Consider the following 57671-nt stretch of genomic DNA (forward strand, 5'->3'; position numbering starts at 1 on the left):
ATAAATCCCGAGATTGACGCATCTTGGTGACTCATGCTGCGGCTCTGTCCGTATATTCAGTGCATGAACGCACCCCTGCCCCTGCAAACCCTGCTGCATGCCATGCCCACCGCAGCGCAGCCCGACACCGACCCCCAGGAAACCACCGAGTGGCGTGAAGCCTTCACCGCGCTGGCCGCGACGCAAGGGCCGGAACGCGCGCGTTTTGTGCTCGACGAACTGGCGCGGCTGGCGCGCGAGCAGCGCGTCGGCTGGACCCCGGAACTGTCCACGCCTTACGTCAACAGCATCAGCGTCAACGAGCAGCCGGTGTTCCCCGGCGACCTCGCGATCGAGGAACGCCTGGCCTCGCTGATGCGCTGGAACGCCCTGGCCATGGTAGTGCGCGCCAACCAGGCCGAATCGGGTGGATCGGCCGAACTGGGCGGCCACATCGCCAGTTATGCCAGCGCGGCCGATCTGTTTGAAACCGGCTTCAACCACTTCTTTCACGCACGCGAAGGGCTGGGTGAGGGCCAGCACCGCGGCGACCTGGTTTTTTTCCAGCCGCACAGCGCACCTGGGGTTTATGCACGCGCCTACCTCGAAGGCCGTCTCGACGAGAAAGACCTGGGCTTTTACCGGCAGGAGCTGTCGGCGCCCGGACAGGGCGCGCAAGGCCTGTCCAGCTACCCGCATCCGTATTTGATGCCGGACTTCTGGCAGTTCCCCACCGGCTCCATGGGCATAGGCCCGATCAGTTCGATCTACCACGCGCGTTTCATGCACTACCTGACGCACCGGCGTCTGCTCGACTGTACCGGCCGAAAGGTGTGGGGCGTGTTCGGCGACGGCGAGATGGACGAGCCCGAGAGCATGAGCGCGCTCACGCTGGCCGCGCGCGAGAAGCTGGACAACCTGGTGTGGGTGGTCAACTGCAACCTGCAGCGGCTGGACGGCCCGGTGCGCGGCAACGGCCGCATCATCGACGAGCTGGAAAAGCTGTTCGCTGGCGCGGGCTGGAACGTGATCAAGCTGGTGTGGGGCAGCGACTGGGACGGCCTGTTTGCGCGCGACACCACCGGCGCCCTGGTGCGCGCCTTTGCCAACACGGTGGACGGCCAGATGCAGACCTTCGCCGCCAAGGACGGCCGCTTCAACCGCGACAACTTCTTCGGCCAGAACCCCGATCTGGCGGCCCTGGCCCAGGGCATGACGGACGAGCAGATTGACCGCCTGAAGCGCGGCGGCCACGACCTGGTGAAGATCCACGCCGCGTACGCGGCCGCCGCCGCGCACAGCGGCCAGCCCACGGTGATCCTGGCGCAGACCAAGAAGGGCTACGGCATGGGCGCGGCCGGCCAGGGCAAGATGACCACGCACAGCCAGAAGAAGTTCGACGAGGGCGACCTGATCGAATTCCGCAACCGCTTCAACCTGCCGCTGTCTGATGAGCAGGCCAAGGGCCTGGCCTTCTTCAAACCTGCGGAAGACAGCGCCGAGATGCGCTACCTGCGCGAGCACCGCGCGGCGCTCGGCGGCGCCATGCCCCGGCGCGAGACTGCGTGCGAGGCGGTGCCGGTGCCGTCCATCGACGCCTACGCGCAGTTCGCGCTGAAGGCCGACGGCAAGGAGATGAGCACCACCATGGCTTTTGTGCGCATGCTGGGCACGCTGCTGAAAGACCCGGCGCTGGGGCCGCGCATCGTGCCCATCGTGGCCGACGAGGCGCGCACCTTCGGCATGGCCAATTTGTTCAAGCAGGTGGGCATCTACAGCAGCGTGGGCCAGCGCTACGCGCCGGAAGACATCGGCTCGGTGCTGAGTTACCGCGAAGCGCTGGAAGGGCAGATTCTGGAAGAAGGCATCAGCGAAGCCGGTGCGCTGGCGAGCTGGACGGCCGCAGCCACCAGCTACAGCGTGCACGGCCTGGCCATGTTGCCGTTCTACATTTACTACTCCATGTTCGGCTTCCAGCGCGTGGGCGACGCCATCTGGGCTGCGGCCGATCAGCGCTCGCGCGGTTTCCTGCTGGGCGCCACTTCAGGCCGCACCACGCTGGGCGGTGAAGGCCTGCAGCACCAGGACGGCAGCAGCCACCTGGTGGCGGCCACCATACCCAACTGCAAGGCCTACGACCCGGCGTTTGCGGGTGAGCTGGCGGTGATCGTGGACGCCGGCATGCGCGAGATGCTGGTGGAGCAGAAGGACGTGTTTTATTACGTCACGCTGATGAACGAGAACTACGCCAACCCGGATCTGCCTGAAGGGGCGGCTGAGGGTGTGCTGCGCGGGGGCTATCACTTCGGCAGCTACGGGCCGCAGGGTGGGCAGCGCGTAGCGTTGCTGGGCTCGGGTGCGATCTTCACCGAGGTGGTGAAGGCGGCGCTGCAACTGGCTGAGCAGGGTGTGGGGGTGGATGTGTTCAGTATTACCAGTTGGAGTGAGTTGGCGCGAAACGGGATGGCTTGTGAGGGGGTGCCGTACATCACGCAGCTGCTGGCGCGTGGCGAAGGGCCTGTGGTTGCGGCGACCGACTATGTGCGGGCGGTGCCGGAGAGTGTGCGGGCTTTTGTGCCTGAGGGCCGGCGCTTTTTGACGCTGGGCACCGACGGCTTTGGGCGCAGTGATACGCGGGCGGCGTTGCGGGCGTATTTTGAGGTGGATGCGGCGAGTATTGTGAAGGTGGCGTTGGGGGCGGTGGGATCGTCTGCGGTCTGAACGGCTTCTGCTTTCATCGGCCCTGACTGGCTCCTTCCCCCGCTGGGGGAAGGAGCCAAGTCACATCGGAAAAATCAAACCGCCAACCCGAACTTCTTCGCCCGGTACGCCACCGTCGCCCGACTCACCCCCAGATCACGCGCTGCTGCCGACAGATTGCCGCCGCTGCGGCGGATGGCCTGGCGCAGCAGGGCCAGCTCGGCCTGCTCCAGCGGGCCGCCTGGGGCACCGTTCGCTGCCGTTCGCTCGTCGGGTGCCTTCGCTGCGCCGCGCAGGTTGAGTGTGGCTGGACCGTCTTCGCGCCAGGCCAGCGACAACACGTCCTGCGCGAGCGCCTCGCCGCTGCTGAACAGGTGGTGCACCTCGATCGCCTCGCCGTCGCCCACCAGGATCACGCCGCGCTCCACCAGGTTCTGCAGCTCGCGGATGTTGCCGGGGAAGCCGTAGTTGTACATGGCCTTCACGGCGGCCTGGCTGAAGCCGGCCACGCTGCGGCGGTGGCGCCGGTTGTAGTGCGTGAGGAAATGGCTCATCAGCAGCGGAATGTCGTCGCGCCGGTCGCGCAGCGGCGGCAGGTGGATGGGGAAGACGTTGAGGCGAAAGAACAGGTCTTCGCGGAAGTGGCCTTGGCGCACGGCCTGGCGCAGGTCCACGTTGGTGGCGGCGATCACGCGCACGTCCACCGGGATGGTCTTGCTGCCGCCCACGCGTTCCACTTCGCCCTCCTGCAGTGCGCGCAGCAGCTTGCCTTGGGCCACAAAGCTCAGCGTGCCCACCTCGTCCAGAAACAGCGTGCCACCGTTCGCGCGTTCAAAACGCCCGGCGCGCGAGGTGCCCGCGCCGGTGTAGGCGCCGCGCTCCACGCCAAACAGCTCGGACTCCATCAGCGTTTCGGGTATGGCTGCGCAGTTGATGGCCACAAAGGGTTGATCGGCCCTCGGGCTGATGCGGTGCAGGGTGCTGGCGAACATTTCCTTGCCCACGCCGGACTCGCCGGTGAACAGCACGGTGGCCGTGGTGGGTGCCACGCGGCGCAGCATGTGGCAGGCCGCGTTGAACGAGGACGACGCGCCGACCATGGTCGGGTCCGGGCCCGGGTTGGCGGCGGCGTACGCTTTGAGATCGACAATCGGAGCCACCTGCGGATCGGCTGAAGCGGTGCCCACAAAGGACTGCACGTTCAGGAAACGCAGGTCTTGCTGCACATCGTCCCAGAGCTCGGCCGACCTCCCGATGACGCGGCAATGCGCATCACCCGACGAGCGGCAATTCACCTCGCGGAACACGATGAGGCGCCCGAACAAGGTGCTCACATAGCCCGTGGCATAGCCCACCTGCATCCAGCAGGCGGGCGATCCGCCCACGCCGTAGGCGGCAATGTGTTCGTCGTCTTCGCTGGCGTTGTGCCAGAGGAACTCGCCGTCGTAAGCGCCCGAAATCGCGTCGTAGCTGACGTGCACCACCTCCACCTTGACCATGCCCTCCAGTGCGTGCAGGCGCGTGCCGGCGAGCGCGACCGAGGTCGGGTCGGCGTCGGGCCACTGTTGTCGCACCATCTGGGCATCGCGCGCACCGCTCACGTAGCCTGCCCGCGTGAGCAGGCCGCGCGCCTTGTCCAGACCAATGCTGTCGATCAGCTCGCGCCGCAGCGACCCCATGGCTTCCGTGTGCAGCAGCACCATGCGATGGTCCTGCAGCCAGATGCGGCCGTCGCCCGGCGAGAAGAACAGGCACTCGCTCAGATCGGCCACGGTGGGGTGGCCGGCCTGGCTGATGTTGGTGGCGTCAAAACCTGCCAGGGGCAAGGGCGCGCCTGAGGGCCCCGCTTCGGCCTGCCGCGCGTTCGCGATGCGGGCCAGTTCGGCCAGGGAAATGCGCTTTTTGGGCATGGGTGAAGGTGAATTATTTGATGTTTGGTGAAAATTCAAACATCAAATTTGGTTACCCATCATAAATATGCGGAAGGGTTTCGAACAGCCCAGACCGCCGTTTTTCACCCTAGGGAAACTCCCGATCTTCGCCTCTGAAAAACACGGCTTTTCAACCGCCCGAAAGCCGGTTGTGTGAACGGGCTGGTACGCCCGTTGCAGTTCCTGTGGCACCCACCGCTTGGTGGCGTTCAAGTTCAACAGGAGATGAATCATGGGTGTGAGCGAACAACTGACCTGGCTCGACAGCAGCCTCTGGGACGGCAAGGCCTTTGACGGCCAGTGGACCACCGCGCTGAGCAGCGTGCGCGACGTGAAGGAGCCGGCCACTGGCCAGGTGCTGTCCAGGGTGGGCATTGCCAGTGCGGCCGACATGCGTGCCGCCATCGGCCGTGCGCAAGCGGCCCAGCCCGCCTGGGCCGCCATGGGCCCACGCGAACGCTCGGCCGTGTTCCACCGCGCCGCCGCCCTCTTCCAGCAGCACTTTGGCGAACTGGCCATGACGATTGCCCGCGAAACCGGCGGCATCGTGCCCAAGGGCCAGCACGAGGTGAACGAGTCCATCACGCTGTGCCACCTGGCCGCCGGCCTGCCCATGCAGGCCCAGGGCCAGATACTGCCCAGCGCAGCCGGCCGGATGTCGCTCGCGCGGCGCGTGCCGCACGGCGTGGTGGGCGTGATCTCGCCGTTCAACTTCCCGCTGATCCTGAGCCTGCGCGCGGTGGCCCCGGCGCTGGCGCTGGGCAACGCGGTGGTGCTCAAGCCCGACACGCGCACGCCTGTGAGCGGTGGTTTCATCATCGCCCGCGTGTTTGAAGAAGCCGGCCTGCCCAAGGGCCTGCTGCAGGTGTTGCCGGGCGACGCCGAAGCGGGCGAAGCGCTGGTGGTCGACCCGCGTGTGCCCATGATCGCCTTCACCGGTTCGCCCGGCGTGGGCCGCCGCATCGGCGCGCTGGCCGGTGAGCACCTGAAGAAGGTGTCGCTGGAATTGGGTGGCGCCAACAACCTGATCGTGCTGGAAGACGCCGACCTGGACGCCGCCGCCAGCGCCGCCGCGTTCGGCGCCTGGTTCCACCAGGGCCAGATCTGCATGGCCTCCAACCGCATCCTGGTGCACGAGTCCATTGCCGAAGGCTTCAAGGCGCGCATGGTCGGCAAGGCCACGCACCTGCCGGTGGGCGACGGCGCCAGCGGCCAGGTGGCCCTGGGCCCGATGATCGACGCCAAGCAGTTGAAGCACTTCGACGACGTGATCCAGGACAGCGTGAAGCAGGGCGCCGTGCTCGAAGCCGGCGGCACCTACGAGGGCCTTTGCTACAAGCCCACGGTGCTCTCGGGCGTGAAGCCCGGCATCCGCTCGTTCGACGAAGAGCCCTTCGGCCCGGTGGTCAACCTGGTCACCTTCAGCACCGATGACGAAGCCGTGCAGTTGGCCAACACCAGCCAGGGCGGCCTGGCCGCTGCGGTGATCAGCCCCTCGATCAGCCGCGCCCTGGCCATCGGCCAGCGCCTGCGCGCCGGCATGGTCCACATCAACGACCAGACCGTCTGCGACGAGTGCACCAACCCGTTTGGCGGCCCCGGCATCGGTGGCAACGGCGGCAGCGTGGGCGGCCCGGCCGACATCGACGAGTACACGCAGTGGCAGTGGATCACGGTGAAGGACGCGCCGCCGGCTTTCCCCTTCTGAAGCACCCCCCGCAGCGCTTCGCGCTACCCAGGGGGCGGCACTGGCCGTCCGGCAAAGCCGGCCCGGCGGTGCCCTGGGGTGGTGCTCCGGCACCACGGAAAAGAGCCGATTCACCCGAATCATCCCCAACAACGAGGAGACAAACATGAACAAAACACAAACGAACTTCGGCCGCCGCGACGTGCTGCGCGCCGGTGTGGCCACCGCCGCCGGTGCCGCGCTGCCCATGCTGGCATTTGCCCAGAGCGACACGCTGCGCATCGGCGTGGTCAGCCCCACCTCGGGCCCTCTGGGCATCTTCGGCGAGGGCGACGGCCATGTGCTGGACCTCGTGCGCAAGACCGTGGCCGGCGGCGTGGACGCCGGTGGCAAGCGCCTCAAGGTGGAGTTCATCCACAAGGACACGCAGTCCAACCCGGTGCGCGCCGCGCAGGTGGCCAAAGAGCTGATCAACAGCGACAAGGTGGACCTGGTGCTGTCCACCTCCACGCCGGAAACGGTGAACCCGGTGGCCGATGCCTGCGAGGCCGCCGGCATTCCGGCGCTGTCCACCACCTCGCCGTGGGAGGCGTTCTACTTCGGTCGCGGCGCCAAGCCGGGCGAGCCTTCGCCGTTCAAGTGGACCTACCACTTCTCCTTCGGCGTGGGCAACTTCGCCAAGCTGTATGCCGACCAGTGGAGCAAGGTGCCCACCAACAAGAAAGTGGGCATGCTGCTGCCGGCCGACGCCGACGGCAACGCGATCCGCGGCCTGCTGATTCCGGCGCTGCAGAAGGCCGGCTTCACCGTGGTCGACGCCGGCCCGTACCAGAACGGCGTGGCCGACTTCTCGGCCCAGATCGCGCTGTTCAAGAAGGAAGGCGTGGAGATCTTCAACACCTTCCCCTTCCCGCCCGACTTCGCGGTGTTCTGGCGCCAGGCGGCGCAACGCGGCCTGGCACAGCAGGTGAAGGTGGTGCAGCTGGCCAAGGCCGGTCTGTTCGCCGCCGAGCTGGACGCGCTGGGCACGCTGGGCCACGGCCTGCACGCCGGCGCCTACTGGCACCGCAGTTTCCCGTTCCAGTCGTCGGCCACCGGCCTGAGCTGCGAGCAACTGGCGGCCAGTTACGAGAAAGCCAGCGGCAAGGCCTGGAACCAGCAGCTCGGCGCCACCGCCTCGTTGTTCGACGCCGCGCTGGCCGCCGTGCGCGCCTGCCCCAACCCCAAGGACCGCACGGCGATGGCGCAGGCACTGGCCACGCTGAAAGCAGAGACCGCCGTGGGCCTGGTGGACTTCACCGCCGGCCCGGTGCCCAACTGCACCCCCACCGGTCTGGTGGGCGTGCAGTGGGTGCGTGCCAAGCCGGGCTCGAAGGCGAAGTTCGACATCGAGATCGTCTCCAACGCGGACCACCCGCGTGTGGCGACCACCGCAAAGATGAGTGCTTACGCGATGGGCAAGGGCTGACTCCGTGACTGGCGCCTTCCCCCGCTGGGGGAAGGCGCCAAACCACAGCACGCTTGTTTCCGCCCGCGCGGGCATTTTTCTCTTCTCTTTCCATTCTTCGATTGAAAACCATCATGGATCTCTTGAGCGGTAAAGGCATCGTCAAGCGCTTTGGCAGCCTGCAGGTGCTGCACGGTGTGGACATCACGATCCGGCGCGGTGAGGCGCTGGGTGTGGTGGGGCCGAACGGCGCGGGCAAGACCACCTTGTTCGGCGTGCTGGCCGGCACGCTGCCGGCCACCGAAGGGGTGGTGCACTTTGAAGGCCAGGACATCAGCGCCTGGACCGCGGCCACGCGCTGCCGCCACGGCATCGCGCGCACGCACCAGGTGCCGCGCCCCTTCCTGGGCATGTCGGTGCTGGAGAACACATTGGTGGCCGCGCAACACGGCGCGGCCCTGCGCGGCGCGGCGGCCGTGAAACAGGCGCAAGACGCGCTGGACCGCGTGGGCCTGGGCGCGCTGGCGGCGCGACCCACTGCCACGCTGGGCCTGCTGGACCGCAAGCGCCTGGAACTCGCGCGCACCCTGGCCACCCGGCCCACGGTGCTGCTGCTCGACGAGATCGGCGGCGGGCTCACCGAGGGTGAACTGCACCTGCTCGTGGACCTCATCGGCACGCTGCGCGACGACGGCCTGACCATCGTCTGGATCGAACACGTGCTGCATGCGCTGCTGCGCGTGATCAACCGCCTGGTCTGCATGGACGCCGGGGCCGTGCTGGCCGAAGGCGCGCCCCACGAGGTGATGGCCAATCCGCTCGTGATGAGTGCCTACCTCGGAGGCGTCGCAGCATGAGCGAGTCACTGCTGGACGTACAAGGCCTGCGCGCGGCGCACGGCCAGCTGGTCGCCGTGCGCGACCTGGGCTTTTCCATCGCGCGCGGCGAGGTGGTGGCCCTGATCGGCGCCAACGGCGCGGGCAAGACCACGCTGCTGCGTTGCCTGGCGGGCGTGCACCCCAGCGCCGCGGGGCGGGTGATGCTCGACGGCACGGACATCACCGCGCTGCTGGCCCACCAGCGCGTGCGGCGCGGCCTGGCCATGGTGCCCGAAGGTCGGCGCCTGTTTGACGACATGAGCGTGCGCGAGAACCTGCGCGTGGCGGGCGACCACGGTCGGGCGGGTGACTGGACGATCCAGAAGGTGCTGGACGCGCTGCCCGCACTGCCACCCATCATCGACCGGCCGGCTGGCGCGCTCTCCGGTGGCCAGCGCCAGGCCGCCGCCATTGGCCGCGCACTCATGACCAACCCCGACGTGCTGCTGCTCGACGAGGTGTCGCTGGGCCTGTCGCCGCTGGCGGTGGAAGAGGTCTACCGCAACCTGGCCCACCTGCGCGAGGCCGGGCGCACCAGCCTGCTGCTGGTGGAGCAGGACCTGTCGCGCGCCATGGCCTTCGCCGACCGCGTGTTGTGCCTGCGCGAGGGCCGCATCGTGCTGCAGGGCCCTGCGGATTCCCTCACCCGCGAAGCCGTCACGGCGGCGTATTTCGGCGTTGAAGTCGACGTTCAGGCCGAGCGCCCCATGGAGACACAAGCATGATCGAAGCCCTGATCCAGGGCCTGCTGCTGGGGGGCTTCTACGCCATCCTCGCGGCCGGCCTGTCCCTGATGTTCGGCGTCATGCGCATCATCAACCTCGCGCACGGCGACCTGGCCATCGTCGGTGCTTTTGGCGTGCTCGCGCTCACCGAACGTTTCGGCCTCTCGCCCTGGCTGGCACTGGCGCTGGTGCTGCCGGTGATGGCGCTGGTGGGCATCGGCCTGCAGCGCTGGCTGTTTGCCCGCACGCTGCGTGCCGGCATCCTGCTGCCGCTGCTGGTCACCTTCGGTCTGGGCGCGGTGCTGCAGAACGCGCTGTACGGCGTGTTCGGCTCCGAGGCGCGCTCGCTGGGCAACGCGCTGGGCGATCTGGCCTGGGCCAGCTGGGAGTTGCCCGGCGGCATCATCGTCGGCCAGTTGCCGGTGATCATTTTCGTGATCGCGGTGGCGGTGCTGGCCGGGCTTCAACTCATGCTCAGCTACACCCGGCTGGGCCGCGCCATCCGCGCCGCCGCCAGCGACCCCGAGGCCGCTGCGTTGTGCGGTGTGGACGCCACGCGCGTGCACCGCGCGGCCGCCGCCATTGCGGTGGCCCTGGCCGGGCTGGCCGGCGCGCTGCTGGCCATGCAGGCCACGGTGGAACCCTATGGCGGGCCGATGCTGCTGATCCAGGCCTTCGAGGCGGTGGTCATCGGCGGCATCGGGTCGCTGTGGGGCACGCTGCTGGGCGGTGTGTTGCTGGGCGTGGCGCAGAGCCTGGGCGCGCTGTGGTCACCGCAGGGCTTCCAGCTCGCCGGCCACCTGCTGTTTCTGGCCGTGCTGGGCGCGCGCCTGTGGCGCCAGCACCGCCACCAATTGGGCAGCCCTGCGTTGCCGCGCTGGCGCCATGCGAGTGCACGAAAGGCGGTGCGCGCATGAACACGAGCAAACAATTCGGCGTGGCGTTCGCCGCCGTGCTGCTGCTGGCCTGCGTGCCGGCCTTTGCGGGCGCCTCGGTGGTGGACAAGCTCACCACGCTCTTCATCTACATGCTGCTGGCCACCACCTGGAACCTGATGGCCGGTTACGCGGGTCTGGTGTCGGTGGGCCAGCAAGCGTTCTTTGGCCTGGGTGGCTACCTGGCACTGCGCCTGGTGGACGGCGGCCTGCCGGCCTACCCCGCGCTGCTGGCCGGCGCCCTGGGGGCGGCGCTGCTGGCCTGGGTGCTGTCGTTCTACGTGCTGCGGTTGAAAGAGGGCGAGTTCGCCATCGGCACCTGGGTCGTGGCCGAGGTGATCCGCATCCTCGTGATGCTGGACCCGCTGATCCAGGGCGAAACCGGCACCTCGCTGATCGCGCTCAACGCGGTGGAGCCCGAGCTGCGCCGCAGCATCGGCTACTGGTTCGCGCTGGCCGCGCTGGCCGGCATGGCGCTGGCCATGGCCGTGCTGCTGCGCAGCCACGTGGGCACCGCCGCCCGGGCCATTGGTGACGACGACGAGGCCGCCGCCTCGCTGGGCGTGCGCGTGCTGCGCACCCGCCAGGCGATCTATGTGCTGGCCGCGTTCGGTGCGGCGCTGGCCGGCGTGGCTTGGCTGGCCAGCGCCATCACCTTCCTGCCGCGCACCAACTTCGGCGTGCAGTGGTCGGTGCTGATGCTGTTCATGGTGCTGGTGGGCGGCCTGCGCAGCGGGCCCGGCCCCTACATCGGCGCGCTGCTGCTGTTTGCGCTGCAGGAATTCATGGGCGACTTCGGCGCCTGGTACCTCGCTGGCCTGGGCGCGGCCGCCGCCGGCTGCGCGCTGTTTCTGCCGCAAGGGCTGTGGGGCGCGCTGAGTCCCCGTTTGTCGCGGCTCTTCACCCGGCCTCACGTTTCTTCTTCCCTCTCCACCCCCCAAGAAAGGACTGCCCCATGAACCTCCAAGGAAAAACCATCGTCGTCACGGGCTGCGGCTCGGGCATCGGCTCGGACTTCGCCAAGCTGGCCCGTCTGCAGGGCGCGCGCGTGATCGGCGTGGACCGCAACGACCCCATGCTCACGCTGGACGGTTTCGTCAAGATCGACCTGGGCGACCCGGCGGCCATCGACGCGGCCATGGCCCAACTGCCCGCGCACATCGACGCGCTGGCCAACATCGCCGGTGTGCCCGGCACGGCGCCCGCCGAGCTGGTGGGCCAGGTCAACTTCCTGGGCCTGCGCCACTTCACGCAGCGCGTGATGGAGCGCATGGGCGAAGGCGGCTCGGTCGTCAACATCTCGTCCATCCTGGGTGCCGAATGGCCGGCCCGACTGGAACCGCACCGCGAGCTCGGCGCCACGCCCAGCTTCGAGGCCGGCGCCGCCTGGCTCGCCCAGCACCCGGTGCCGCAGGAGACCTGCTACCAGTACTTCAAGGAAGCGCTGATCGTCTGGACCTACACCCAGTCGCAGAAGGTGTTCCTGGAACGCGGCATCCGCATGAACTGCGTGGCCCCCGGCCCGGTGTTCACGCCCATCCTGGGCGACTTCGTGCAGATGCTGGGCAACGAGCGCGTGGAGAAAGACGCGCACCGCATGAAGCGCCCCGCCTTCAGCGACGAGGTGGCGCCGGTGATTGCGTTCCTGTGCAGCGACGCGTCGCGCTGGGTCAGCGGCATCAACCTGCCGGTGGACGGCGGGCTGGCTTCGACCTACATCTGAACGGAGGCCGCCGTGCGCACAACAACACGTCATTGGCACGCGCTGGCCGTCGCCGTGTGGACGACTTCGAGCGCACTGACTGCCTGGGCCCAGGGCAGCGAGCGACCGATTCGCGTAGGCGCTGTCAGTGCGCTTGCGGCCCAGGCTGGTTTTCCTGAATCGTCCAGAGCGGCCGAGCGCTACTTTGATGCCGTCAACGCCGCCGGTGGCGTGAACGGGCGCCGCATCGAATACGTGTCTCTGGATGAAGGCACGGCACCCCCCATGGCAGCCAGCGCGGCCAGAAAGTTGGTGGCAGATCCCGAGGTGGTTGCGCTGGTGGGTGGGTCGGGGCTGCTCGACTGCTCCGTCAATGCAGCCACCTACGCCGAAGCGGGTCTGGTGTCGCTGCAAGGTGCATCGGTGGCACCCGAGTGTTTCGCCTCGTCGCACATCGTTCCCATGAACAACGGGCCCTACCTTGGCCTGGAGAACGCCATGGCCTTTGCGGTCGAAAACCTGAAACACCAACGGGTCTGCGTGACCATTCTGGACCTGCCCGGCATGGCGACCGGGTACAAGCGATCGCTCGATCGCCTGAAGGCCTCGTTGAAGTCGGCACTGGACGATGTTGCCTATCTGCAGCCGGAGGCGAACTTTGCCGACGCCGTTCGTGAGCGCCTGGCGCGCGGTTGTGGTGCCGTGGTCTTCACCGGCCATGAGCCCACCGTGCTGCAGTGGCTGGACGCAGCTCAGAAGCAGGGCATGGGAAACGTCGACTGGATTTTTCTCACCCCGGCCTACACCGACCGGGTGGCCAAAGCCATCCACTCACCGAATGCGCGCGTGTACGCGATGGCGGAATTCGAACCCTGGCAGAGCGCGTCGCTGGCGATGCTGGACTGGAAGCGCGTCATGCGCCAAGGCGGGCTGCCGCTGAGCGCGCTGGCGCAGGGCGGTTACGTCTCGGCGCAGGTGTTCGTGCGCGTGGCACGCCGGATCCAGGGGCCCATCACCCGCGCAAGTTTCGCCCAGGCCTTGCGCGACCTGCCGGCCACCGAACTCTCGTTTCTGGGCATGCCGTTTCAGGTCGGGCAGGCACAGGCCCATGCCCCCAACCGCGCCAGCCTGCCTGTGACCTGGCGCAACGGCCACTGGAAGATCGCGGCCTCGGTCTGGATACAGGCGCCGCCACTGGCAACTGCCGCAACGGCCGCAACAGGCGCTCGCTGATTCATCACCCTTTATTTCAACCACCAGAGGAGACTTCATGACAAAAACCTGGCTGCTCATGGGCGCCGCCGCCCTGCTCACCGCCGCCTCGCCGTCGTTTGCCACCGAGGGCGGAGGTTCCACCCATCCCGTCGGTGCCGAGAACCCTCTGGCGGGCGCCGCACCGCCGCCGGGCATCTGTGTGCGGGCGTGCGTCCACGGCGACAGCGCCAGGCTGGCCAGGGAGTCCGGTGTGCGTGCGCGCACGCAGGGCACGCAGTTCTGGGGCAAGACCACCATTTCCGTCTGAGGCATCTGCCATGAACGACCTATTCGTTTTGATCGATGGCGGCAGGGTTCGCTACTGGGACAGCGGCGGCACGGGGCCTGCGGTGCTGATGACGCACGGTATTGCCGAGTCGCTGGAGTTCTGGCACCGGCAGTTCGATGACCTGGGCCAGGCCTTGCGCCTGATCGCCTGGGACATGCCCGGACATGGCCTGTCGGATGAACTCGCCACCGCCGTGCGCCTGGAGGAGCAAGCCGGGGTGGCCTGGAAGCTCCTGGACCAACTGGGGGTTGACCGGGTGCATCTGGTGGGCAACTCGCTGGGGGCGGCCATGTCCCTGCGCATGGCCGACCAGATGCCTGCTCGCGTCTCATCCCTGGTGCTGTGCAACTCGGCCGCTTTGGGCGCCGAGGTGTTCGGTGCGTTCAAAGTGATGACGCTGCCCTGGCTGGGCGAGCTGATGAACCGGCCCGGCCCCATGGCGGTGGCGCAACAGATCAAGGCCATCGTCCTCAAGCCCGAGGCGATCACGCCGCAGGTGCGTGCAGCCATCGAGCGCAATGTGCACCGGCCAGGCGCTGGGGCCCACTTTCTGAAACTGCTGCGCGCGTTGACCTCGCTGCGCGGCCAGCGACAGGAGGTCTGGTCCCGTTCACATCAGATTCTGCGTGGCCTGGGCATGCCGACGCGGATCGTTCATGGTGAGCAGGATGTGGTGCTGCCGATCGCCCACGCCGTCACGGCGCAGGGTCTGTGCAAGGGCTCGGAACTGGTGCGGCTCCAGGACTGCGGTCACACCCCACAGCTTGAACAACCCGAGGTTTTCAATGCGCTGCTGCGCAAATGGTTTCTGTAATCCCTGTGCCGGCATTGCCGCCACCCTCTTGACCCAGGAGATCCCATGACTGTCACGACCACGCTCCCCAGCGCACCCATGGACCCCGGCCTCGCCGGTTTTCTGGCCCATGCCGCCGCACAAGGCAACCCGCCGCTGGAATCCCTGCCGCCTGAAATCGGGCGCCAGATCTACCGCGACCTGGCCGCGGGCCTGGGCTTGCCGCCGCCGGTGGTCGCCACGGAGGACCGCCAGATCGCGGGCCCTGGCGGACCGCTCAAGCTGCGCATCTACCACCCCGACGCGCCCGGGACACTGCCCGCGCTGTTCTATGTGCACGGCGGCGGCTTCGTGATCGGCGACCTGGAGACCCACGACACGGTGTGCCGCACCCTGTGCCACAACGTGGGCGCCGTGGTGGTGGCGGTGGACTACCGGCTCGCGCCGGAGCACCCGTTTCCCGCCGCCGTGGACGATGTGGTCTGCGTGCTGCAGTGGCTGGCAGCGCATGCGCCCGCGATGCGCGTCGATCCGTCGCGCATCGCCCTGGCGGGCGACAGCGCGGGGGGCCAGCTGGCCACGGTCGCCTGCCTGCGCACGGCCGGCGCGATCGCACCGCGCGCCCTGGGCCTGATCTATCCGGTGGCGCAGCACCACAGCGAGCCCAGCGCCTCGATGGCAGAAAACGGCGAGGGCAAGTTCCTCACCCTCGGCGTCATGCAATGGTTCTTGGACAGCTACCTGGGTGGCCGCAGCGAACTCAAGCGGCACCCGGACTTCGCCCTGCTGAGCGCACCCACACTGGCCACCCTGCCAGCCACCTGGGTCGCCACCATGGGCCACGATCCGCTGCGCGACGAAGGCCATGCGCTGGCGCAACGCATCGAGCAATCGGGCGTGGTCACCGAACACCGCCACTACCCGGGCGCCATCCACGCCTGCATCCACTTCACCGCCGTGTCGCCGGTGGGCTCACAGGTGATGGCCGATCTGTGCGCCTGGCTGCGGGACCGGTTGGCCAACCCGGGCACCGGTCACTGATACGGGTTCGCCTTCAAACGCACCACGGCGTTGGTTCGCCTTGCCGTGCCACAGCACTCTCTGCGGCTCCCGCCTGGTTCTGCGCTTGAAGGCGAACCCGTGTGAAGCACACGGCCCCCGCCCACCCGATGACCCACCGCAGACCCCGGTCTCGCGCGGATGGGCGGTGCCGTGCGGGTGCGGCCATGGGCATCAGGCCATGCGTTGGCCCGACTTCTGGTCAAACCAGCTGACGTGGCTGGCCTGGATGTCCAGGCCCACGCGGTCACCGGGGTTCACGCGCACCTGCGGCGCGGTGCGCACGGTGACGTCGCCCGCAGCGGTCTTGATGACGACGTAGGTGTCGGCGCCGGTGGGCTCGACCACGCTGACCTCGCCGCGCCAGGCGGCGCTGTCGTTGAAGGCGATGTGTTCGGGCCGCAAGCCCAGCAGCGCGCGGCTGCCGCTGGCGGCCGGGCAGGCCAGTGGCAGCTCGGTACCGAGGATGCCGAACCCGTGGCCGTTGGACGCGGCCAGGCACTGGCCTTCGATGAGGTTCATGGTGGGCGAACCGATGAAGGTGGCCACGTAGGTGTTGGCCGGGCGGTTGTAAATGTCGTCCGGCGTGCCCAGCTGCTGCAGGATGCCGTCTTTCATCACCGCGATGCGGCTGCCCAGCGTCATGGCCTCGATCTGGTCGTGGGTCACGTACACGCTGGTGATGCCACTGGCCTGGTGCAGGCGCTTGATTTCGGCGCGCATTTCCACGCGCAGCTTGGCGTCCAGGTTGGACAGCGGCTCGTCAAACACAAACAGCTGTGGCTGGCGCGCCAGCGCCCGGCCCATGGCCACGCGCTGGCGCTGCCCGCCCGAGAGCTGGCTGGGGCGGCGGTCCAGCAGGTGCTCGATCTGCAACATGGCGGCCACTTCGTCAATGCGTTTTTTGCGCTCGGGTTTGGGCACCTTGCGCATTTCCAGCGCGAAGCCAATGTTGTCGGCCACGCTCATGGTGGGGTAGAGCGCGTAGCTCTGGAACACCATGGCGATGTCGCGCTGCGCCGGGGCCACGCCCACCACGTTGCGCCCGGCGATGTTGATGGCGCCTTCGGTGGGTTCTTCCAGCCCGGCAATGATGCTGAGCAGGGTGGACTTGCCGCAGCCCGAGGGGCCGACGAGGATGAGAAATTCACCGGGTGCGACGGCGATGTCGATTTTTTTCAACACCTCCACCGCCCTGTCGCCTTTGCCGAAACACTTGCGAACGCCTTGAATGTCGAGTGACGAAGCCATGATGTTGTCCTTAACCTTTGACGGCGCCAGCGGTGAGGCCGCGCACAAAATACCGACCCGCCAGCACATACACCGCCACCGTGGGCAGCGCCGCGATGAGGGCAGCGGCCATGTCCACGTTGTAGGCCTTCACGCTGCTGGTGGTGTTGGCCAGGTTGTTCAGGCCCACGGTGACGGGCTTGGAGTCGGCACCGCTGAAGGCGACGCCGAACAGAAAGTCGTTCCAGATTTGGGTGAACTGCCAGATGAGCGTGACCATGACGATGGGGGTGGACATGGGCACGATGATGCGAAAGAAAATTTGCCAAAAACCCGCTCCGTCCAGCCGCGCTGCGTTCAGCAATTCACCCGGCACGGCGGCGTAGTAGTTGCGGAAAAACAGCGTGGTGCTGGGCAGACCGGCGAGGCAGTGCACAAAGATCAAACCGCCGATGGTGCTGGAAATGCCCATCCAGCCCAGCACCTGGCTCATGGGCAGCAGCACCACCTGAAACGGCATGAACACGCCAAACAGCAGCAGGCCAAAGAAGGTTTCGCTGCCGCGAAACTTCCACAGGCTCAACACATAGCCGTTGAGCGCGCCCCACACGGTGGAGATCAGCACGGCGGGAATCGCCATCCACACCGAGTTCCAGAAGAACGGCTCCAAGCCTTTGCACTCCACGCCGGTGCAGGCGGTGGACCAGGCCTGGCCCCAGGCCGAAAAATTCAGACTGCCGGGCAGGCTCAGCAAATTGCCGTTGCGGATTTCGTCAGCGTCTTTGAGCGAGGTGACCACCATCACATACAGCGGTGCCAAAAAGAAGGCGGCACCCACCAGCAGCGTGGTCATGAGCGCAAAGCGCCCAAAAGGGAATCTAGCGGTCATGGGGTTTGCTCCTCAGCTCGCTGTACAAATACGGGACCACAATCGCCGCCACGGTGACCAGCATGATGGTGGCGCTGGCGGCACCCAGGCCAATCTGGCCGCGGGTAAAGCTCATGGCAAACATGAAGGTGGCGGGCACGTCGGTGGCGTAGCCGGGGCCGCCCGATGTGAGCGCCATCACCAGGTCAAAACTCTTGATGGCCAGGTGGGCCAGCACCATCAAGGTGGAAAAGAACACCGGTCGCAAGGCGGGCAACACGATGCGCAGGTAAATGCGGGGCAAGGAAGCACCGTCGATCTGTGCGGCCTTGATGATGCTGTCGTCCACACCACGCAAGCCAGCCAGAAACAGCGCCATGGCAAAGCCCGCCGACTGCCAGACGCCGGCAATCACCACGCAGTAAATGGCCATGTCGGACTGGACCAGCCAGTCGAACGTAAAGCTGGTCCAGCCCATGTCCTGCACCATTTTTTGCAGGCCTTCGCTGGGGTTCAAAATCCATTTCCAGGCGGTGCCGGTCACCACGAACGACAAGGCCATGGGGTAGAGGTAGATGGTGCGGATGAAGCCTTCGCCGCGCACCTTCTGGTCCAGCAGCACGGCCAGAAACACGCCGAGTGCCATCGACACGCCGACATACAGCACGCCAAAAATGGCCAGGTTCTTCAGGGCGACCCACCAGCGGTCCATTTCCCACAGACGCTCGTACTGGGCCAGCCCCACCAGTTCGTAGTTGGGCAACATGCGCGATGCCGTCACGGACAGCAGCCCGTTCCAGACCATGAAGCCGTAAATAAAGGCCAGGCCGAGTACAAAGGCGGGCGCCAGTACCAGCTTGGGCAGGAGGTTGTCGGGTATTTTGGGCATGGGAGGTTCTGGCACGGACACCCTGGGGCGCCCGTGCCTGACTCGCTGATGGGGCTTCGGGAAGCCGCTTTAGTTGGTGGCGGCTTGTGCGATGCGCTTCTGCGCCTCGGCCACGCTCAACTTGTCGTCGTTCCAGAACTGCGTGACCGCGTCCTGAATGGCACCGGCTTTGGCCGGGTCCACCGCCATGCCGTGGGCAATGGAAGGCACCAGGCCGCCGGACTTGGCGCTGGCCACAAAGTCGGTGGCCGAGAGCTTGGCGCAATCGTCAAACTTGTCCATGTTGTGGCCCAGTCGCACGGGGATGGAACCCTTGTTCTGGTTGAACACTTCCTGGAACTCGGTGCTCAGGATGGCCGAGGCCAGATCGGCCTGGGCTTTTTGGGCACCGGCGTCCTTCAGCTTGAACATGATGAAGGAGTCGACGTTGAAGGTGTAGGCGTTGGCCGTGCCCGGTGCGGCGGCGCACAGGAAACCTTCGCCCGGCTTCTGGCCGGCGGCGGTGAACTCGCCCTTGGCCCAGTCGCCCATGAACTGGAAACCGGCCTTGCCACCGATCACCATGGCGGTGGTCATGTTCCAGTCGCGCCCGGTGGAGGCGGCGTCGGTGTAGCCCTTGAGCTTGCGGAAGGTGTTCAGCGCCTTGGTCATGGTGGGGCTGGCAATGGCGGCGGGGTCCAGCTTGACCAACGCGTTGTTGTAGAACTCAGCGCCACCCACGCCCAACACCACCGACTCGAACACGGTGAAGTCTTGCCAGTTCTGGCCACCGTGGGCCAGTGCCACGTTGCCCGACTTCTTGATCTTGTCGGCCGCCACAAAGAACTCGTCCCAGGTTTTGGGCATGCCCGACACGCCGGCCTGCTTCAGCACCTCGGGGTTGGCCCACATCCAGTTGACACGGTGCACGTTGACCGGAGCGGCCACATAGCTGCCGTTGGCCTTCATCACATCGGCCACCACCTTGGGCAGCAGCTCGTCCCACTTCTCGGCCTGGGCCACGCTGTCGATGCTGGCCAGCATGCCCTCGGTGGCCCATTCCTGAATGGCCGGGCCTTTGACCTGCGCCGCGGTGGGCGGGTTGCCCGACACGGCACGGCTCTTGAGCACGGTCATGGCGTTGTCGCCACCGCCACCGGCCACGGCAAAGTCTTTCCACTCGTGGCCTTTGGCTTCGAGCATCTTCTTGAGCTCGGATGCCGAAGCGGCTTCGCCACCCGAGGTCCAGTAGTGCAGCACCTCGACCGAGGTTTTGGCCGGTGCGGGTGCCGCAGCGGGAGCGGGCGCCGGGGTGGCGGCAACGTCTTCTTTTTTGCCGCAAGCGGTGGCCAGCGTGGCGGCCACCAAGGCTGCGCCCAGGGTGTAATTGAACTTCATGGCTGTCTCCGAGAGGGGCCTGCGGCCCGTTGTTGGTTGGCCCCACGCACAGCGCGTCGGGAGTCATTAATTTTTCATTAATTAATGAAAACAACCATCAGGGAAAACCCGCAAATCCGTTACTAAATTTCAAACTCAAACGCCCAGTGCACGGGCGGCGCCGAGCAACGCCGGTGATTGAGCCGAGGTGATCACCCACACCGGCAACGCGCTCAAATACGGCTGAAACCGGCCCTTGGTTTCAAACCGCTCACGGAACGCAGAGGTGTCAAACCACGCGCCCAGGCGCGGCACAATACCGCCGCCCACGTACACCCCGCCCCGCGCGCCCAGTGTGAGCGCCAGGTTGCCGGCCACCGAGCCGAGCATGGCGCAAAACAGGTTGAGCGCTTCCAGGGCCTGCGGGTGCCCGGCTTTCAGGGCGGCATCGGTCACGTCAGCCGCGCTGTTGAAGGCGCCCATGGTCACGCCGTCGGCTTCGCAAAGCAGCAGGCAGGTGTCCAGCAAACCCTGGCCGCAGGCCACGCGCTCGGCCGAGGCATGGCCATACCGGCGAATCAAGCCGTCCATCACCAGCCGCTCGCGCGCGGTGGTGGCGGGCAACGTGACGTGGCCGCCCTCGCCTTCCAGCGGTACCCAGCCACCCAGACCGTTGGGCAACAGGCCCGAAACACCCAGCCCCGTGCCGGCGCCCACCAGCGCCATGGCCGCCTGGGGCTGCGCCACACCGCCACCCACCTGGCGCAGTTCGCTGGCGGGCAGGTCGGGCAGTGCCAGCGCCAAGGCGGTGAAGTCGTTCAGCAGGCGCAGCGTGCGAAAGCCAAACTCGGCCTTCACCGCCGCTTGCGAAAACGACCAGTGGTGGTTGGTCATGCGGATCTGGTCACCGGTGATCGGGTTGGCAATGGCAATGGCCACCGCGTGCGGCGTGCCCCGGCCCAGCCCGTCAAGATAGGCCCGGGTGGCGTCTTGCAGTGTCGGATAGTCGGCGCAGGCCAGCACCCGCACATCGGTGATGGGCGCACCCGCAGCGGCTTGCCAGGCAAAGCGGGCGTTGGTACCGCCAACGTCGGCGAGCAAGCGGGGCAACAGGGTGGGGTTGGGGGTGGATGCAGACATGGGAAGTGGCTGTAGAAGTGGCTGCGAGACCCTGCCAACAGGCGTCTCGTCCGGGGTTTGAATAATACCCGGTGTGTAACTTGATTACGAACAATCCGACACATCCATATTGTCTTTTTTTCGGACGAAGAAAAAGGGCCGAACGTCGCCGATCGGCCCTTTCTACGGTGTGTGGCGACGCGGTACTCAAACACCGCATGGGTCCACATCACCGCCTGCCATCCTCTGCGCCTGACACAGGCGCGGATTTATCAGTTCAGTTGAATGCAATCGGTCCCATGTTCAGACCGTTGGGGTACAGGCCTGCTGCGTCACCACCTACGTTGTATTGCAAGTTGTCACCCAGCACCTGCACATTGACCTGTGTCACACCCGTGGCCAGTACCGCGGCCACATTGGCCAGCCCACAAGCCTGCAACAAGCTGAAGCCCGCCAAAGGCAAAACGTAGTTCTGGACCCCAGCGCCTGCGACCTGGAAATCGCTCTTGATCGCCGGGATACAGCTTCCAATGGCCGGCGCGTTCAACACCGCCGTGAAATTGGGACGGGGATTCTTGTTCACCAGCTGGTCATTGCCCCACACCGCCAACTTCAAGTTGGTGTAAGCGCCTACGTTGGCTGCCCCGTTATTGGGCGCTTTCACGAAGACACCGAAACCCCATGGTTTTTGATTGGTGTTGACACCGTATCCAAAATAGACGCTCGGCGTTGCATCACCCGCAGCCAGACCGCTCCACCACAGGGGTGCCGTTACGCTTTCGTCTATGTAAATACCCACATCACCGCCAGCGGTAGATTTCCATGTTTCGATGGTGTTGCCAACGTAATTCGCGGCAAATACGCCACCCGGCAAATCAACCACGGCGCCAGGCGTGCCACCTCCGCTACCACCGGAACCTCCAGCTGTCGCTGGAAACTGAAGATCGTCGATGTACATCGTTGTATCGCTTGCGACCTTGCTGCGACCATGGGGAAATACCACAACGGTTGTAAAGGTCCCTGTATTGGGCATCACAAAAGTCAGCGTTTCCCACGCGCCCGCCACCGTTGTGGCCACATCTTTTTCAGTAACCGCCGCGTTGCCACCGGTGCCACCTTCCAACTTGAGCAGGAAGTTGGTGCCCACTGCAGGCGAGAACACCCGCATCGTGACCGTCCTGGCATTGTCTGTCAGCACGGGGTTGACACCCAGGCCGGTGATGGTGGTTCCAAAGTAATCGGGGTCAGCTGGCTTCTTCACAAACTTAACCACTTTGTTACCGGCATCAAGAGGATCGACACCCATTTCTACAGTGCCTGCCGGGTTTTCAAATGGGCCAAACCCAATGCCTGAACCCGAAAAATCAACGCATGCCGGTGCTGCGCAGCTTTGTGCCGGGGGTGGCGGGGTTGCCACTGACATGGCGTATTTCAACTCATCAAAATAGAACGTGGTGTCAGCGGTCAAGGCCGGTTGAGACTTCTCTATTTCGCTCCAGGCGGGGAACAGAGACGCCATGTCGTAACTCACATTGGCGTTGAACGTTCCGGCGCTGGGACTGGCAAAGTTGAACGTCAGGGTTTCCCATGCGTTCTGCTGGGTGGTGCGCGCCTCGGCATAAACAGAACCTGCTCCCAGTGCATTTTCCAGCTTCAAAGTCACTTTGGTTCCCACCACCGCGCCTGAGTTGACGCGCACCGTCACCGACTTGTTGACACCCAGGCCGACGGTTGGCACCGTCCGAATGGTTTTGTCACCGTCTGTGGCGAGTGCGGTGAACACAGTGGCTCCGGCCCACAGTTCGCTACTCGGTCCCTTGACCATTTTCAGCAGCTTGTTGTTGGAATCGGCTGGATCGGTCATCACTTCTGCAGACACCAGCTTTTCGAAGGGATTGGCTCCCGCGTTGGCTTCGCTGAAGCTGATGCATTGCTCGGTACTGGTGTCACAGGTTGTGTTTGCCGGTGGGGGTGGCGGCGGCGCAACCACGTCGGATGCGGGTGCCAAAACGATGTCGTCAACCCAATAGCTTTGAGCCCCAACATTGGCCACGTCCGTGTCGGCTGAGAACACCATGACGTTGTAGCTGTTTGCTGGATTGACCCCGCTGAGATTCCAGGTCAAGGTCTGCCATGTGTTGGCAGCGGTCACCGTGGCAGGCAGTTCGGTAGACACTCCGCCTGCGACCTCCACCTTGAGGTAAACCACAGCGTTGGCACGTGTCGCATAAACACGCGCGGTGATGGTTTTGCGGTCTGCCGTGAAGGGGATCACCGGCACATTGAAGTAGGTACCCCCGAAGTTCGAGCCACCGGATCGGTCGAGTTTGAGTGCGTTTCCGCTACCCCCTGTGGGGGCCGCGGCGACGGAAGGAGAACCGTCACCAAAGGCGCCCATGTCGACAAAAACCGGGTTGGCTTCGTCAAACGACAACAGGACCGTACCGCTTGCGGGCGGCGGCGGCGGGGGTGGCGTCACCGTTCCGCTGCCCACTTGCTCTACCAGCTGATTTTTAAGTGCTGCGGTTGCATCACCGGGTACGCCCTCCAGCGCACTTTTGTTGGCGATCACAAAACTCTGGATCGTGGCGCTGCCTTGCTGGGCCTTTGTTGCGTCTGAAATGGACTGGGCATCGGTGGCATCCAGGATGATCTTGGACTGCGCCGCGAGTGCGCTGGCCATCACCTGGGCCAGGCTGTCTGCATTCACGCCCGCCTCCACCCGCATTGCGGCGGCCTTGATCACAGCCGAGACGCTCGCTTCGTTGACGACACCGCCCGCAACCAGACTCGCAGCAGCGGGGGTGCGCAACACAGAGGCCATGGCCGCAGTGGCCTGGCTGTACATCGCGGCCACATCGTTGGAGTTGGCCAATGCAGCCAGCGCTTCAGCTGTTTTTTGCAGCACCTGCTGAACCACCAGTGTTTTGCGGAACAGATCGGCATTGACGAGTTCGCCAGCCACCTTGCGTGCCGGGTCCAGCGTGGTCACGTTGGTACCCGCCGGCAAGCCCAGCGCGGTGTTGATCTGGTCCTGGGTCATGCCCTCGGTGAGCAACGTGGTCAAAGGGGTCACGAGGGTGGAACCCGCAGGCGCCTTGAGTTTGCCCACAAAAGGCAAATTCGTATCGATGTTGGTGCCACCTGTGACCACCAGCCCGGAGGCACACACGGCTGCGAATTTGAAAAAGCCGGTGGAATCGGTGGTGGCGGTGGCCTCGCCGGTGTCCGACGCACCATTTCCATTGGCATCGCAGACCACGGTGGCACCACGGATGTAGTCGTCTACCGCCAGACCGCTGGAACCAATGACGGTGGGAGGCGCCGATGCGTCGCCGCCGCCGCAGGCACTGACCAACAGTGCGGTGGCCAAAGCGCAGGCCGTCAGGGGGATGTGTGAGATGAGTGGTCGCATGAGTTGTCTCCGATCAGGGTGGAAGTAAACGTCTTTTTAAAGATGCGTTTGAAAGCGCATCCATGAAAGCGCTTTCATTCAATGTAATGTGTCAGATTGCTTTTGGCAACACACAGCGCTAAGGACTTTCCCTAGCAGAAGGCGCAGAAAGCCCACCGACCTGTCCAGCTGTGCCGGCACCACAGACCAAAAAAGCGCCCGCGGTCTTTCGACACACGGGCGCACAACATGCAACCAGTCCAAGGGGCGGTGAACTTACCGCTGGTACACCCGCACGTAGTCAATCTCCAGGCGCGCGGGCAGTTGGTCGTCTCGCACCGCACCACCCAGCACGCCCCCCACCGCCAGGTTCAAGAGCAGGTGCTGCGGCCTGAAGAACGGCCATTCGTTCACGTTGCCGTTTTTCGGGTTGGCGTAGGTGAAGTAATACGAGCCGTTCACGCCAATGCGAATGCGATCCTGATCCCATTCCATCTGATACACGTTGAAATCGGTGCAGGCGGTGGGCAGTGACACGGTTTCACCCTTGCTGCCACCACCGTGGTAAGCCTGGGTGTGCACCGTTCCAAGCACGCGTGTCTTTTCACCCGCATCAAAACCTTTCTGCTCCATGATGTCGATCTCACCATCCAGAGGCCAGACCCCGGTGTCTGGGATGCCGTCACCCAGCGTCCAGATGGCGGGCCACGTACCCAACGCACAGGGCAGCTTGGCGCGCACCTCCCACCGCCCGTAAGTCCAGCTGGCTTTGCCTTTGGTGTACAGGCGCGCCGAGGTGTAATTCTGGTTGCCGTGGTCGGCCGCCGTGGTGAGCCGCTCGCGCTGGGCGGTGATGATGAGCTTGCCCCCCTCAACGCGAGCGTTTTCCGATCGGTTCTGGCTGTAGTACTGCAGCTCTGCGTTGTACCAACCGTCTTGGTTCCGGTGGGTGTCATAAGCCCATTTCTGGCTGTCGGGCAAACCATCGGTATGGAACTCGTCGTTCCACACCAGACGCCACCCATCGATGCCAGGAACCTCGGGCACCGTCGGCACGCCGGGTGCTGGTACCTGACTGCCTGGAACGGATGGCACGGTCACCGGAGCATCGGGCAATGCGCCGTCACCTCCCCCGCAAGCGGCCAGTAAAACCAGCCACCCCATGTAACCGGCCGCATGGTGTCCGCGTTGGCTCATTGCACACGACCCAGGGTTCGGGGCGCCACCGTCAGGGTCTTGCCGTCGCTGAACGTCACATCCATCGGTGTGGTACCTGCGTTGTAAGCCAGGTAGGTTTTGCGACCGTCGGGCTGCTTGAACACCGCGTACAGCAGCGTGTCCGCACGCACGCTGAAGTCGGGCAGACCCATTTGCTGGAGGCTCAACAGGAAGTGCAAGGCATGGGTGCGGGTTTCACCCACTTCCACAGAACCCCAACGGTCCCAGCTGGCCAAGGCGGCGGTTGGATCGGCCAGGGCACCGTACTTGGCAAACACGTCTTGCCATATATCGCGTGGGGGCGGGTTGGGTGGAAGCTTGCCGTATTTTCGGTAGGTCTCCACCTCAGGACCCAAAGCGTCGAGGTTGCGCTTCACATAACCCGGGTCCACCCCCAGGTAGGTGGACGCCGTGGTGATGGGCAACAGATTGATCCCCTTGATCTGGCGTGGCTCATCGGTCCACCAGGTGTTGTGGGCGTACTTGCCACCAAACAACATGCTGACTTCGACGTTTTTGTATTCCGGTGCAAACACCAGCCCGTGGATGTCAAACCAGTAGAAGTTGATGGCCTCGGTCTCTGCGGTGAACAGGTAAACGCCCAGATCCCGCAGCGCCTTGTTGCCGGTGACCTCGCCCCACAGAATCAGCCCCACCCAGGCGTTGATGGCCTCTGAGGACGACTCCTGGTTGTTGCCCCACTCGCCCAGCCCGATACCCGATGCCCATGAATGGCCTTCGTAGGGATCGAAGTTGCGCAAAAAGGGAAACGCGGAGCCGCTTCGCTCGGTGGTGGCGATGTCGGCCACCAACAGGTCCACCATGGCGCCCCACTGTTCTTGGGCCGCCCAGGCCGGATCACGCAGTGCAATTTCAGCGGCGGTGCGAATCCAGTAGCCGTAGGTGAAATGGTGGTCGTTGATCTGGGCAACCTGGAAAAACTCATCGGGGTAGGCGGCGACAACGCCCAGGCTTTTGTCCAGGTGAAAGTAGCCCTTGGAATTGCCGCCCGAAAACCATTCCTCCATGCGCTTTTGCACCATGGCCAACAGCTGGTCACGGCCTTCTTGGTCGCCCTGCTGTTCGGCCACATCCATCAGTTTGATGTTGCGCTGAATACCCTTGCCTTGCCAGTAAGGGCCCTGTCCGTTCTGCAGCATCATGCGGCGGGCGGTTCGCTTGTCGGCTTTGAGCAGATCGTCCAGCTCGGCCGTGCGGGGCGTTCCACCGACCGCTGGCCAGAAGGGAACAAAACTGCTGTAGGTGTTGGTTTTCTGGAAGCTGTTGGCAGCCAGCACATGGATTTTTCCGCGGATGGTGTCAAACGCTGGGCCCAGCCTGCCTTGTACCGAAGCGTTTTGAAACCATTGGTGCGGATACAGCCCGAGCAACGGCCCGTTATCGGGCCCTTCAAGGGTTCGTGTCGTGGCCTTGAAGCTGGTTTCTACCTGGCTGCGGCTCGGGTCGTACGTCCACTCCACCCGGGTGTCGGTGATGAACGCATACGCATGGCGGGCGAACAGCTCCAGCGTGGCGGGCTGCGCGTCGGGCAAAGCGGCGGCAGACAAATAGCCCTTGCCTGCAGGCAAGCGTGCGATCCATTCGGTGGTTGACACCGACTCCCAGGTCACACCTGCCGGTCCAAACAAGGCGTAAGACTGGCCACCCACGTGCAGGGCGAGCACACGCGGATCGACCACGGGCAGGCGACTGCCATCCGACGGGAGGCGCACACGCATGTCGCCACGGCTGACTTGCATCGACACAAATGGGCTGCCGTGCGCCACGGTCATGAGCCAGTCGTCGACGCCACGGGCCATGGAGATATCGATCGACCAATCACCGGCTTTGGCCAGCTTGGCAGGCCCCGGCTCGAACGCAGTGGGCGTGAACAGCAACGGGTTTTTGTGCGGGTAGTGCACCTCCACATCGCGCCGCACCGTGGGCACGATCTCTTTGCCGGGCAGCGCCATCTCAAAACCCGCAGCGGTGGGTTTCACCGACAGCGGGTGCGCAAAGATGGCCTCGGGTGTGGAATTGAAGATCAGCGTGGAATACCACTGGTTGGTTTGCGCAGCGGTCTTCAGCATGGCTTCGGTGCGCATGGGTGCCGAAGGCATGGGTTTGTCACTGCCCTTGGGTGTCAGAAAGTAGGTACCCGCACCCGCTTTCACCGGCTGGGCCGAGGCCGCACCGAGGCTTGCGCATCCCATCAGGAAAGCCAATTGGCAAGCATGGATAAATCTCATATCAGCATCCTTTTATCGGGTCAAACAGCTTCGCCAGATCATAATGAAAGCGCTTTCAAATTGCACGACAAGGATTACCCGTAATGGTTTACCCGGCCTGCCGGGTGACGCCCAAGGCATTCATGGAACGGCGCAAAAGGGCACGGGGCGCAATTCGCACAGACGCGCAACGACCTAAGGGAAAACACGGGGACGGTAACCGTTGACGATCGTTGCATGCATTCCCTACACTTGTGAAAGCGCTTTCAATGTACGCACCAACGGACGGGCACCGATATGAAACCTCAATCACATTTACACAAACCTCATACCCAGGCCGTTCGGTCAGCCTGGGCGGCCAGCCGCGGGCTGGTGATCGGTGCTTGCGCTGCCACCGTCGGCCTGGGCATGGCGAGCACCGTGCATGCACTTGAATTTGGACCCGACGGCATGTTCAGCCTGAACGGGTTTGGTGAGGTGACCGTGACACGCGCCAACAACCAATGCCCTGCCTCCACATGCCAGATCAGCCCCGAAGAAAACCGCCATCTTCCGTGGGCAGATGCGGTACTGCCCGGACAACCGCTGTCACGCAAAGACAGCAACTTCAACCAGGCCCAGCTGTGGCTGGGTGCCAAATACGATCTGGGCAATGGTTTCAAAACCAAGGCCACACTGAGCCAGAACTGGCGCGACGGAAAGGAAGACACACCCGGTTTCTGGCGCGAAAAAAACATCGCGTTGAGCCATGAGGAGTACGGCATCCTCACCGTGGGGCACATGCTCACGCGCACCTGGCAATTCTCCGACTACCCCTTTGGCACCAACATTGGACTGTCCTATGCATGGGCAGGCACGGGCGCAGGCTACCGCAACCTGACCAACGCGGTGCGCTACACGTCCCGGGTGTTTGACGTGGCCGAAGGCGACTTGGTGCTGGAAGCCACCTACGACGGGGGAAACAAAGACTTCAAGATCAACAAACCACGATTTCTTGAACTCTGGGCCCACTACGGCAAAGGGGATTTGTCGCTGGACATGATGTACCAGGACACCCGCAACGGCACACCGAGTGCCTTTGGCGCAGCGGTGTTCAGTGGCCCGTTTTACGACGCGGCAGCCGATGGCAAACTGGGCAATTCCGGGCAGAGTGTGGCGCTGGTTCAAGCCGTCTACCAGTTGAATCCGAAGATTGAGCTCTCGGGTGCGGTGCGCCGCAACCGATGGAGTGGTGCTTATGCAGCGGCAGCGCTGCCTGGACCACGCTGGAACTTTCCTTTCAACATCGATTGGTTTGGCTCCGTCAATGGTGTCCCACATCCAGGCTATTCCGCAACGTCGACCGATATGTCGCTGGGCGCACGTTACCGCATGGACAAATGGACCTTTGCCACTGGCGTGGCCTATCTGGGCAAAGCCCGCACCGCCAACCCCAGCGAACGCGGGCAAAGCAACAGCGCACTGATCAACACCCTGCAGGCCACCTACGCCTACGGTAACGGGCTGGAGTTTTCAATTTTTGGCGGAATGATTCATTACCGCCTCAAGGGTCTGGCACCGCTGTCCATGCCGTCCAACGCCATGGTCAATGGCATCGACTCGCGCGTGACCAAGGCCGGCAACTGGTTTGGCGTTGGCGCCAAGTATGCGTTCTGACGCCTGTCAACGGCCAACGCACCCCATGACGTTCACAGGACTCAACACCATGTCTATCTCTTTGAAACAACTTGCACGTGCCGCTGCGGCCGTGCTCACGGCATCGCTGATCGCCGCCTGCGGCGGTGGCGGTGTGACCAGCACGGCACCCTCACCCACGGCGGTATCCGTGAGCAACCCGCGCGCGCTGCCCGCCGAATACCTGGCCCGCCAGGCCGTGGCCTACAGCCCATTCAGATCCGGAAATCGGGACACGGAAACCATCACGACAGCCATGGTCAAAGAAGATCTGGACTTGCTGGTTCAAGGCAACATGCGTCTGATCCGCTTGTTTGACAGCTCCGACAAAGTAGCCAAATTGGTTCTGGATGTCATCGCCGACAACAACCTGGACATCAAAGTTCAACTGGGCGCCTACGTCAACTCGTTCAAATACGTGGCCAACCCTTACACCCAGGAAGAGATCAAAGCAGGGAATGGACGCGAGCTGGACCGTGCTGTGGCGTTGGCCACAAACGCCAAATACAAAGACACCATCCTGGCGGTGAGTGTGGGCAACGAGACGATGGTCAACTGGTCCATCGTGCCCATCGATCCGGCCGATATGGCGGTTTACATCAAATACGTCAGAGACCGTGTGACCCAACCCGTCACCACCGACGACAACTTCCTGTTCTTCTCCAACCCGATTCCCAAAGTCATCACCGACCAGATTGACTTTGCGGCCATTCACGCTTACCCCAACATCGACACGGAGTTTCCGGAAAGCCCCTTTTATTGGGACTGGAAACAATTGAGCGTACCACCCGGTCCGGCGCGTGCGGCGGCCATGATGGACGCCAGCATCGTCGAACTGAAAAAACAATACCAAGGTTCACGCGATGCGCTCGACAGCATGGGTCTTGGCAAGATGCCGATCGTGATCGGAGAAACCGGCTGGAAAGCCCGCATCACCGGCGATCAGACTTTGCGCGCCCACCCGGTCAATCAAAAAATGTATTTTCAGCGTCTGGAGACGTGGCGCCAGGAAAGTCGGGTGAGCGGTACCGGCCCGGCCAACATCATTTACTTTGAAGCCTTTGACGAACCCTGGAAGCAAAGTGACGACGGTTGGGGTTTGTTCAACGTGAACCGCAAGGCCCGCTATGTGGTTCAAAACCTGTATCCGCAAAGCCTGTGGGAAAGCACAACCCTCAAGGACACCGACGCGGTGTACTTTGTACCGCCCACCATCAACGAGCCTTTCGCGGGCAATCAGTTCACCCTGTATTCAGATGCCCCGACAGCAGCGCCCGTGGCAGGTTACAACCTCGATGCATTTGACGGCACGACAGCGCCCAGAAATCTGGCCGACACGTCCACATTTGCCCCAGGTGACGGCAGCGTCAGCATGTCCATCACGCCGGCACCGGCCAACTACGGGTGGGGACTGCTGTACAACCCCCAGGTCTCACGCACAACCCAAAACCTCTCGGCTTTCGGCTTTGTCAATGCGTCGATCAACACCACCTACCCTGGCAAGATCGAGTTCGGCCTTTCCACGCTGGACGCAGATGGCAATGCACAAGAGGCTTTTGTGCAATTTGGCAACGGCGAGTACGGCTATTGCAACACCGGCGCCTGGTGTCGGGTGTCCATTCCGTTGAGCGTCTTCAAGGCGAAAAATCCGAAGCTTGATTTCCGCCTCGTGGTGAATCCTTTCTACATCGCGGATCGGTACACCTTTACCGGCAAGGATCTGAACTCGAACATCAGGACCCCGCTGAACGTGGACGGGATTCACTGGGCCCGCTGAGCAAGCACCATCCCCTGCGGCGTTCTGTCCTTGGGACGGGACGCCGTTTTTTTTCGTCCTCGACACACACCATGCGCACTTTCATCACCTCACGCGACAGCGACCAGCGCCTGAGCGAACAAACGTTCATTCCCGCTGTGGAGCACACCGACAACCTCGCCTCGGTCTGGATCGATCCCGCACGCCGCTTCCAGACGATGGAGGGATTTGGAGGCGCCTTTACCGAAGCGGCGGCCGTTCGCTGGCAAAGTCTCAGCCCCGCACAACAAGAAGCTTTGTTGCAGGCTTACTTTGGACACCCCCATGGCCACGGCTACACGCTGTGCCGCGTGCACATGAACAGCTGCGACTTTGCCCTGGGCAACTACGCCCACGCCGACACGCCGGGTGACACAGCCCTGAAGCACTTCAGCATCGCCCGCGACGAGCAAGCCCTGCTCCCATTCATTCAAGCAGCGCAACGGGTGGCCCATCGTCAGATCCAGCTGCTGGTGTCACCGTGGAGCCCACCCGCCTGGATGAAGACCAACGGACAGATGAACCAGGGTGGCCAACTGCGGCCTGAACACCGGAGCGCCTGGGCCCGCTGTTACGTGAAATTCATTCAAGCCTATGCCGCGCACGGCGTTCCCGTGTGGGGCGTGTCGGTGCAAAACGAGCCAGCAGCCACACAGCGTTGGGACTCGTGTATTTACAGCGCTGAAGAAGAACGAGATTTCGTGCGCGACCACCTGGGCCCCGAACTGGCAGCGGCCGGTCTGGGCCATGTGCGCATCGTCATCTGGGACCACAACCGCGACCTGATGGTGGAACGCGCCGGCACGGTGTACGCCGATCCCGAAGCCGCCAAGTACGTCTGGGGCACCGGCTTTCACTGGTACGGTGAAGACCACTTCGACCATGTGCAGCTGCTGCACGACGCCTGGCCCGACAAACACCTGTTGTTCACCGAGGGCTGCCAGGAAGGCGGACCACACACCGGCTCCTGGGCACTGGGCGAGCGCTACGCGCGCTCCATGATCCATGACATCAACCGCTGGACCGTGGGCTGGATCGACTGGAACCTGCTGCTGGACACACAAGGTGGGCCCAACCATGTGGGCAACTATTGCAGCGCACCCATTCTGGTGGACCCCGACCACGATCGATTTGAACGGCAAAGCTCCTACCACTACATCGGACACTTTGCGCGCTTTGTACAGCCCGGCGCCCAACGTATCTTGTGCGCATCGACCCGCGAGGCGCTGGAGGCCACGGCGTTCGTCAACCCCGACGGTGGCGTGGTGGTGGTCGCCATGAACCGCACCAAGCAGCCACTGCCGTTTTCACTGAATACCGGTGGCCACCGGCACCTGACCGTGTTGCCCGCGCGGTCGATCGCGACGTTGTTGTTGCCTTAAAACACACCCGGCGAACCCACCGGAGTGGCGCTGGGACGCGCTCTGCGCATGGGTTGGTCCGAGTCCACACCATGCGCTGCGCCATGCCGGGGGCTCTGCCTTCAAGCCCCGTACTTGGGCTGCTCGTCCTTGTCCCACAAGCCCCACTGCGCCCCCAGTTCGCCTTCCTGACGTGACTTCCAGGGCTCGTCGAACGATGAGAAGTAGAACAGCTTGACCCCTTCGCTGCGAGCCCATTGCTGAACCTCGACAAAGTAGCGCATGGCGTTGTCAGCAGATGGCACGGCCGAGGCCACCGCCTGCCCGTTCCCCGGCCAACCCGTTTCCGTGACGATCACGCGCTTGTCACCTCCCGCCGCTTGCACCAGCCCCACCATGCGGCGCAGGTACTGAGGGGCCATGGTGATGTCAACGCCTTCCCAGAAGGGGTAACAGTTGGGCAGCAACACGTCGCAGGCCGCCGTGAGCGCCGGGCGTTCCAGGAACTGGTAATAGGCATCGACGCAACCCACGGGCACGTCTTGCGGCACGGCGGCCCGGACCCGACGGATGTACGCCAGCAGTTCGGCCTCTGGCAGCTCTTCGCGCAGCAGCACCTCGTTGCCCACCACCGCGATGTTGACCAGCCCTTGTTGGGCGAGTGCCACCAGGGCTTCTATCTCGCGCTCGTTGCGCTCACGGTCTTGGCTGATCCAGGCACCCGCCATGGTCTTCAATCCTTTGACACGGGCCAGGCCGGGAATGAGCTCGTGACCTTCGGTGCAGGCGAAGGACCGCACCCACCGCGTGTGGGGGGCGACCAGCTCCATGCGTCTGCGGATGTTGTGTTCCAAAAGGGTGTCGCCCACGCCCTGCCCTTCGGTGTAGGCGCTGAAGCACAAACCGTACACACCGTTGTGCAGTTGCTCGGCATACAGCCCGCTGATTTGTGCAGCGGTCTTGCTGGACAGGGGCGCGCCGGGCATGGCAGGCAGGTGCAGGCCGTGCTCCTCCAGCCAGGGCCGCACCCCTGAGCCCTGGGACGAAGTGACCGCCGCACGCCGTTTGCGCCGTGCGAGCTCGGCATGCACCTCGGTGGCCCGCGCCTCGTCCAGGTCGTAATCGCGCATGATCCACATGGCCAGCAGCGTCCCAAAGATGGGCACGCCGGAGTAGAACAACCGCAGCCCGTCCACAGCCCCAGCGGGCTGCACGGCAGCACCCGGCGAGAACGCAACCCAGCTCATGATGGCGCCGCTGAGCAGGCCGGCGATGGCGAAACCGAACTTGACCATCCACCAGTAGATGGCGCCAAAGATACCCTCGCGCCGCTTGCCGGTGGCCAGTTCGTCGAGGTCGCACACGTCCGCCGTCATGGACATCATCAACGTGAACAGACCACCAATGCCGAACGAGAAAAACGGCAGCGCGAACATGAACATGTAGGGCTTGCCCGGGATCATCAGAAACCACAGCAACACGTAGCCCACGAGGGAAATGCCCTGCGACAGCATGAAGGCATTTTTCTTGCCCATCTTCCGGGACATCCACGCCACCGTGGGAATGACCGCGAAGGTGGTGATCAGCGCGCCAATGCTGCCAAACAGCGTGGGCCAGATGCCGGCCGCCGGCGCATTGCCCTGAAACAGGTGGTAGACCACGATGAAGAACGAAAACGCCGCCACCGTGTTGAAAGCGTTGAAGATCAGGAAGGTGGAGAAGCAGAGTTTGCGAAAGGGTTTGATGCGCAAGGCATCTTTGAAGCCGCTGACAATCTCCCGCATGCCGCCACCGACATTGGCCCAGTTCAGCGGGATCAGATGGGTGTCATCTTTTGTGGATCGGCTGGGCAGGAACAGCGCTGGAACCATGGCCAGCAGCATGCAGACGATGCCGACGCCGACCGACAAGGTGCGCGTGGCCGTGTCGGCGTTTTCGAACCAGCCCGGGTCGTACATCACGACCCAGAACCAGGGCGCAATCACCCAGGCCCACTGACCGATCCACTGCGCCACCGCCATGATGCTGGTGCGCTCGTGGAAGTCGTCGCTCATCTCGTAGCCCATGGCCACATAGGGGATGCTGAACAACGTGAGGCCGGTGTAGAACACCAGCGACCAGCACAGGAAGTAGATGAAGTTGTAGGCCACGCCGTTTTCGCGGTGGAGCTGCCACATCGCAATGAAAGAGATGCCCATCACGATGGCGCCGATGAGCACGTACTGCTTGCGCCGGCCCCAGGTGGAGCGCGTGTTGTCGGAAATGAAACCCATGATCGGGTCGGTGACCGAATCGAAGACCCGCGGCAGAAAGAACAACACGCCCCACATCCACGCAGGGAAGCCCAGATCCTGCACCAGCACCACCATGAAAATGCCCAGCGCCGCCGGGAACATCTGGTTGGCCAGCATGCCCAGTCCAAAGGCAACCTTCTGCCCGAATGGGATCTTGTGCGCTGAAGTGGCGACGGGTTGGGTCATGATTGGCTTTCTGTGGTGCGGTGTGCTGCGTGCTGGGCCATCTGATGGCGCGGGTGGCGAGATCGGCTGCCGTCAGCCTGGGAGGGGCGGTGGCATCAGCTCGGGATACAGCGCCTGCATCACCAGCTTGGGCTTGCGATCGACGGTGAACAGGCCCCAGTGTTTCTCGGGCTCCAACGGGTCGGGCGAGCCCTTCCAGGTTTCGTCGAAGGCCTCAAAAACGAAACACAGCAGGCCTTCGGCGCGTATCCAGTCCATCAGGTCCTGGTAGTAAATGGCCTGCAATTCCTGCACCGCGTGTTCGGCGTGCATGCCGCGGCCGTTGCTGTTGGTGCACCAGCCGGCTTCGGTGATGACCACCGGTTTGTCGGGGTACAGGTGCGCCACGCTGTGCACGTTGTCTTTGGTGTAGTCCAGCGCTTCGTGGATGTGCTTGTATTCCCACACCGGGTAGGTGTGCAGCGAGATGAAGTCGAGCTCGGCCACCAGGTCGCGCAGCTTGTGTTGCCAGGGCACGTAGTTCTCGCAGAAGGTGACGGGCTGGCGCACGGCCGCCTTGACGCGGCGCACATACGCGATCATTTTCGGCACGGGCACGAAGTGGTCGGTCCAGTCGACTGTGGCCTCGTTGCCCACGGCGACCGAGAACACGGTGTCCGGGTAGCGGTTGGCCAGCGCGATCAGGCGTCCAATCTCGGCGTCGTTGGCGGCCCGGCTGGCCTCAAGCTGTTCTTCGGAGTAGGTGGCACCCCACGGGCAGCCGAAATTGTTCATCTCAGCGCCCAGGTAGGCGCCCAGCATCACCTGAAAGGGCAACCGGTCTTCGGCAATGACCTGCAACACGCGATCGGCGTGCGGGCTGCAGTCGTACAGGCGCAGCAGCTGCCAATGCTTGCGCAGAATGCCAAGGTCTTCGCGGATCTCGTCCAGCGATGGGTAGGTTTGCTCGCCAGGGTTTTGGCCGTCGCGGTAGCCGCTGTAGCAAATGGCGTTGCCCGAGGGCAGTTTCAACGGGGTCATGGGGTTGTCTGCTTATCCGAATTTGAGTGAGCCGTCTTTGTCCCACAGGCCCCAGTAGGCACCGACATCGCCTTCGGCGCCGACCTTCCAGGCTTCATCAAAGGCGGCAAAGTAGAAGATCTCGATGTTGTCCTCCTCGGCCCAGCGGCAGCAATCCACAAAGTACTGCATCGCCCCTTCCCGCGAAGGCACCGAGCCATGAAACGGGCTGCCCTGGTCGGGCCAACCGGTTTCGCTGATCAGCACGCGCTTGCCGGGTGCTGCGGCGCGCGTGCGCTGCACCATGGTCTGCATGTAGGCCAGCGCCTGCTCGCGCGGGCAACCTTCCCAGAAGGGGTAGCAGTTGGTCATCACGACATCGCAAGCGGCGGTGATGCGTGGGTGTTTCTCGAACAGGTAATAAGCATCGACATAACCCACCGGCACGCCGGGCAGTGCGTCCTTGACGCGCTGGATGCAGGCCAGCAGGTCGTCCTCGCTCATGTCCTCGCGCAGCAGCACCTCGTTGCCCACCGCCACGATGTCGGCATGACCGGCGCGAGCCACCTCGATCACGCCCCGCAGTTCGCGCTCGTTGATCTCGGCGTCGGTGCCCAGCCAGGCGCCCACCAGCGTTTTCAGTCCGAGTTCGTGTGCCAGTCGCGGGGTCTGCTCGTGGCCGTCCGTACAGGAAAAAGTCCGCACCCAGCCGGCATGCGGCTGCAGGATCTGCAGGCGCTCGCGGATCTGTGCCTCGCTCACCTGAGAGCCAGGCTGCTGGCCTTCGAGATAGGGGCTGAAACACAGACCGTGAACACCGCGCTGCAATGTGGCGCGAAAGTCCACACTCAGTGCGTCGCGCGCCTCGGTGGTCCATACCGTGGGGGCACTGCCCGTCCATGCTGCGGTGCGGGTGACCAAGCCCGGGTCAAAGCCCGGGTCAAAGCCCGAGCGTGAAGGCGCCATTTCGCTGGAATCGCCTTGGTGAATGCCCGCAGCAGCGGTCGTGGCGAAGTCGGGATGGGGTTTGGACATGGCTTGGCTTTCAAAATGCGGGGCGGCGGATAAAACGGGGCGTCAGCGCGTCTTCCTCTCGGACTGCCAGGGAAACCGGCCCTTGCCGATCGGTTGTGTCTCGGCGTATCCACCGACCTTGTCGTACACACGCACATAGTCCACCACCAGCTCGGCCGGGAAACGGGTCTCAGGGCTGGGAACGCCAGGGAAGTTGCCGCCCACGGCGACGTTCATCACCAGGTAAAAAGGCTGGTCGAAAGGGGCGGGCCACGGGTTCAAGTCCTTGGCGCGGCGCGCCACCACCCCGGTGCCGTCCTGGGTGACGCTGCAACTCCACCAGTGGTCGTAGGTGCGGGTGTGCACCTCATCGACATAGAAACGGATTTCGCCCGGCTCCCACTCCACCGCGTAGGTGTGCCAGTCGGCCACGGTGCCGCCATTGGGCAGGGGATGCACGTGCGTGATCAGCGAACGGCCTTCGCTGCCCGAAGACCCAAAGTGGATGCTGTTGAGCACCTCATGGGGCTTGTCGCCGACAATTTCCATCAGGTCGATCTCACCCGACGCGGCCCAGCCACCGTAAACATCGTCTTGCGGCAGCATCCACAACGCGGGCCACAAACCCTTGCCCCAAGGCACCTTGGCGCGGAACTCGATGCGTCCGTATTGTTTGGTGAACAAGGGGGTGCCATCGCGCCGGCGCGTCATCAGCCGGGCCGAGGTGTAGCCACACCCGTGGGCAGCCTCCCGCACCGCGCGGATGGTCAACAGGCTGTCCTTGACCGTCACGTTGGTGGGTGAGTCGGTGTAGTACTGCAGCTCTTCGTTGCCCCAGCCAGGCACCCAGGTGTGGCTGCGGTAGTCAAAAAATCCGTTGCCCAAATCGAAGTCCCACTTGCTCCGATCGATCTGGTTGCCCTCGAATTCGTCGCTCCAGACCAGCGTCCAGACATCTTGTGTGTGCGAAGTCATCTCTAAACCCTCTGTCAGTGAACGGAACGCCCTGCCGCGTCGAAAGCCAGCGCCCCGCTCGCATCGGGTGCCAGACCCACCGCATGACCGGCTGCGTGCTGGCTGTTGTCGGCACCCACTTTGGCGTGCAACAGCTCGCTCACACCGTCGACCCGCAAATGCAGAACGGAAGAATCACCCAGGTGTTCGGCCAGCGCCACCGTGGCCGGTATGCCTTGGCCAGCAGGCACCACGTGCAAGTGCTCCGGCCGGATGCCCACACGCATGACACTGGCGATGGCACCGGGCATGAGGCTCGCCCAGAGGGACCGGTGATCCTGGGTCGCGGTATCGGCAGGGCGGTCCACCAGGTTGATGCGGGGAGCACCCAAAAAGGTTGCCACGAATTCATTGGCCGGGTGGTTGTACAAATCCATGGGCGCACCCAGCTGCTCCACAACGCCCTTGTTGAACACCGCAATGCGGTCGCCCATGGTCATGGCTTCCACCTGGTCGTGGGTCACATAAATCATGGTGCTGCCCAGCTCTTTGTGCAGGCGCGACAGCTCAATGCGCATGTTCACCCGCAGCGCGGCGTCCAGATTGGACAGCGGCTCGTCAAACAAAAACACCTTGGGCTTGCGCACAATGGCGCGGCCAATGGCCACGCGCTGGCGCTGGCCACCCGACAGGTCTTTGGGAAAACGCCCCAGCAGTTCGGTGATGCGCAAGATGTCGGCGGTGCGGGCCACCTGCTCGTCGCGCTGGGCCCGGCCCACGCCCGCCATCTTGAGCGAAAAACCCATGTTCTCGGCCACCGTCATGTGGGGGTACAGCGCGTAGCTCTGGAACACCATGGCCGCACCCCGGTCGGCGGGTCGCAGATCGTTGGCGCGCACGCCATCGATCAACAGGTCGCCACCGGTGATGGTCTCCAGACCTGCGATCATGCGCAGCGTGGTGGACTTGCCGCAACCCGAGGGTCCCACGAACACCATGAACTCCCCATCGCGCACCTCCAGATCAATGCCCCGGATGACTTCGATCACGTCATAACTTTTGCGCAGACCGCGCAGCGTCACTTGTCCCATTTCAGACGCCCGTCAACACGGTGGCGGATTCTGTGACGGGGCCGCTGAGGGCTGAAGCGCTGGTGTGTGCCCGAGCGGCTTTTTGCTGGCGCAGAAAGTCGCGGTACCAGAGGGCACTGTCTTTGAGCGTGCGCGCCTGGGTCTCGTAGTCCACATGAACAATACCGAACCGCTTCTCGTAGCCCGAGGCCCATTCAAAGTTGTCCATCAGGCTCCACACCATATAGCCGGCCATCTGCACACCCTGGTTCATCGCTTCGGCCACGGCAGCGATGTGGCGGGCGATGTAGTCGGTGCGCTGGGCGTCGTGCACGCGCCCGTCTTCAAAACGGTCTTTGAATGCGCCGCCATTTTCGGTGACGTACAGCGGTGGCACGTTGTAGTCGCGGTCCATGCGCACCAGCAACTCGGTCAGTCCTTCGGGGTAAATCTCCCAACCCATATCGGTCAAGGCAAGACCGCTTTTCTTGACGTCCCAGTGGCCTGCTGCGCTGATCACAGCGCGTGAGTAGTAGTTAATGCCCAAGAAATCCATGGGAACTGAAATCGCTTTCATGTCACCCGCAGAAATGAGGGGGGCATCCTCACCCAGATAAGCCAACACATCGTCAGGATACGTTCCGTTGAACAAAGGATCCATATACCAACGCAGCAAGCGACCGTCTTCGAGTTTCGTTTTCTCGATGTCTTCGGGCGCAGCACTGGCGGGGTGCATGGGCGAGAGGTTGAGCACAATGCCCAGCTTGCTGCGCACCCCATCGGCCCGCAGCGCCTGCAGCGCCAGCCCATGGCTGAGCAACAGATGGTGGGTCACTTGCATGGCCGTGGCACGGTCTTTGATACCCGGGGCAAAAATGCCCGACTCATGCCCCAGCGTCGCCATGACCCAGGGTTCGTTGTGGGTGGTGATGGACGTGACCCGGTCGCCCAGCCGCTTGGACATGCCCCGGGCGTACTCCACAAAACGGTGCACCGTGTCGCGGTGGGCCCAGCCACCGTGCTGCTGCAGGGCGTCGGGCAGATCCCAGTGGTTGAGCGTGAGGTAGGGCTTGATACCCCGCTCCAGCAACCCATCGACCAGCTGCTCGTAAAAATCCAACCCCGATTCGTTCCATGCGCCAGTACCCTCCGGGCGCACCCGTGGCCAAGACACCGAAAAGCGGTAAGCGTCCACACCCAGGTCGGCAATCAGGTCCAGATCGCGTTCCCAGAGGCGGTAGTGGTCGCAGGCCATATCGCCGTTGGAAGCGTCGGCGATGGCTCCGGGCACGCGGCAAAACGTGTCCCAGATCGACGGCCCTTTGCCATCTGCGGTGGCTGCACCCTCAATCTGGAAAGCACTGGTGGCAACACCCCAGACGAATCCGTCCGGGAATTTCTTGAGGGTCTTGAGGGGATCAACAGGTTTCATGTGTCACGCAGGAAAGTTCGGATAGATGGTTGCTGCAGCGCCATGCGGTTCAAGCGTGGCTTACTTGACGGCGCCCGCGGTCAGCCCTGAGATGAGCTGGCGGGAGGAAATCATGAACAGGATGATGAGCGGGATGGTCGCGATGGCCGAACCCGTCATGAGCGCACCCCACTCGGTGTTCACCGGGCTTTGCAGGCTTCGCAACGCCAGCGGCAGGGTGTACATCTCGGGCGAACGCATCACGATCAGGGGACCAATGAAGTTGTTCCAGGACGCGATGAAGGTGATCAGCCCCAGCGTGCCCATGGCCGGTTTGAGCAGTGGCACCACGATGCGGGCGTAAATGCCCCATTCGCTGCAACCGTCCATGCGCGCTGCTTCAATCAGGTCGCGCGGTATGGAGGTGCTGACAAACTGGCGCATCAGGAAGATGCCAAAGGCGCTGGCAGCACCCGGCAAATACAGCGCACGCGGCTGGTCGATCCAGCCCAGCAAGTCCATGATCATGAAGGTGGGAATCATGTTCATGAACGAGGGCAGCAGCATGGTGGCCATGACGAGCGCAAACAGCGCGTTCTTCCATGGAAAGTGGAACATCGCAAAGGCGTAGCCCGCCATGGAGCAGAACAACAGGGTCAACGCGGTCGAGGCCAGCGCCACGTACAGACTCCAGCCCAGGTTGCGCCAGAACGGGATGCGCTCGGTCAGAATCTTCAGGTTGTTGAAAAAGTCGTCGCCAAAAAACATGGGCGGCGGCAGGCTGAAGATTTCGGTGCGCGAATGCGTGGCAAACACAAACATGAAATAGAAAGGCGCCAACATGATGAGCGCACCCACGCCCACCACACAGTAAGCCGCCCAGGGGGCCAGACGATCGGTTTTCATGGGCTGCCTTTAGGCTGCGTTGCCACGGGGGCGGAAGGCGCGGTTGGTCAGCCAGGTGAGCACCACCACCACCACGAACAGCATCCACGACATGGCGCTGGCAGCGCCAAAATCGTTGAAGTCAAAGGCCATGCCGTAGAGGTACATGGCACTGGTCATGCCGGCCTGGTCGGAGCCGCCGCGCCCACCCGTCAAGATGAAAGGCTCTTCAAACAGCTGCAGGCCACCAATCACGCTGAGCGTGACACCAAAATACATCATGGGACGCAGGCTCGGCAGGGTGATGAACCAGAACTGCTGAAAGCGCCCGGCACCGTCCATGGTGGCAGCCTCGTACAGGTCTTTCGGTATGGTTTGCAAGGCCGCCAGGTACAGCACCACGTTGAAGCCCACATAGCGCCAGAAGACGATCATGGCCACGGCGGGCTTGATGTTGTCGGGCTGCCCCATCCAGTCGATGTTCTCAGCCGGCACCATCCAGCCCAAACCGGGAATTTGCCCCATGGCCTGCAAGCCCACGTTGATCAGTCCGTAGTCGGTGGACAGCAGCGAGCTGAACATGATGGCAATGGCCACCGTGGAGGTGATGTAGGGCAAAAAGTAGGCGCCCACCACCCCGTTGCGCAGACCTTTGAACGAGGTGTGGATGAAATACGCCAGCGGTATGGCCACCAGGTGCTGCGGCACACCGGAGGCCAGTGCGAGCCAGCCGGTGTTCTTCAGCGACTTCCAGAACCACTCGTCTTCAAAGGCGAATACAAAGTTGTCGAATCCGACAAACTCCATGCTCTGCAACCCGTTCGTGGGCTCCCACACCTGAAAGGCCAGGTAGAGCGAGAACAGCAGGGGAAAGAGCCCGAAGATGACAAACAGCACCAGAAACGGACTGATGAACACATAGGGCGCCATCTGAGGCGACAGTCTTGGCAAGCGTGGCAATTTCGTACTCCAACCATGGCAGGTCATGTGGGTGAACGTCAGCGTCCAGTGCCTCAGCGGGTTGCGCGCCTTTCCAGCAGGCGGTGCGCATCGGCCAGCGCGGTCTTGATGTCTTTGCCTTGGTCCAGCACCTTGTCCAGTTCGGTGTTGATCACCTCTTCGGCAAAAGCGTCTTGCTTGTGCACCGCCACGGCGCTGATGCGGCTGGCCGCCGTGCGCCATAACAGGCGGGCTTTCTGGCCGCCCAAAAACTCGATGGGCTGCTCAAAGAACGCGTCCGAATGGGTTTCCACCAGCGCAGGAAAGGCGTCTTGCGACTTGAACGCGGCCAATTGCAACGCTCGGGTCTGCGTCAGCAGCTTGATCAATTCCCAAGCCATCGGTTTGTTGGCGGCTGCAGCACCTTTGGGAATGGCCAGAAAAGCACCCCCAAACGCTGCAGAGGCCCCTTCAGGCAAATCGCTGGCCCGCCATTTGCCTTTGGTATCGGGCGCCAGCCAGTTGTTCAGATGACCGGCGAGCCAGGCGCCCGTCAACTGGGTGGTCAGCGCGCCGCGCTTGAACCCTTCAGACCACTCGTTGGACCAAGCCGTCACTTTGGCATCCAGCTTTTGTGCACGCACCTGCTGTGCCAATTTGAACGCCCGCTCAAACCGGGGCGAGGTCACCAGCACGCGGTTGCCCTTGTCAAAGTACAAACCCTCACCCGGCTGGATACCGGTGCGAATAAGGATGTCTTTGATGTCGCGCGCGTGGGCGAGCAAATAAGAACCTGTCACAGTCTTGATCTTCACACCGCTGCTCACATAGCTGTCCCATGAGCGGGTCAAGTCTTCTGGCTTCACGCCCGCTTTTTCCAGAATATCGCTGCGGTACAGCAAGGTGCCCGGACCGATGTCGGAGGGTGCGGCCACCACCTCACCACGGACATTGGTGGCCTGGTCGTAGGCGTAAGCCACATAGCGCGACTGGCTGGTCTGGATGTTGTAGGGCGCTGCCGACAGATTCTCCAGCCCATTGCCTTGAGCGAAGCGCCCCACGTACCCCACCTCCAGCGCCATCACATCGGGCAGATAAGACGATGTTGAAAGCGCGGTGGTCATGGCGGTGTGGTGGTCGCTGAACTGGCGGCTGACCACTTTGATGTCGACGTTGGGATACTTTTTCTTCCAGGCCGGAATGGCAGCCCGAACAATGTCGTCGACCGCCGGAAATGCAGCCACGGTCAGCACCTGCTGTGCCCAAGCCCCAGATGCGGTCAAAGCGGCGAAACCGACCAAAATCACCGAAGAAAGCACCGCACGCAAAGGTTTGAAACGCTTCATCTTTATCTCCAGTTTTTTGGGCTGTCCAACATGGCCACCATGCGATTGATACGAACGGATGAATGCATTCATCGGTCAATATGAAAGCGCTTTCAAATTATTATAGGATGCGGCAATGCACAAACAACCAAGGGAAATCCCGGGGATGGCAGGCCTATCGAGGTCCTGCGGCGGACACCCGGCTGGAGCCTACTGAGGGGCAGAGCGTCTTTCTTTCGTTCATGCCCGCTGACCGCCCCCAAACGCACCCGCTCTGCGTTGCAAAGGCGCTTTGCTGGTCCGAGCTATGGCGGTGCTTTGCGCCTTGATCGGGCACGTTGTGAGGCGCTGCCCGGGAACGCCCGGGAACGCCCGAAAACGCTCAACCGTTCAAGCGGCGGCACGACTCGCGCGTGATCAAGCGCGGCGCGGGCACCTGCAACTGCGGCTTGGTGCCAGCCAACAACTTCAACATGGCTTCAGCGGCCAGTTGGCCCATTTCATAAGCGGGTTGGTGCACCGTGGTGAGCGGTGGAAACGCATACAGCGAATTGGGCAGATCGTCAAAACCGACCAACGAAACGTCTGCGGGCACGTGCAAGCCCTGGCGAAGCAAGCCATGGGCAGCGCCCACGGCCATCTGGTCGTTGGCGGCAAAAATAGCGGTGAAAGGCTGCTTGCTCGCGATCAACCGCAACACGGCCTGCAGGCCGCTGTCTTCGTTGTATTCCCCTTGAACCACCAGCTCGGGATTGAACACAATACCGGCTTGTTCCAGCGCCAGCTTGTAGCCAGCGAGTCGCTGTATGGCGTCTGGATGCTGGGGATCCCCTGAAATGAATGCGATCCTGGTGTGGCCCTGGTCGATCAGGTGCCGCGTGGCCAGGCGAGCGCCTTCCAAGTTGTCAAAATTCAGGGAAAAGAGATCGGGCGCCTTGAGATTTCGACCGGTCACCACGACCGGCACTTTCTTGGCACAGGCTTTGAGCGCAGCATCGGTCAGACGGCCCGTCAAGACAATGATGCCGTCCACCCGGCGCGACAACAAAATATCGATACAACGGGCTTCGGCCTGTGCTTGCCAGTTGCCGCTGACAAACAAGGGGCTGTATCCCGCGGGGTCCAATGCGTCTTCAATGCCACGCAAAGCCGGTCCGTAAAAAGGACTGTCCATCGACTGGGTGATCACCCCAACGCTGAAGGTCCGGCCACCGGCCAAGCCCCTGGCCATGGGGTTCGGCACAAACCCGAGCTTGGCCACCGCATCTTCAACCGACTTTTTCTTGGCCTCGCTCACCACCGCCGTGCCATTGAGAATGCGCGACACCGTGCTGGGCGACACGCCGGCCTCTTTGGCCACCCGTTCAATGGTCATCGGCCCCTGGCCTTTGCTCTGTGCCGGCTTCGAAACGCCGGCGACATTGGCTTTGTTTTTCATGGCACTCCGCATGTTGAATCCCCGTCTCTTGGGATGGCAGTGTAAGCCCAAGAAAAGGCACCAAGGCGCGGGGAAACGCCACAGAAACAAACAATGATTGCGATTTCAGAACAACCGCCCACCAACCCACACGCCCAACCGGCAGCACCCACTGACCGCGCCCAAGCCTCAGCCGGGCCGCTGCGAACGCGCCCAGCGCACGATGTCGGCCGCGCCCATGGCGCCAGCCTGGCGCGCCACCTCGCGCCCGCCCACAAACAACGCCAGCGTGGGAATGCTGCGAATGTTCAGGCGCGCGCCCAGGTTTTGCTCGGCCTCGGTGTCCACCTTGGCCAGCCGCATCTGCGGCTCCAGCTGCTGGGCGGCCTGCTCAAACGCGGGCGCCATCATGCGGCACGGGCCGCACCAGGGTGCCCAGAAGTCGACCAACACCGGCACCTGCGAGCGGGCGATGTGTTTGTCAAACGCGGCCTCGTTCAGCGCCACCGGGTGGCCGGTGAACAGCGGCCGGTGGCATTTGCCGCAATCGGGCGCCTGGCCCAGGCTGGCGTTCGCCACCCGGTTGGTGGTGTGGCAATGGGGACAAACGATGTGCAGGGATTCGGTGGACATGGTGGCTCCGTGGTTTTGTAGATGTTTTCAGTTGGCGACTGGCACTGAAAAATCAAGACACCCCGGTGGGTATACCCACCTCCGTGCGGGACCTCAAACGAACTGCGCGATCAGGCTGGCGCCCCAGCTCAACAACAAGGTGGTGGTAAACGGCAAAAACCAGTCTCGCCCCAGGAACCGAAAGCGAACATCGCCCGGGAGTTTCCCCAGCCCCAGCTTGTGCAGAAATGGCGTGAACCAGCTGATGAGCAGCAGGGCCAGAAAGATGACGATCATCCAGCGAATCATGGGCGGCCTGTGAAAAAGCAGGTGTCAGAGGAAAGCACAAGAAAGCACAACGCGGGCTCGACAGAACCGGGGCCTCACAGCCGGTGCGTGCGGTCGCCGTGGGCAAAGCCCAATGGCTCCCAGCCGATGGCGCTGGCGGCGGGCGCCAGCGCCAGCACCTTGAACAGCTCGCCCATTTCGTGCTCGTTCACCAGTTTCTGCATCATCGCGTTGTCGCGCACGCTGGCGCTTTGCGCCAGGTCGAGCAACCCGCAGTTGAACAAAAACCGGGCCTGGCTGGTGTAGCCCAGCACCTGCATGCCCGCATCCTGCGCGGCCAGTGCCACCGCAGTGAAGTTCACGTGGGCGGTGATGTCTTTGAGGCCCAGGTCGGTCAGCGGCTGGTGGTCGGTGCGGTGGCCTCGGTGGCAGATCAGCGTGCCCATGTGGCGCTGCGGGTGGTAGTACTCGGCCTCGGGGAAACCGTAGTCAAGCAAGAAAACCGCGCCGCGCTGCAGGCGATCGGCCAGGGTGTTGACGAAGGCCTCGGCCTGGGGGTGTATTTCGGTCAGGTAGTCGTGCGCACCCTCCACCTCTAACGGTGGGCGCAGCGCCGTGGGCTGGTCGGCCCAGGCCAGTTCGCCAGCAGCGTCCCGCGCCACGCCGCGCTCAAACCAGGCGCCGCCCACCCGCGCCAGCAGCTGCACGGGCATGGCGTCCAGCACCTCGTTGCCCAGCACCACGCCGTCAAAACGCTCGGGCAGGGCGTCGGCCCACTGCACCACGCCGGCATGGGCCGCCAAGGTGGCGCGCTGGCGCTCTCTCAAGCTGCCCGACAGGTCGACAATGGTGTAGCGCCGGGGCGTCTGGCCACAAGCCGCCAAGGCATCCAGCAGCTGCAACGCCAACGCGCCGGAGCCGGCGCCAAACTCCCACAGCTCGTCGGTGCCGGTGGCGCTCAAAGCCTGCGCCACCTGGGCCGCCAGGGTGTGGCCAAACAGCGGCGTGAGCTCGGGTGCGGTGACAAAGTCGCTGCCCTGCCCGCCCTCGCCCGCCGGCATGTGGCCAAATTTGGGTGTCTGGTTGGCGTAATAGCCCAGGCCGGGTTCGTACAGCGCCAGGGCCATGAAGCGGTCAAACGGCAACCAGCCACCCGCCTGCGCCATGGCCTCATGCACCCGCTGCAGCAGGTCGCTCGTTAAACTAGACGGTTCTGTCATCAAGGGGGTTTTCACCCCCAGATTGTCGCCCAATGTCCCTGGTCTCCCCCTCTGCCACAGCCGCAGCGCCCGCGCACCGCACCGTGCTGGTGACCGGCGCAGGCAAACGCCTGGGCCGCGAAATTGCCCTCAAGCTGGCCAGCGCGGGCTGGAACGTGGCCGTGCACCACCGCCAGTCGGTGGGCGACGCGCAGCAAACCGCTGCCGACTGCGATGCCCTGACCGGGCGCGACGGCAGTGCCCACCCGTTCTACGCGGACCTGGCCAACGAGGCCAGCGTGCGCGCCCTGCTGCCCGCCGCGGTGGCCCATTTTGGTTCGGTGGATGCGGTGGTCAACAGCGCGTCCACCTTTGAGCACGACAGCGCCGAGAGCTTTGGCTTTGCCGCCATGGAAACGCACCTGCGGGCCAACACCGGTGCCGCCGTGCTGCTGGCGCAGGCGCTGCACACCCATTGCGTGGCCCGCGATGGCGGTGGCCCGGGCGACGCCGCCGTGGTCAACCTGCTGGACCAGAAGCTCTGGAACATGAACCCCGACTTTTTCAGCTACACGCTGTCCAAGGCGGCACTGGAGGCCGCCAACACCATGCTGGCCATGGCGCTGGCGCCGCGCGTGCGGGTGGTGGGCGTGGCCCCGGGCCTCACCCTCACCAGCCACATGCTCAGCGACGAGAAGTTCCAGGCACTGCACCGCCAGTCGCCGCTGGGCCGCTCGTCCACCCCCCAGGACGTGGCGGCCACGGTGGCGTTTGCGCTGGACAACCGATCCATCACCGGCACCACCTTGCTGGTGGACGGTGGCCAGCACCTGATGCGCTTTGAACGCGACTTCTCGCTGATGTAACCGGCCTCCCGGCCCAACCCCTTCACGTCTGCCATGAACACACCTTACGCGCCGCAGGCCGGCACCCAGATCCTCGCACTCACCGGTTTGCGTTTCGACGCCAACCTGGGCATTCTGGAACATGAAAAAACCAGCCCGCAGCCGATCCAGGTGGACGCCGAGCTGAACCAGGGCACGCAGCCACTGCTGCCGCACGACGACGACATCGGCCATGTGCTGGACTACCGCAAGGTGCGCCAGATCATCATCGACGAATGCACCGCCGAACATGTGAACCTCCTGGAGAGCCTGATCGGCAAGCTGACCCGCCGGCTGATGCAAATGCCGGGTGTCATTGGCGTGCGGGTAAAAATCGCCAAACTGGAAATTTTCGATGACTGCGAAGTGGCGATCCGCATGGAAAGCGGACAGTGGTGAACGGGTGGACAACACACCATCCTTTCAAATCAAGTGAAGTTTGAAAAGTTACTGATTTTTTATAATTTGACAAACTTCAGTATCATTCACCCATGAACCCGATCCGAAATCCCTTCGCCCCGGGCGCAGGCACGCCACCGCCGGAGCTGGCCGGCCGGGGCGCGCTGATCGAATCCGTGCACATCGCCCTGGAGCGCGCCCGCATCGGGCGCCCGGCCAAAAGCGCGATGCTGGTGGGCCTGCGTGGGGTGGGCAAAACCGTGCTGCTCGACCGCATGCGCGACGACGCCGAGGCCACGGGCATCCACACCGTGCGGCTGGAAGCCCCCGAAGGCCGCTCGCTGCCGGCGCTGCTGGCTCCGCAACTGCGCCAGGCCTTGCTGCGCCTGAGCCAGCTCGACGCAGCCAAAGCCTTCGCCATCCGCGGCCTGCGGGCGCTGGCCGGTTTCGCCAGGCGCCTGAAAGTGACCTACAACGACATCGAAGTCGGCATCGACTACGAACCGGAGCCCGGCCTGGCCGACAACGGCGACCTCGAACACGACCTGCAGGCGCTGCTGGAGCAGGCCGGTCTGGCCGCCAAAGCCGCTGGCACGGCGCTGGCCCTGTTCATCGACGAGCTGCAGTACGTGCCCGAAGCGCAACTCGCCGCCCTCATCACCGCCATGCACCGCACCGAGCAGCGCCGGTTGCCGGTGGTGCTGGTCGGCGCCGGCCTGCCCCAGCTGCGCGGGCTCATGGGCAACTCCAAGTCCTACGCCGAGCGCCTGTTCGACTTCCCGTTCATCGGCGCCCTGGCGCCGGAAGACGCGGCACAGGCCATCGAAAAACCGCTGCTGGACGAAGGCGTCGCGATCACGCCCGAAGCGCTGGCCGAGATCCTGCGCGTCACCCAGGGCTACGCCTATTTCCTGCAGGCCTGGGGCAGCCACACCTGGCTGGCGGCCGACGCCAGCCCGATCGACATCGACGCCGTGCGCAAGGCCAGCGTCACGGCCATCGCCGGGCTGGACGAGGGCTTTTTCCGGGTGCGTTTTGACCGCTGCACGCCGAAGGAAAAAAAGTACCTGCGGGCCATGGCGGAACTCGGCGAAGGCCCGCACCGGTCGGGCGACATCGCCGACTGCCTGAACGAAAAGGTGTCTTCGCTGGCCCCCACGCGCAGCGCGCTGATCGGCAAGGGCATGGTCTGGAGCCCCAACCACGGCGACACGGCCTTCACCGTGCCCATGTTCGACGCGTTCATGAAGCGCATCATCCCCGGGGATTGGAGATGACCCCCCGCGGCGTTCCCGGTTCGAATGCCCTTCACGCCAGCGTTTCTGTTTTGTACTGAGAGTTGTTGACATGAATCCCGAAAAAATTGCGCACGAAAACCACAAGCTGGAAAAACGCCTGTGCCGCGAAGTGGGCCGCGCCATCGTGGACTACAACATGATTGAAGAAGGCGACCGTGTGATGGTCTGCCTCTCGGGCGGCAAAGACAGCTACGGCATGCTCGACATCCTGCAAAAGCTGCAGGCCCGAGCACCCATCACCTTTGAGCTGATCGTGGTCAATCTGGACCAGAAGCAACCCGGCTTTCCTGAGCACATCCTGCCCGCCTACCTGACGAAACTCGGGGTGAAGTTCCACATTGAGAACCAGGACACGTATTCCATCGTCAAGCGCGTCATACCCGAGGGCAAGACGCTGTGCAGCCTGTGCAGCCGTCTGCGCCGGGGCATTTTGTACCGCGTGGCGAGTGAGCTGGGCGCCACCAAGATCGCACTGGGCCACCACCGCGACGACATCTTGCAAACCCTGCTGCTCAACATGTTTTTTGGCGCCAAGCTGAAGTCCATGCCGCCCAAGCTGGTGAGCGACGACGGCCAGCACGTGGTGATCCGCCCCATGGCCTACGTGGCCGAAAAAGACCTGAGCCGCTGGGCCGAGCTGCGCGAATTTCCCATCATTCCCTGCACGCTGTGTGGCAGCCAGGAAAACCTGCAGCGCAAGCAGGTGGGCAACATGCTCAAAGATTGGGAAAAGCAGTTTCCGGGCCGCATTGAAAACATGTTTTCGGCCCTGCAAAACGTGGTGCCCAGCCATTTGCTGGACACCAAACTGCACCCCTTCACCACCCTCCAGGCCACCGGCGTGGCCAGCGAAGACGGCGACAAGGCGTTTGACGAGGAGCCCTTGCCCGCTCCAAAATTTGACACCAAGGCCTTGCTCACCGAAGCCGGGAACGACTCCAGGGCCAAAGCCGTCATACCCATCGCCACGGCGCACTGACGCTTCTGCCGGGGCATGCGCCAACCACCCGCCAGAGGCCCCATGACGAAACACCCACCGCACCGACCACAGCGCACCGCCCACCGGCTGTACCCCCTGAAAACGGCGCTGGCCGCGCTGACCGTGAGCCTTCTGAGCGGATGCGCCAGTGTGTACCTGGTGGACAACCAGGTACAAAGCTTCGCGCGCTGGACCGACACCGCAGCCCCTGCCACAACGCCGGCGGGCGTGCCCCAGGCACCACAAACCTACCGCTTTGAACGACTGCCCTCGCAAGGTGCCGGGCCGGGTGCTGCCGGGCAAGACGCGCTGGAAAATCTCGCCCGTGTGGCGCTGGCCAAGGTAGGCTGGACGCCGCACGACACGCCCACAGCGGCCCAATGGACGGTGCAGGTGAGCGCCGGCACCTTGCGGTTGCCGCGCGCACCCTGGGACGACCCATGGGACGAGCACTGGGGCGGGTTTGGCTTTCCAAGACACGGGCTCGCCATCACCGCCAGCGGGCACATCATCGGTTCACCGCTGTTGATGCGCATGGACATGCCTTACTACAAACGCGAGGTGTCGCTGGTGGTGCGCCACGCAGCCAGCGCGCGGGTGGTGTACGAATCGCGTGCGGCCCACGAAGGCCGCTGGAACAGCATGCCCGGGCTGTGGGGCGCCATGCTCGATGCCGCGCTGCGCGACTTCCCGACACCGCCCGATGGCGTGCGGCAGGTCAACATTGAAGTGGCCCGCTGAAGCGGATCGGCATCTGGTTCGAGCCAGCGGCGGTGACACGGACGCGCCGACTCAACAGGCCGGGGCCGTGCGCTCCAGCAGTTCGCGAATCGCATGACCCAGTGCGTCCACACTGTCCTGCTTACCCATCACTTCGATCACGCCCACCGCAGCGGCAGCGGCCTTCAGCGTGTCGCTGACATGCCCCGACACCAGAGCCACGCGCAAGCCAGGGCGCTCCTGCGCCAGCGCACGGGCCACATCCAGACCCGACATGCCTGGCATGTTCTGGTCGGTCACGACCAAGTCCACCGCGGCCTGTGGGTGAGCCTGCAGCCAGTCCATGGCCTCTTCGCCCGATCCAAACGCGCTGACGCGGTACCCCCGCTTGCGCAACAGGCGCCCGACCAGAAACACCATGGCCTCGTAATCGTCGATGTAGACGATGTGTTTGCCCGGGGCCTCACAGGTCTGGTGCGGCGCGGTCACCGGTGCAGCCACCACCTCCGGCACGTGCCCGGCGCTGGCCAGCGGCAAATACACGTCAAAGCGCGCGCCCTCGCCAGGGCGGCTTTGCAGGTCGATCGCGCCGCGGTGTGTTTTGACAATACCGTGCACCACCGCCAAGCCCAGGCCGGTGCCTGCGCCCGGCGCCTTGGTGGTGAAAAAAGGCTCAAAAATACGGTGCTGAATCTCTGGGTCCATGCCCGGTCCGTTGTCGGCCACACTCAAACAGGCGTAGGTGCCACTGGGCAGTTCACCCAATTGCAAAGCCTGCGCGGCATCCAGACGCACCTCACGCAGCGCCACGGTGATGTGGCCAGAGCGCCCATCCATGGCCTGCCAGGCGTTGGTGCACAAGTTCATCAGCACCTGCTGTATTTGCGTGGCATCGGCCACCACCGGCAGGGTGGCCGCAGGCAAACGGGTCACCAGCTGAATGCCCGCTGGCAGCAGCGAGCGCATGAGGCCCAGCGCCTCTTCCACCAAGGGCGTGAGCGGCTGGCGCTGCATTTCCTGCTTCTGGCGGCGGCTGAAGGTCAGTATCTGCTGCACCAACTGGCGGGCCCGAATGGCCGCACGGCCGATCTCGGTGAGGCTTTCCTGGGCCGGGTGGTGTTCGCCCACGTCTTCACGGGCCAGCGCCAGGTTGCCCAAAATAGCGGCCAGCAGGTTGTTGAAATCGTGCGCCACACCGCCCGCCAAGGTACCAATGGCCTCCATTTTTTGAGACTCGCGCAGCTGGGTTTCCAGCGCACGCTGCTGGGCTTCGGCCTGTTTCAGCTCGGTGATGTCGGTGTGGGTCCCCACCATGCGCAGCGGTTGCCCGGCGCTGTCGCGGGCAATCACCATGCCGCGCGAGAGCACCCATTTCCAGGATCCGTCTTTGCATTGCACCCGGTGTTCGTTGCGGTAGACCGGCGTGTGACCGTCAAAGTGAGCCTGCCGGTCGGTCAGCATCTGCGCCACGTCGTCGGGATGTGTCCTGCTGTCAAGTGCTTCGGCCAGGTTGGCCAACTCGCCTTCGTCAAAGCCAAACATGGCCAGGATGCGGCCTGAGAAAAACTCCTCCCCGGTCGCGAGGTTCCAGTCCCAGACGCCATCGCCCGTGCTGTCCATCGCCAGCCTCCAGAGCGCCTCGCTTTCGTGCAGGGCGGCTTCGGCCTGTTTGCGCCCGGTGATGTCGAGCAGCACCCCCACCCGCAGGAAACCCGACGCATCGCTCGACACGGTGCAGGAGCGGCGGTAGACCCACCGGATCTGGCCGTCGGGCATGACGACGCGGAATTCCCCGCCCAGATCGACCGGCCCCTGCCTGATCTGCTGCATGTCCTGCTCCAGCACGGCCTGGTCGTCCGGATGGCGGTAGCGCGCGATGAGCATGGGGTCGCGCATCAGATCTTCGGGATCGAAGTCATAGATGTCGCGCACGCCGGAGCTCACGAAGCGGTACTCCCGGCGTCCGTCGGGCGCCACATGAACGACAAACACCATGCCCGGCACCTGCGCGGTGATCTGGCGCAGCTGTTCTTCGCTGCGGCGCAGGGCCTCCTGGTTCCGGATGCGCTCGGTGACATCTTCGACCGTGCCTTCGTAATAGAGCACCTCCCCTTGAGCGTTCCGCACAACGTGCGCGTTTTCGCTGATCCAGATGCGCTCGCGGGTCTTGTGGCGCCAGATCTCGGACACAAAGCCCCGCACGAAACCTTCGCGCTCCAGCTGCTGCTTGAATGCGCCGCGCCGCAGGGGGTCCACGTACCACTCGCGGGCAATGTCCTTGACCGCGGCCAGGTGTTCGGCCTCGGTGGCATAGCCGTTGAGTTCCACCAGCGCCTGGTTGGAACGGATCATCTGGCCATCGGGCGAACTCCGGTAGGCCCCGATGGGCAGGAAGTTGAACAGGGTGGCAAATTCCCCGAGCGGCACGGCGGCGGGCAGCGACATGCGGCAATTGTGTCCCAAAGCACCCGATGGCCCGCGCACACCGGCTCGTATTCCGTGCGGTTTTGCAGACCGGAGGCAACCCGGTACAGTGCACCCTGCTGACCGCCCATACTGAAAAGGACCCCACTTGCACGTTACCCGCATCCTGGCCGTGCGCCACGGTGAAACCGCCTGGAACCACGACACCCGCATCCAGGGCCACACCGACATTGACCTCAACGACACGGGCCGCTGGCAGGCGGCTCGGCTGGCGACAGCCCTGGCCGACGAACGCCTGACAGCGGTGTACGCCAGCGACCTGCAACGGGCCTTCAACACCGGGGCCGCCATAGCCCGGGTGCAAGGCCTGAGCGTGCAGGCACACAGCGGCCTGCGCGAACGCCACTTTGGCGCGCTCGAAGGCAAAACCTGGGCAGAAATTGAAACCCAACACCCCGAAGAAGCCAAGCTGTGGCGCTCCCGCGTGCCCGAGTGGTCACCGCCAGAGGGTGAATCGCTCCAGGTGCTGCAACAGCGCATCTTGCACACCCTGCAGGCACTGGCCAGCCGCCACATCGGCGAACAGATCGCCCTGGTGGCCCACGGTGGCGTGCTCGACATCCTCTACCGCGCCGCCACCGGGCTGGAACTGCAAGCCCCACGCAGCTGGCTGCTGAAAAACGCAGCCATCAACCGCCTGCTGTGGACCCCCGAGAGCCTCACCCTGGTGGGCTGGGGCGATGTGGCGCACCTGGAAGCACCCCATGATCACGCAGGGGCGCTGCTGGACGAAAAAACGACTTGAGCAGGAGCCTGTCGGACTTGGGACACCGAAGACGAAAGAAAGGTGATCAGCACGGTTTTGTGGTTCAGGGAAGGTTTTCGAACAGCCGCGCGCCCCCCGGGCCCGGTGGCAGCAGCCCCAGGTGCCGGTAAGCCGCCTGGGTCGCGATCCGTCCGCGCGGCGTGCGCTGCAGGTAGCCTTGCTGAATCAGGTAAGGCTCGATCACGTCTTCAATCGTGTCGCGCTCTTCCCCGATACTGGCCGCGATGTTGTCCAGCCCCACCGGCCCGCCGTCAAAGCGGTGGATCACGGCTTCGAGCAGTTTGCGGTCCATCAGGTCGAAACCTTGCGGGTCCACGTCGAGCATGGCCAGCGCGCGGTTGGCCATGTCCAGCGTGATGGTGCCGTTGCCTTTCACGTCGGCGTAGTCGCGCACCCGGCGCAACAACCGGTTGGCAATGCGCGGTGTGCCGCGCGAGCGCCGCGCCACCTCCATGCCACCGGCCTCGTCCATGGGCGCGTTCAACAGCCCCGCACTGCGCTTGACGATGAGCGCCAGCTCTTCGGCGGTGTAAAACTCCAGCCGGGCCACAATGCCAAAGCGGTCGCGCAGCGGGTTGGTGAGCATGCCGGCGCGCGTGGTGGCGCCCACCAGGGTGAAGGGTTGCAAATCGAGCTTGATGCTGCGCGCCGCTGGGCCTTCGCCAATCATGATGTCGATCTGGTAGTCCTCCAGCGCGGGGTACAGGATCTCTTCCACCACCGGGCTCAGGCGGTGAATTTCGTCAATAAAGAGCACATCGTTGGGCTCCAGGTTGGTCAGCAGCGCCGCCAGGTCCTTGGGTTTTTCCAGCACCGGCCCGCTGGTCTGGCGCAGGTTCACACCCAGTTCCTGCGCAATGATGTGGGAGAGCGTGGTCTTGCCCAGCCCGGGCGGGCCAAACAGCAGCACATGGTCCAGCGCCTCGCGGCGCATCTTGGCCGCGCCCATAAAAATCTCCAGCTGCTCGCGCACCTTGTGTTGGCCGATGTATTCGTCGAGCAGCTTGGGGCGCAGCGCGCGCTCAATGGCCTCTTCTTTGGGTGAGGCGGGTGCTGCCGACACCATGCGGGGTGCGGGGGCGAAGTCGTCGGTTTGTATGCTCATCAGATATCCAGCAACCAGCCGCGGTGGGCCATGCACACGCTCAACTGCGAACGCCGACTCTCGACAGCATCGGCACACCCCGCGTAATCACGCGCCAGCACCTGCGGGCCACGATCGCCCCAGGCATCGCGCCAAGCCAAGTCCTGCACACGGGGGGGCAACGAGGCGCAAGCGCCAAGTCCCAGCAGCAGCCATGGGAAACACAACGTCCATATCTTTCTCGACCGCGTCATGGCGCCTCCTTTAAACGGCTCATCGGCTCAGACTCTTGAGCGCCAGCCGGATGCCTTCGCTCACACCCACCCCATCGGGCAGCAGCTTGAGCGCGGCAGCCGCTTCTTTGTCGTTGTAGCCCAGCGCCAGCAGGGCCTGCTGAATATCGGCTTGTGCATCGGTGCGGGGCGAACCAGAGCCCGCGCCCCCGAAGTCGCCCAAATCGGGGCCGAATTTGCCTTTGAGTTCCAGCAGCAAACGCTCGGCCGTCTTCTTGCCAATGCCGGGCACCTTGACCAGACGGGCCACTTCTTGGCGGGTAATGGCCTGTGCCAGGTCGGCCACGCTCATGCCGCTGAGCACCGACAGCGCCATGCGAGGCCCCACACCGGTGATTTTGATCAGTTGCCTGAAAGCTTGGCGCTCCTGCGCTGTACCAAAGCCGTACAAAATTTGTGCGTCTTCGCGCACCACGAAATGGGTCAGCAGGGTGACCGCTTGGCCGGTTTCGGGCAGGTTGTAGAAGGTGCTCATGGGCACATCCACCTCGTAGCCCACGCCGTGGCAGTCCACCAGCACCTGGGGCGGGTTTTTCTCGGCCAGCAGGCCTTGCAGTCGTCCAATCATTTCAGGCCTTGTCCATGGGGGGATGAGCAGTTTGCCATGCAAACAGCCCCCTTCCCGCCAGCGCTCATGGATGCACCAGCCCCCGGCGGGCCGCTTCCAGCGTGGCCTCGGCGCGGGACGACACATTGAGTTTGCGGTAGACCTGCTTGATGTAGTGGTCCACGGTGTGGCGCGACAGACCGAATTGTTGGGCAATTTCCAGCAAGGTGTAGCCCTTGGCCACGCGCTGCAACACCTCGGTCTCGCGCTCCGTCAGGTGAACCGCATCGTCCCCCGGGCGCGGCAAGGTCGTGCGCAGTTGGGCTCCATTGGCAAAGTGGGCCAGCACCCGCCGGGCAATGGGTGGTGAGAGTTGTGGCTCGCCATCAAGCAGGCGCAGCAACTGGGCCACCAGCACCTCGGTCGGCTGGTCTTTCAGCAAATAACCGAAGGCCCCGGCTTGCAGAGCCGGAAACAGGTGGGCATCGTCGTCGTAAATGGTGACCACCACCGGCAAGGCACGGGGCTGGTGGTGGTGCAGTGCACCCACCACATCCACACCCGAGCCATCGGGCAAATCCAGATCGATCAGTGCCAGATCGAATGCGTGCTCGGCCACACAACGCAAAGCCGTGTCGCGGCGGCTGGCCAAACTGACTTGGACTTGGGGAAAGGCCGCCTTGAGCACGGACCCCAGCCATTCCCGGACGTGAGGCAAATCTTCAACAATGAGGGCGTGCTGCATGGACAGCGATGGTAGCGGAACGCGCCGCTCCACCGATTGCCCGAGTGCACCGTGCAAGCAGCCACCATCCTTGCCGTCCAGTTAAAACAAGTCCGTTGGCTGCGGGGTTGAATCAGGACCCGTTGGTTTCAAAGTCCAAGCGGCACTGACGGTAATAAAGCGTGTTGGTCGTACCACCCACACCGTGAATGTTTTTCGCGATCACCTTCAATTGACCCGTGCCCAGTGGCGCGACATCCAGGCTGATCGTTTCCAATGGCACACCCGGTTTGGACATGCTGGCTGACTGAATGAGGCTGCTGTAATAAGAGCTCAGGTTGTTATACCCACCGCTGACCGTCAAGGCAAAGGTGTTGTCCTTGACGCCG

The 57671-nt window shown here is 63.9% G+C and carries 49 protein-coding genes (1 of these 49 running past the window's edge); 21 read left to right on the forward strand and 28 right to left on the reverse strand.

Annotated elements, in window-relative coordinates; all coding sequences use genetic code 11:
* Positions 1-63: 63 nt before the first annotated feature.
* A complete protein-coding gene (gene mdeB / locus Q7J58_RS22830) occupies positions 64-2700 on the forward strand; it encodes an alpha-ketoglutarate dehydrogenase (RefSeq protein WP_304832408.1) in 2637 nt (878 codons plus the stop codon).
* A 74-nt stretch (positions 2701-2774) separates the two neighbouring features.
* Here the strand turns inward: mdeB and Q7J58_RS22835 are convergent, their stop codons facing one another.
* A complete protein-coding gene (locus Q7J58_RS22835) occupies positions 2775-4589 on the reverse strand; it encodes a sigma-54-dependent Fis family transcriptional regulator (RefSeq protein WP_304832410.1) in 1815 nt (604 codons plus the stop codon).
* A 253-nt stretch (positions 4590-4842) separates the two neighbouring features.
* On the opposite strand from Q7J58_RS22835, the gene Q7J58_RS22840 reads away from it, so the two are divergent.
* The 11 genes from Q7J58_RS22840 (at position 4843) to Q7J58_RS22890 (ending at position 15361) form a co-directional block, all read left to right on the forward strand.
* On the forward strand, positions 4843-6318 hold the full coding sequence (locus Q7J58_RS22840) for a benzaldehyde dehydrogenase (protein WP_304832412.1): 1476 nt from the start codon (positions 4843-4845) through the stop codon (positions 6316-6318).
* A gap of 145 nt (positions 6319-6463) precedes the next feature.
* Positions 6464-7765 (forward strand): ABC transporter substrate-binding protein, encoded by a 1302-nt coding sequence (locus tag Q7J58_RS22845; protein WP_304832413.1) that lies wholly within the window; start codon positions 6464-6466, stop codon positions 7763-7765.
* Positions 7766-7878: 113 nt separating this feature from the next.
* Positions 7879-8601: an ABC transporter ATP-binding protein gene (locus Q7J58_RS22850; RefSeq protein ID WP_304832415.1), complete on the forward strand. Its 723-nt coding sequence runs from the start codon at positions 7879-7881 to the stop codon at positions 8599-8601.
* The gene (locus Q7J58_RS22855; RefSeq protein ID WP_304832417.1) at positions 8598-9347 is read left to right on the forward strand and encodes an ABC transporter ATP-binding protein; all 750 of its coding nucleotides are present in this window, start codon (positions 8598-8600) and stop codon (positions 9345-9347) included. The genes Q7J58_RS22850 and Q7J58_RS22855 overlap by 4 nt, the downstream gene beginning before the upstream one ends.
* Positions 9344-10264 carry a branched-chain amino acid ABC transporter permease gene (locus Q7J58_RS22860; RefSeq protein WP_304832419.1) on the forward strand — a complete coding sequence of 307 codons (921 nt, stop codon included), beginning with the start codon at positions 9344-9346 and terminating at the stop codon, positions 10262-10264. The genes Q7J58_RS22855 and Q7J58_RS22860 overlap by 4 nt, the downstream gene beginning before the upstream one ends.
* Complete coding sequence (locus Q7J58_RS22865; protein WP_304832420.1) at positions 10261-11241, forward strand: branched-chain amino acid ABC transporter permease; 981 nt, start codon at positions 10261-10263, stop codon at positions 11239-11241. Before Q7J58_RS22860 ends, Q7J58_RS22865 begins: the two co-directional genes overlap by 4 nt.
* Complete coding sequence (locus tag Q7J58_RS22870) at positions 11238-12005, forward strand: coniferyl-alcohol dehydrogenase (protein WP_304832422.1); 768 nt, start codon at positions 11238-11240, stop codon at positions 12003-12005. Before Q7J58_RS22865 ends, Q7J58_RS22870 begins: the two co-directional genes overlap by 4 nt.
* 12 nt (positions 12006-12017) lie before the next feature.
* Positions 12018-13217, forward strand: a complete 1200-nt coding sequence (locus Q7J58_RS22875; RefSeq protein ID WP_304832423.1) for an ABC transporter substrate-binding protein — start codon at positions 12018-12020, stop codon at positions 13215-13217.
* A gap of 37 nt (positions 13218-13254) precedes the next feature.
* Positions 13255-13506: a hypothetical protein gene (locus tag Q7J58_RS22880; protein WP_304832424.1), complete on the forward strand. Its 252-nt coding sequence runs from the start codon at positions 13255-13257 to the stop codon at positions 13504-13506.
* A gap of 10 nt (positions 13507-13516) precedes the next feature.
* Positions 13517-14341 carry an alpha/beta fold hydrolase gene (locus Q7J58_RS22885; protein ID WP_304832426.1) on the forward strand — a complete coding sequence of 275 codons (825 nt, stop codon included), beginning with the start codon at positions 13517-13519 and terminating at the stop codon, positions 14339-14341.
* Between the two features lie 45 nt (positions 14342-14386).
* Complete coding sequence (locus Q7J58_RS22890) at positions 14387-15361, forward strand: alpha/beta hydrolase (RefSeq protein ID WP_304832428.1); 975 nt, start codon at positions 14387-14389, stop codon at positions 15359-15361.
* 192 nt (positions 15362-15553) lie between these two features.
* Here Q7J58_RS22890 and Q7J58_RS22895 read toward each other — a convergent pair whose 3' ends face one another.
* The 8 genes from Q7J58_RS22895 to Q7J58_RS22930 form a co-directional block, all read right to left on the reverse strand.
* The gene (locus Q7J58_RS22895; protein ID WP_304832430.1) at positions 15554-16630 is read right to left on the reverse strand and encodes an ABC transporter ATP-binding protein; all 1077 of its coding nucleotides are present in this window, start codon (positions 16628-16630) and stop codon (positions 15554-15556) included.
* A 10-nt stretch (positions 16631-16640) separates the two neighbouring features.
* Positions 16641-17498: a carbohydrate ABC transporter permease gene (locus Q7J58_RS22900; protein WP_304832432.1), complete on the reverse strand. Its 858-nt coding sequence runs from the start codon at positions 17496-17498 to the stop codon at positions 16641-16643.
* The gene (locus Q7J58_RS22905) at positions 17488-18366 is read right to left on the reverse strand and encodes a sugar ABC transporter permease (protein ID WP_304832434.1); all 879 of its coding nucleotides are present in this window, start codon (positions 18364-18366) and stop codon (positions 17488-17490) included. Before Q7J58_RS22905 ends, Q7J58_RS22900 begins: the two co-directional genes overlap by 11 nt.
* 69 nt (positions 18367-18435) lie before the next feature.
* The gene (locus Q7J58_RS22910) at positions 18436-19743 is read right to left on the reverse strand and encodes an ABC transporter substrate-binding protein (protein WP_304832435.1); all 1308 of its coding nucleotides are present in this window, start codon (positions 19741-19743) and stop codon (positions 18436-18438) included.
* A 135-nt stretch (positions 19744-19878) separates the two neighbouring features.
* Positions 19879-20862: a glucokinase gene (gene glk / locus Q7J58_RS22915; RefSeq protein ID WP_304832437.1), complete on the reverse strand. Its 984-nt coding sequence runs from the start codon at positions 20860-20862 to the stop codon at positions 19879-19881.
* A 256-nt stretch (positions 20863-21118) separates the two neighbouring features.
* Positions 21119-24256 (reverse strand): hypothetical protein, encoded by a 3138-nt coding sequence (locus Q7J58_RS22920; protein ID WP_304832439.1) that lies wholly within the window; start codon positions 24254-24256, stop codon positions 21119-21121.
* 255 nt (positions 24257-24511) lie between these two features.
* Positions 24512-25330, reverse strand: a complete 819-nt coding sequence (locus Q7J58_RS22925) for a glycoside hydrolase family 16 protein (protein WP_304832441.1) — start codon at positions 25328-25330, stop codon at positions 24512-24514.
* A 98-nt stretch (positions 25331-25428) separates the two neighbouring features.
* Positions 25429-27702, reverse strand: a complete 2274-nt coding sequence (locus tag Q7J58_RS22930) for a glycosyl hydrolase (protein ID WP_304832443.1) — start codon at positions 27700-27702, stop codon at positions 25429-25431.
* A 399-nt stretch (positions 27703-28101) separates the two neighbouring features.
* On the opposite strand from Q7J58_RS22930, the gene Q7J58_RS22935 reads away from it, so the two are divergent.
* The 3 genes from Q7J58_RS22935 to Q7J58_RS22945 all read left to right on the forward strand — a co-directional run bounded on the left by Q7J58_RS22935 (position 28102) and on the right by Q7J58_RS22945 (position 32532).
* Positions 28102-29337, forward strand: a complete 1236-nt coding sequence (locus tag Q7J58_RS22935; RefSeq protein WP_304832444.1) for a porin — start codon at positions 28102-28104, stop codon at positions 29335-29337.
* A 49-nt stretch (positions 29338-29386) separates the two neighbouring features.
* Complete coding sequence (locus tag Q7J58_RS22940; protein WP_304832446.1) at positions 29387-31132, forward strand: hypothetical protein; 1746 nt, start codon at positions 29387-29389, stop codon at positions 31130-31132.
* 71 nt (positions 31133-31203) lie between these two features.
* Positions 31204-32532 carry a glycoside hydrolase family 30 protein gene (locus Q7J58_RS22945; protein WP_304832448.1) on the forward strand — a complete coding sequence of 443 codons (1329 nt, stop codon included), beginning with the start codon at positions 31204-31206 and terminating at the stop codon, positions 32530-32532.
* A 101-nt stretch (positions 32533-32633) separates the two neighbouring features.
* Here the strand turns inward: Q7J58_RS22945 and Q7J58_RS22950 are convergent, their stop codons facing one another.
* The 13 genes from Q7J58_RS22950 to Q7J58_RS23010 all read right to left on the reverse strand — a co-directional run bounded on the left by Q7J58_RS22950 (position 32634) and on the right by Q7J58_RS23010 (position 47125).
* Positions 32634-34991, reverse strand: coding sequence for an MFS transporter (locus Q7J58_RS22950; RefSeq protein WP_304832450.1), 2358 nt, complete (start codon positions 34989-34991; stop codon positions 32634-32636).
* A gap of 72 nt (positions 34992-35063) precedes the next feature.
* The gene (locus Q7J58_RS22955; RefSeq protein WP_304832451.1) at positions 35064-36011 is read right to left on the reverse strand and encodes a glycosyl hydrolase family 17 protein; all 948 of its coding nucleotides are present in this window, start codon (positions 36009-36011) and stop codon (positions 35064-35066) included.
* A 12-nt stretch (positions 36012-36023) separates the two neighbouring features.
* Complete coding sequence (locus Q7J58_RS22960; RefSeq protein ID WP_304832453.1) at positions 36024-37025, reverse strand: glycosyl hydrolase family 17 protein; 1002 nt, start codon at positions 37023-37025, stop codon at positions 36024-36026.
* 42 nt (positions 37026-37067) lie between these two features.
* Entirely contained in the window at positions 37068-37979 is a 912-nt protein-coding gene (locus tag Q7J58_RS22965) for a glycoside hydrolase family 16 protein (protein ID WP_304832455.1), read from the reverse strand.
* A 14-nt stretch (positions 37980-37993) separates the two neighbouring features.
* Positions 37994-39049 (reverse strand): sn-glycerol-3-phosphate ABC transporter ATP-binding protein UgpC, encoded by a 1056-nt coding sequence (gene ugpC, locus Q7J58_RS22970; protein WP_304832457.1) that lies wholly within the window; start codon positions 39047-39049, stop codon positions 37994-37996.
* A 1-nt stretch (position 39050) separates the two neighbouring features.
* The gene (locus tag Q7J58_RS22975) at positions 39051-40460 is read right to left on the reverse strand and encodes a GH1 family beta-glucosidase (RefSeq protein ID WP_304832459.1); all 1410 of its coding nucleotides are present in this window, start codon (positions 40458-40460) and stop codon (positions 39051-39053) included.
* A gap of 60 nt (positions 40461-40520) precedes the next feature.
* A complete protein-coding gene (locus Q7J58_RS22980) occupies positions 40521-41345 on the reverse strand; it encodes a carbohydrate ABC transporter permease (RefSeq protein ID WP_304832461.1) in 825 nt (274 codons plus the stop codon).
* A 9-nt stretch (positions 41346-41354) separates the two neighbouring features.
* Positions 41355-42284 (reverse strand): sugar ABC transporter permease, encoded by a 930-nt coding sequence (locus Q7J58_RS22985; protein ID WP_304832463.1) that lies wholly within the window; start codon positions 42282-42284, stop codon positions 41355-41357.
* 53 nt (positions 42285-42337) lie between these two features.
* Positions 42338-43609 carry an extracellular solute-binding protein gene (locus tag Q7J58_RS22990; RefSeq protein ID WP_304832465.1) on the reverse strand — a complete coding sequence of 424 codons (1272 nt, stop codon included), beginning with the start codon at positions 43607-43609 and terminating at the stop codon, positions 42338-42340.
* Positions 43610-43970: 361 nt separating this feature from the next.
* Complete coding sequence (locus Q7J58_RS22995; protein ID WP_304832466.1) at positions 43971-45026, reverse strand: LacI family DNA-binding transcriptional regulator; 1056 nt, start codon at positions 45024-45026, stop codon at positions 43971-43973.
* 168 nt (positions 45027-45194) lie between these two features.
* On the reverse strand, positions 45195-45638 hold the full coding sequence (trxC, locus tag Q7J58_RS23000) for a thioredoxin TrxC (RefSeq protein WP_304832468.1): 444 nt from the start codon (positions 45636-45638) through the stop codon (positions 45195-45197).
* Between the two features lie 93 nt (positions 45639-45731).
* Positions 45732-45926 carry a DUF2905 domain-containing protein gene (locus Q7J58_RS23005; protein ID WP_304832470.1) on the reverse strand — a complete coding sequence of 65 codons (195 nt, stop codon included), beginning with the start codon at positions 45924-45926 and terminating at the stop codon, positions 45732-45734.
* A 74-nt stretch (positions 45927-46000) separates the two neighbouring features.
* Complete coding sequence (locus Q7J58_RS23010) at positions 46001-47125, reverse strand: SAM-dependent methyltransferase (RefSeq protein ID WP_304832472.1); 1125 nt, start codon at positions 47123-47125, stop codon at positions 46001-46003.
* 32 nt (positions 47126-47157) lie between these two features.
* Here Q7J58_RS23010 and Q7J58_RS23015 point away from each other — a divergent pair, with 32 nt between their 5' ends.
* The 5 genes from Q7J58_RS23015 (at position 47158) to Q7J58_RS23035 (ending at position 51405) form a co-directional block, all read left to right on the forward strand.
* Positions 47158-47970 (forward strand): SDR family oxidoreductase, encoded by an 813-nt coding sequence (locus Q7J58_RS23015; protein ID WP_304832474.1) that lies wholly within the window; start codon positions 47158-47160, stop codon positions 47968-47970.
* A gap of 33 nt (positions 47971-48003) precedes the next feature.
* Positions 48004-48387, forward strand: a complete 384-nt coding sequence (locus tag Q7J58_RS23020) for a dihydroneopterin aldolase (protein ID WP_304832476.1) — start codon at positions 48004-48006, stop codon at positions 48385-48387.
* A 92-nt stretch (positions 48388-48479) separates the two neighbouring features.
* Positions 48480-49664, forward strand: a complete 1185-nt coding sequence (locus Q7J58_RS23025) for an ATP-binding protein (protein ID WP_304832477.1) — start codon at positions 48480-48482, stop codon at positions 49662-49664.
* Positions 49665-49734: 70 nt separating this feature from the next.
* Positions 49735-50664 (forward strand): tRNA 2-thiocytidine(32) synthetase TtcA, encoded by a 930-nt coding sequence (ttcA, locus tag Q7J58_RS23030; RefSeq protein ID WP_304832479.1) that lies wholly within the window; start codon positions 49735-49737, stop codon positions 50662-50664.
* A gap of 42 nt (positions 50665-50706) precedes the next feature.
* A complete protein-coding gene (locus tag Q7J58_RS23035) occupies positions 50707-51405 on the forward strand; it encodes a DUF4136 domain-containing protein (RefSeq protein ID WP_304832481.1) in 699 nt (232 codons plus the stop codon).
* A gap of 51 nt (positions 51406-51456) precedes the next feature.
* Here the strand turns inward: Q7J58_RS23035 and Q7J58_RS23040 are convergent, their stop codons facing one another.
* A complete protein-coding gene (locus Q7J58_RS23040; RefSeq protein ID WP_304832483.1) occupies positions 51457-53829 on the reverse strand; it encodes a PAS domain-containing protein in 2373 nt (790 codons plus the stop codon).
* Positions 53830-53956: 127 nt separating this feature from the next.
* Here Q7J58_RS23040 and Q7J58_RS23045 point away from each other — a divergent pair, with 127 nt between their 5' ends.
* The gene (locus Q7J58_RS23045; RefSeq protein WP_304832484.1) at positions 53957-54613 is read left to right on the forward strand and encodes a histidine phosphatase family protein; all 657 of its coding nucleotides are present in this window, start codon (positions 53957-53959) and stop codon (positions 54611-54613) included.
* 64 nt (positions 54614-54677) lie between these two features.
* Here Q7J58_RS23045 and ruvB read toward each other — a convergent pair whose 3' ends face one another.
* From ruvB to Q7J58_RS23070, 5 genes are all read right to left on the reverse strand, one after another.
* On the reverse strand, positions 54678-55739 hold the full coding sequence (gene ruvB, locus Q7J58_RS23050; RefSeq protein ID WP_304832486.1) for a Holliday junction branch migration DNA helicase RuvB: 1062 nt from the start codon (positions 55737-55739) through the stop codon (positions 54678-54680).
* Positions 55739-55972: a hypothetical protein gene (locus Q7J58_RS23055; protein WP_304832488.1), complete on the reverse strand. Its 234-nt coding sequence runs from the start codon at positions 55970-55972 to the stop codon at positions 55739-55741. Before Q7J58_RS23055 ends, ruvB begins: the two co-directional genes overlap by 1 nt.
* A 19-nt stretch (positions 55973-55991) precedes the next feature.
* Entirely contained in the window at positions 55992-56579 is a 588-nt protein-coding gene (ruvA, locus tag Q7J58_RS23060) for a Holliday junction branch migration protein RuvA (protein ID WP_304832490.1), read from the reverse strand.
* Positions 56580-56643: 64 nt separating this feature from the next.
* Positions 56644-57303 carry a response regulator transcription factor gene (locus Q7J58_RS23065; protein ID WP_304832492.1) on the reverse strand — a complete coding sequence of 220 codons (660 nt, stop codon included), beginning with the start codon at positions 57301-57303 and terminating at the stop codon, positions 56644-56646.
* Positions 57304-57415: 112 nt separating this feature from the next.
* A protein-coding gene (locus Q7J58_RS23070) for a hypothetical protein (protein ID WP_304832494.1) crosses the window boundary here: on the reverse strand, positions 57416-57671 show its final stretch. Its footprint extends 1628 nt past the window's final position; the window shows 256 of its 1884 coding nt (coding positions 1629-1884); its start codon lies off the right edge, out of view; its stop codon occupies positions 57416-57418.

Source organism: Hydrogenophaga sp. (assembly GCF_030656115.1).
Taxonomy (GTDB): Bacteria; Pseudomonadota; Gammaproteobacteria; order Burkholderiales; family Burkholderiaceae_C; genus Hydrogenophaga.

Coding starts and splice junctions, on each gene's coding strand:
- mdeB (WP_304832408.1), top strand. CDS start 64: ATGAACGCACCCCTGCCCCTGCAAACCCTGCTGCATGCCATGCCCACC.
- Q7J58_RS22835 (WP_304832410.1), bottom strand. CDS start 4,589: ATGCCCAAAAAGCGCATTTCCCTGGCCGAACTGGCCCGCATCGCGAAC.
- Q7J58_RS22840 (WP_304832412.1), top strand. CDS start 4,843: ATGGGTGTGAGCGAACAACTGACCTGGCTCGACAGCAGCCTCTGGGAC.
- Q7J58_RS22845 (WP_304832413.1), top strand. CDS start 6,464: ATGAACAAAACACAAACGAACTTCGGCCGCCGCGACGTGCTGCGCGCC.
- Q7J58_RS22850 (WP_304832415.1), top strand. CDS start 7,879: ATGGATCTCTTGAGCGGTAAAGGCATCGTCAAGCGCTTTGGCAGCCTG.
- Q7J58_RS22855 (WP_304832417.1), top strand. CDS start 8,598: ATGAGCGAGTCACTGCTGGACGTACAAGGCCTGCGCGCGGCGCACGGC.
- Q7J58_RS22860 (WP_304832419.1), top strand. CDS start 9,344: ATGATCGAAGCCCTGATCCAGGGCCTGCTGCTGGGGGGCTTCTACGCC.
- Q7J58_RS22865 (WP_304832420.1), top strand. CDS start 10,261: ATGAACACGAGCAAACAATTCGGCGTGGCGTTCGCCGCCGTGCTGCTG.
- Q7J58_RS22870 (WP_304832422.1), top strand. CDS start 11,238: ATGAACCTCCAAGGAAAAACCATCGTCGTCACGGGCTGCGGCTCGGGC.
- Q7J58_RS22880 (WP_304832424.1), top strand. CDS start 13,255: ATGACAAAAACCTGGCTGCTCATGGGCGCCGCCGCCCTGCTCACCGCC.
- Q7J58_RS22885 (WP_304832426.1), top strand. CDS start 13,517: ATGAACGACCTATTCGTTTTGATCGATGGCGGCAGGGTTCGCTACTGG.
- Q7J58_RS22890 (WP_304832428.1), top strand. CDS start 14,387: ATGACTGTCACGACCACGCTCCCCAGCGCACCCATGGACCCCGGCCTC.
- Q7J58_RS22895 (WP_304832430.1), bottom strand. CDS start 16,630: ATGGCTTCGTCACTCGACATTCAAGGCGTTCGCAAGTGTTTCGGCAAA.
- Q7J58_RS22900 (WP_304832432.1), bottom strand. CDS start 17,498: ATGACCGCTAGATTCCCTTTTGGGCGCTTTGCGCTCATGACCACGCTG.
- Q7J58_RS22905 (WP_304832434.1), bottom strand. CDS start 18,366: ATGCCCAAAATACCCGACAACCTCCTGCCCAAGCTGGTACTGGCGCCC.
- Q7J58_RS22910 (WP_304832435.1), bottom strand. CDS start 19,743: ATGAAGTTCAATTACACCCTGGGCGCAGCCTTGGTGGCCGCCACGCTG.
- glk (WP_304832437.1), bottom strand. CDS start 20,862: ATGTCTGCATCCACCCCCAACCCCACCCTGTTGCCCCGCTTGCTCGCC.
- Q7J58_RS22920 (WP_304832439.1), bottom strand. CDS start 24,256: ATGCGACCACTCATCTCACACATCCCCCTGACGGCCTGCGCTTTGGCC.
- Q7J58_RS22930 (WP_304832443.1), bottom strand. CDS start 27,702: ATGAGATTTATCCATGCTTGCCAATTGGCTTTCCTGATGGGATGCGCA.
- Q7J58_RS22940 (WP_304832446.1), top strand. CDS start 29,387: ATGTCTATCTCTTTGAAACAACTTGCACGTGCCGCTGCGGCCGTGCTC.
- Q7J58_RS22945 (WP_304832448.1), top strand. CDS start 31,204: ATGCGCACTTTCATCACCTCACGCGACAGCGACCAGCGCCTGAGCGAA.
- Q7J58_RS22950 (WP_304832450.1), bottom strand. CDS start 34,991: ATGACCCAACCCGTCGCCACTTCAGCGCACAAGATCCCATTCGGGCAG.
- Q7J58_RS22955 (WP_304832451.1), bottom strand. CDS start 36,011: ATGACCCCGTTGAAACTGCCCTCGGGCAACGCCATTTGCTACAGCGGC.
- Q7J58_RS22960 (WP_304832453.1), bottom strand. CDS start 37,025: ATGTCCAAACCCCATCCCGACTTCGCCACGACCGCTGCTGCGGGCATT.
- Q7J58_RS22965 (WP_304832455.1), bottom strand. CDS start 37,979: ATGACTTCGCACACACAAGATGTCTGGACGCTGGTCTGGAGCGACGAA.
- ugpC (WP_304832457.1), bottom strand. CDS start 39,049: ATGGGACAAGTGACGCTGCGCGGTCTGCGCAAAAGTTATGACGTGATC.
- Q7J58_RS22975 (WP_304832459.1), bottom strand. CDS start 40,460: ATGAAACCTGTTGATCCCCTCAAGACCCTCAAGAAATTCCCGGACGGA.
- Q7J58_RS22980 (WP_304832461.1), bottom strand. CDS start 41,345: ATGAAAACCGATCGTCTGGCCCCCTGGGCGGCTTACTGTGTGGTGGGC.
- Q7J58_RS22990 (WP_304832465.1), bottom strand. CDS start 43,609: ATGAAGCGTTTCAAACCTTTGCGTGCGGTGCTTTCTTCGGTGATTTTG.
- Q7J58_RS22995 (WP_304832466.1), bottom strand. CDS start 45,026: ATGAAAAACAAAGCCAATGTCGCCGGCGTTTCGAAGCCGGCACAGAGC.
- trxC (WP_304832468.1), bottom strand. CDS start 45,638: ATGTCCACCGAATCCCTGCACATCGTTTGTCCCCATTGCCACACCACC.
- Q7J58_RS23005 (WP_304832470.1), bottom strand. CDS start 45,926: ATGATTCGCTGGATGATCGTCATCTTTCTGGCCCTGCTGCTCATCAGC.
- Q7J58_RS23010 (WP_304832472.1), bottom strand. CDS start 47,125: ATGACAGAACCGTCTAGTTTAACGAGCGACCTGCTGCAGCGGGTGCAT.
- Q7J58_RS23015 (WP_304832474.1), top strand. CDS start 47,158: ATGTCCCTGGTCTCCCCCTCTGCCACAGCCGCAGCGCCCGCGCACCGC.
- Q7J58_RS23020 (WP_304832476.1), top strand. CDS start 48,004: ATGAACACACCTTACGCGCCGCAGGCCGGCACCCAGATCCTCGCACTC.
- Q7J58_RS23025 (WP_304832477.1), top strand. CDS start 48,480: ATGAACCCGATCCGAAATCCCTTCGCCCCGGGCGCAGGCACGCCACCG.
- ttcA (WP_304832479.1), top strand. CDS start 49,735: ATGAATCCCGAAAAAATTGCGCACGAAAACCACAAGCTGGAAAAACGC.
- Q7J58_RS23035 (WP_304832481.1), top strand. CDS start 50,707: ATGACGAAACACCCACCGCACCGACCACAGCGCACCGCCCACCGGCTG.
- Q7J58_RS23040 (WP_304832483.1), bottom strand. CDS start 53,829: ATGTCGCTGCCCGCCGCCGTGCCGCTCGGGGAATTTGCCACCCTGTTC.
- ruvB (WP_304832486.1), bottom strand. CDS start 55,739: ATGAGCATACAAACCGACGACTTCGCCCCCGCACCCCGCATGGTGTCG.
- Q7J58_RS23055 (WP_304832488.1), bottom strand. CDS start 55,972: ATGACGCGGTCGAGAAAGATATGGACGTTGTGTTTCCCATGGCTGCTG.
- ruvA (WP_304832490.1), bottom strand. CDS start 56,579: ATGATTGGACGACTGCAAGGCCTGCTGGCCGAGAAAAACCCGCCCCAG.
- Q7J58_RS23065 (WP_304832492.1), bottom strand. CDS start 57,303: ATGCAGCACGCCCTCATTGTTGAAGATTTGCCTCACGTCCGGGAATGG.